Origin of the sequence: Pseudomonas sp. CHM02, assembly GCF_000612585.1 — a bacterium.
Classification (GTDB): domain Bacteria; phylum Pseudomonadota; class Gammaproteobacteria; order Pseudomonadales; family Pseudomonadaceae; genus Aquipseudomonas.
In genome coordinates this window covers 1-55,602 of the sequence record NZ_JFCA01000033.1, presented here as the reverse complement: position 1 = coordinate 55,602, position 55,602 = coordinate 1, and the positions used below count along the sequence as shown (strand labels likewise).

Genomic DNA, 55,602 nt, shown 5'->3' with positions numbered 1-55,602 from the left:
AGTGCGTGCGGCGGCTCGACGTTGAGCTGCCTGGGCGCGCTCTTCGACCGTGGCCGGCGGTGGGACGGCCGGCTGGCCGTCGTTGGCCAGACCCAACTGGTCGCCGACGCTGAGCAGGCGCATGGCGGGAAGGACGATCTGGGCCGACTGCTCGGCGTTGCTGACATCCTGGCGCAAGAACAACAGCACATCCACGTAATCGCCGGGGCTCAATTGGCCGCCGGCGCCGACCACCTCGTCCACGGCCACGGCCAGTGCGCGTTCGCCAGGGCGAATCATGCGTGCGAGCGGACCTCCGGCGGAAAAGCTTTCTTCGGTGAGCCAGGTGCCGGCGCCGAGGGTGCGCAGCGGCATGCGACCGATGGCCTGGTCGAGCCGGGTCAGGCTGCCGGCGGGCGCGGTGCGCAGTTTTTCCACCGTCAGGTCGGCCGCGGTCAACGGAATAAAGGCAGGCACGTCGTGTATCAATACCACCACGGGTTGGCGAGTCTGGTCTTCGACGGCAGCGACGGTGTTTTCAACGGAAACGACAGGTGCAGCGGGAGCTGCGACAGGCTCCGGTGCGCGGCTCAAGACAAGCCCCCAGTACCCGGCGATCAAGGCCCCGATCAGCAACAAGCCGGCCAGGACCATGCTGATGCGACTGTTCATGACGGCTCTCCCTTTCCCGTTGCACTACATGTCCGCTTAATCCAAACGGGTTAATCCGCAACCTGGCTGTGATGAACATCTAACGATTTGGCTATTTGAAGGTAGCTTAGCTAGGACAAAATGCCATTACCCAGGGAAAAATTTCTGTGAACTATAAACGTCACCGTTTAAACGGCGGGTTTATGGCGCCATCTTTACGACTAATACTTTGTGATTAATCCGTTATTACAGTTGTGAGGCTGAGGTTTGTTGACAATGCTCTAGTGGCACGCCGCGATCATCTGGTACTAGAGCCCTTCCGGCTTCCAGTGGCGTTTTAGGGAGAAGTGTTATGTTCCTTGACCTTGTGTTGAAACTTTATGTCCAAACGCAATTATTCTTCAGCCGCAAAGAGGGAGCTTCAGGTATTGAATACGCAATTGTCGTGGCGTTGGTCGCGCTCGTTATTGTGGGAGCCGGCACGGGGCTTGGAACTAAGATAAAAACGATTTTCACTAACATGTCCGCTGGCATGCCGACGGGAACCTGATTTTAGTTGTGATGGCCGTCTTGATTATCCCTTCTTGCAGGTAATGCCATGAGCGCGTTTTCTTCACGCCAGCAAATTCTATTGGTGGACGACGAAGAGGACGCGTTGATCGAGCTCGCCGAGTCCCTCGGTAACGAGGGCTTTGTCTGTTTTACCGCCAATTCCGTCACCTTCGCCCTGCAAGAATTGACACTCCATCCTGATATCGCCCTGGTCATCACCGACCTGCGCATGCCCGAGGAAAGTGGTATCTCCTTGATCAAGCGCCTGCGCGAACACACCTCACGTGCTCACCTGCCGGTCATTGTGATGTCGGGTCATGCCGAAATGGATGATGTGAGCGACATGCTGCGCCTGCAGGTGCTGGACCTGTTTCGCAAGCCGATCTACCTGGTGCGGTTGATCGATACGTTGAACAATCTGTTTCCTCTTCCCAAAGCGAAACTGTAGGCGCCGGGGGCGCCTGCAGAGGTTAGAGCTGGTAGCTGAAACTCAACGAATAGCGCGGCCGCCGATCGAAGCTGTCCAGTGCCACGTCCGACATCGGCTTGGCGACTTCCAGCGCGATGTTGTAGTACTTGGCGTCGCCAAAGCGCAGCCCCACTGCCGCCGATGACATGTCATTGCCCTTGACCGGCAGGTCGTTGAACCAGGTCTTGGCGCGGTCGAACACCACGTAGGGTTGCAGGATCCTCACCCAATCGCCGGCGCGGTTGTAGCTGTAGTTGATCTCGTAGGCCACGCCCCAACCTTTGTCGCCCGTGCCCTGGTCATCGGGGTAGCCACGGCCGAAGCTTTGCCCGCCGAAGGTGGCGCGCTCGCTGTCGGGCAGGTCGTCGTTGCTCCAGTAAAGCGCGCCGGATACCACGCCCTGCCAGTTATCGAACAGCTTGTTGCTCTGTACGCCGGACAGGCGCAGACGGAAGAAGTCGAGGTCGGGCTTGAGGCCGCCGAAGTCCGTGTGGGTCTTGGCGCCCATACCGTTGATACCTTGGTACAAACCGCCGCTGATGATGCGCAGTTGGGTGGTGTCCGCTTTACGCCAGTCACCCTCGAAGGCCAGGGCGCGCAGGTTGGTTTCCAGTTCAAAGCGCTGGGGGAAACCCTCCAGTTTGTAGCGGTTGGTCTGGTCCACGGCGTAGAGGCGACTGCCGAGGCTCAGCGACTCGCTGGGCGAAGCGATAAAGGGATGGCTGATGCCAATGGAGTAACGGTCGATTTGCTGGTGCGGCTTGAGTTCAAGACCGTCGCCCAACTGCAGGCTGGTGCTGGGATCGGCGCGGTAGCGTTCGCCCGAGAGTATGAGCTGGGTGCCTTCGGCGTTGACGAATTGGCTGTAGGACGCGCGGTAGTAATGCTCTTTGTCCTCGCCCGGCGGGAACAGGCCGCTGATGCTCAGTTGTTCGCCCATGGACGTCCACGAGTTGCTGGTACCGGTCAGCAGCGCCTGGGTGCCGCCACGGCTGGCTTCGTTGAGGCTCATGCTGGTGGTGAAGGGCTTGCGGCTGGCGGTGATCTGCATATGGGTGCCGCCATCGGTGGTGCCCGGCGGTGGCACCTGGGCCTGCAAGGTCACGCCTGGGATGGCACTCATCAGGGTGGTGTAGCGCTCGAAGGTCTTGCGTGTGAGCGGACGTTCGGCCTTGAGTTTTTCCGCCAGTTTGTCGACGTAGGACGAGACCGAACCAATATCCCCCTGCAGTTGGTAATCGCGGATATAACCTTCGACCAGCACCACGTGTACCAGGCCGCCTTCGAAGCCTTGTTCCGGCAGGAAAGCATAGGACAGCAGGTAGCCGTCTTCCTGGTAGCGCCGGGTGATGCCGCGGGTGGCTTCGATCAATTGCGCCAGGTTGGTTTCGTGACCAATCAGCGGCTCGAATACCTGGGCGACGTCCTTGAGCGGGTAGACCGTGCCGCCGTCGATCTGCAGTTTGCGAATGGTCACTTTAGTGTCCATCAGCAACGGCTGCCCGGCGGTGGGTGCCGGCGTCGGCACCTGGGTTGGTGTGGCGGCCGGTCGATAGGCGTCGGCGGGCAGGTTGGGCACCGGCAGGTTGCGGATCGTGTCGTTACTGTTGAGGAAGCTGGGTAGGGTATCGGCGTGGGCATAAGCACTGAGGGTGAGTAGTAACAACGGCGTCAAAGCGCGCATAGGACACTCCATGGTCAAAACTGCAGCAGCGTTCGCAGATTCCCGCCGGGCTCTGGGGGCGCGGTTCGGGTGCTTTCAGGGATCGATCATTGACCCATAAAAAAGACGAGAGACTTAGTGGGGTCTCTCGTCTCAACCAAGCGTAGGCGCTGTAGGTGAGGCCGTCTAATCGGCCAGGTGCAATTTATTTTTTGCCGCCCAGGCCACCCAGCAGGCCGCCCAGAAGACCACCATTTGCGCTGCCGCCTGCACCCCCAGAGGCTCCGGCGCCTGCGCCGACACCCAGGTTCAGGCCACCGCCGAGCAAGCCGCCGCCGGTGTTGGTGCCGCCGGTGACCAGGCCGCCGATCGAGGCCACGGTGCCGCCGACTGCGGTCACGGTGCCGCCCAGGGCGTTGGTGATCGGGTTGGCGTTGGTGCCACTGATCTGGCCGCCGAGGTTGCTGACGGCGCCGCCGACATTCGTCACCAGGCCATTGACTGGAGCACCCAGGCCGGTGGCGCCACCGATGGTTTGAGTCAGGCTTTGCACGCCGCTGGTGACAGGGTTCAGTGCGCCGCCGATTTGGCTGGTCAGCCCGGCGACGGGTGCGGCTGCTGCGGTGTTCGGTACACCACTGCCACCGAGGAGGGTGCCCAGGGAGGCGACAGTGCCGCCTGCGTTGACGCCAGTCACGCCGGTTGCACTCACTACGCCATTGCTGCTGCCTGCATCCACACCGCTGCCGGCACCGGCGATCACGCCACCGATGAGTTCGGCGAGGCCCAGATTGCCAGCGCTGCCGCCGCCGCTACCGCCACTGCCGCCACCACTGTTATCGGTATTCGGGTCGACATAACCGCTGGCCTTGCCGACTACCTTGCCTACGCCATTGAGCACGTCGCCCACGGCGCCGGTTACAGGGTTGCCGCTACCGCCCGCGTCGCCGACTTTATCGCCCAGGCCGTCGACGGTATCGCCGACTTTTTTCAGCAGGCCGCCCACGGGGGAACCGAGGCCGGTCGCATCGCCGACTTTACCGGTGGTGTTTTCCACCAGGGACACCACCGGCACGAGGACTTTTGTGCCAACGGTATTAGTGACCGAACCTAGCGGGCCAGTAGTGCTGGCGGTGCTCAGGGTGTCGCCCAGCATGGTCACGGCATTGCCGACTTTGTCGACTACACCACCAACCACCGGCGCCGCGCCGCCGACCACGGGCACTTTCCCCAGCAGAGTGGCGACGTTGCCGCCGGTGACGCTTACGCCATCGCCCAGGTCGGCAACACCGTTGCCCACGCCAGCGACGGTCGTGCCCAGCGCATTGCCGTCGGTGCCCAGCTTGCCCAGGCCATCCGACAGGCCGGTGCCGATGCTGCCGACCGCGTTGCCGGTAGCGGTCACCAGGCCGCCAGCGGTTGCGCCAACGATTGGCAGGCTGCCAAGGGTGGTGCCCAGGCTACCGACGGTGCCGCCGAGGCCGGTTACGGTATCGCCGAGGGTGTCGACCACGGTCGCGGTCACCAAGGGGGTTGTGGTTCCGCCGGGGGTGCCTGGGTCGGTACCGCCACCGCCGCCACCGCCACCCGTGCCGCCACCGCCCGCGCCAGCGCTCGAGGAAGATCCACCGCTGTGATGCCCGCCACCACCGCTGCTGCAGCCGCCGAGTGTCAGTGCCACTGCCAGGGCCAGCGCGGTACTTGCTTTCCAAAACACTACTTGTTGAGTTTTCATGATTGAGTTCCTTGCACCTGTACAACCTTGGTTGTTTTCAAACGCTCACTATTTCTTGGGTTAGCGATACGTTTGTCCGTGTGGCTATAACAGCCCCGGCGGTGCTTTCTCTCAATGCTCTACTTGGTATTAACGATTTATATACGGCCGCGGTGAATCGGCTAAGCGACTAATACCAAGGATGTAGGGAAGGGATGTATCAAGATGTATATATTATACAAATCAATAGGTTGAATAAAAAATCGGACGCTGAAAAGTCCGCTATAACTTAGGGTGTATATATACAATTAATCAGTATGTTTCAGGCGAGCGGCTGCCACTTGCCTACCATATGTTCAATATCGCCTGCGCCTTTGAGCCACAACTCACCGCTGGAACCGGCGGCGCTGGCCAATAACGTCACTTCACTGGGCAGGCGCACGGGTTTCCTGAACTCGACGCTTATCTCGATATTGGCGCTGGGCAGGTGTTCGCCAAGGGCGGCGAGGGTGTGCGCCTTGTTCCACAGCCCGTGGGCGATGGCCTGGGGGAAGCCGAACAGCTTGGCGGTCAGGGCGCTGAGGTGGATCGGGTTGTAGTCGCCGGAGACCCGCGCATAACGCCTGCCTATATCGGCGGGCGCCTTCCAACGGGACAGTTCGCTGACCAGGGTGGGGGAAGGTTGCACGTCATCTTTTGCCTCACCTTCCAGTTTCACACCCCGGCACAGCATGCGGCTCTCGGCTTCCCACAGCAGGCCGAGGGAATCTTCCACGGTGGTCAACAGATCGAAGGTCGCACCTTTGGGATGGGGCTCGAGGTTCTGCGCGTGCACGCCGATGGACAGCTCGCTGACACCCCCCATCGGACGATGGATGCGGATGCGGTTACTAAGGTGAATCAGCCCCAGCAGCGGAAAGGGAAAACGTTTATCGGTGAGCAACTGCATCTGCAGGCCGAACGCCAGGATATGCGGATAAGTCGCCGGCAGGATCGGGCTGTCGGCAAAACCGCAGACCTTGCGATACGCCGCCACCTGCCTGGGGTTGATACTTACCCGGCAGCGCAACCCTTGTTCGGGCAGGGTGCTGCCGGTGATCTTGCGCTTGAGCGCCGCACGCCAATACAGCGGCGGCAGGAACGGCGTATTGCCTAAGGTTTTCCATTGCATGCTTACGCTCCCAAGAGACTTTGCCCACATACCCGCAGCGCTTGCCCACTGACCGCACCGGAACCCGGTTGGCCCAACCACGCCACCGCTTCGGCGACGTCCTGTGGCAGGCCGCCCTGGCCCAACGAACTCATGCGCCGCCCGGCTTCACGCAAGGCGAACGGAATATGCGCGGTCATCTGGGTTTCGATAAAACCGGGTGCTACCGCGTTGATACTGATGCCACGCGCCTTGAGCAGCGGGGCCCAGGCCTGCGCCAGGCCAATCAACCCTGCCTTGCTTGCGGCATAGTTGGTTTGCCCACGATTGCCGGCAATGCCGCTGATCGACGCCAGCAGTACCACGCGGGCGTTGTCGTGCAGGGTGCCGCTGTCGAGCAGCGCCTTGGTCAGTACCTGCGGCGCATTGAGGTTGACCGCCAGCACCGCGTCCCAGTATTCCGGGGTCATGTTCGCCAGGGTTTTGTCGCGGGTAATACCGGCGTTGTGCACCAGGATGTCGAGGCCATCGGGCAGGTGCTCGATCAATTGGCGGGCCGCGTCTTCAGCACAGATATCCAGCGCGACAGTGCGTGCCCCCAGGCGCGCGGCCAGGGCTTCGAGGTCGGCCCTGGCTTGGGGCACGTCGAGCAGGATCACCTCGGCGCCGTCGCGGGCCAGGGTTTCAGCGATGGAGGCACCAATGCCTCGGGCGGCACCGGTGACCAGCGCCTTGCGTCCGGCCAGTGGGCGCGTCCAGTCTTCGACCGGCGTGGCGCAGGGTTCCAGACGAATCACCTGCCCGGAGATATACGCGCTTTTCGGTGAAAGGAAGAAGCGCAGCGCGCCCTCCAGTTGCTCTTCGGCCCCGTCGCTGACGTAGAGCAATTGCAACACGCCGCCGTTGCGCAGCTCTTTGGCCAGCGAGCGGCTGAAACCCTCCAGGGCGCGCTGGGCGCTGGCGGCGAAAGGATCGCTGAGGCTTTCCGGTGCACGCCCGAGGATCACCAGGTGCGCGCTGTTATCGAGGTTTTTCAGCAGCGGCTGGAAGAATTCGCGCAGCTGTTTGAGTTGGTCGGTGTGCTGCAAGTCGCTGGCGTCGAACACGACGGCCTTGAGCTTGGGACCGTGGCCGGGAATCCACGTCGAGGTCTCGGTGCCGTAGGTGTAGATGGCGTCGGTGAGCCGATTGGCAAACGCCTGCACGCGAGCTGCCAGCGCACCACCACCGAGTAGCAACGCACCTTCCACCGGGCGCAGGCGCCCGGCCTGCCAGCGTTCCAGGCGTACCGGTGACGGCAGGCCAATGGCGGCGACCAGGCGATGGCCGAGGCTTGAGTTGGCGAAGTCGATATAACGGTCAGACATGGAACGCTCTCCGAAGGCTGGGGTTCAAAGGGTTGACCACCCCGGGGTGGCAGTCGTTCGATTGAGCCTAGGCTAGGCTTGGTGATTCCACCCACAACCATCAGGGAGCTTTCCATGACTCAATTGCGCCGTGTAGCGATCATTGGCGGTAACCGCATTCCTTTCGCCCGCTCCAATGGCCCCTACGCCACGGCAAGCAACCAGGCGATGCTGACCGCCGCGCTGGAAGGCCTGATCGAACGCTACAACCTGCACGGCCTGCGCATGGGCGAAGTGGCGGCCGGTGCGGTGCTCAAGCATTCGCGCGACTTCAACCTCACCCGTGAATGCGTGCTGGGTTCGCGCCTGTCGCCGCAAACCCCGGCCTATGACATCCAACAGGCGTGCGGTACCGGCCTGGAAGCCGCGTTGCTGGTGGCCAACAAGATCGCCCTGGGGCAGATCGAATGCGGGATTGCCGGAGGGGTGGACACCACCTCCGACGCCCCTATCGGGGTGAATGAAGGCCTGCGCAAGATCCTGCTGCAAGCCAACCGCAGCAAGTCCATGGCGGATAAATTAAAACTCCTGTTACAACTTCGTCCTCACCACCTCAAGCCGGAGTTACCGCGCAACGGCGAGCCACGTACGGGGTTGTCCATGGGCCAGCACTGCGAATTGATGGCGCAGACCTGGCAGATTCCTCGCGCCGAGCAGGACCAGTTGGCCCTGGAAAGCCACCAGAAAATGGCGGCTGCCTACGCCGAAGGCTGGCACAACGATTTGCTCACGCCGTTCCTGGGTCTGACCCGCGATAACAACCTGCGTCCCGACCTGACCCTGGAAAAACTCGCCGCGCTCAAGCCCGCCTTCGAGCGCAGCGAAAAGGGCACGCTCACCGCCGGCAACTCCACGCCGCTCACGGATGGCGCGTCCCTGGTACTGCTCGGCAGTGAGGCCTGGGCCCAGGAACGTGGCTTGCCGATCCTCGCGTATTTGCGCGATGGTGAAGCGGCGGCGGTGGACTTCGTCAACGGCGCCGAAGGCCTGCTGATGGCGCCGGCGTACGCGGTACCGCGCTTGCTGGCGAGGAATGGTCTGACGCTGCAGGACTTCGATTACTACGAGATCCACGAAGCGTTCGCTGCCCAGGTTTTGTGCACGCTCAAGGCCTGGGAGGATGCGGACTACTGCAAGACGCGCCTCGGGCTGGATGCACCGTTGGGGTCGATCGACCGCAGCCGGCTCAATGTGAAGGGCAGCTCCCTGGCGGCCGGGCACCCGTTCGCTGCCACCGGCGGGCGTATCGTCGCCAATCTGGCCAAATTGCTGGATGCGGCGGGCAAGGGCCGTGGCCTGATTTCGATCTGCGCTGCCGGTGGCCAAGGTGTTACGGCGATCATTGAACGTTGATTGCGCCGCAAATTGGCATATTGGATGCATTCTTGAGTGGTCAGAGGTCGGTAGCCTCTCCCACCGGCGAGCCGATTGCCGTATAACGAGTGCCATACGCGTATTTGGTAATAAAGGACCCACAATAAAAGCTGATGAAGACTCCTAAACGCATTGAACCCCTGATCGAAGACGGTCTGGTCGACGAAGTGCTGCGCCCACTCATGAGTGGTAAAGAAGCAGCTGTTTATGTGGTGCGCTGCGGCAACGAATTGCGTTGCGCCAAGGTTTACAAGGAGGCGAACAAACGAAGTTTTCGTCAAGCGTCCGAATACCAGGAAGGCCGTAAGGTCCGTAACAGCCGGCAGGCCCGGGCCATGGCCAAGGGCTCCAAGTTCGGCAAGAAAGAAACCGAAGATGCCTGGCAGAACGCCGAAGTGGCGGCGTTGTTCCGCCTGGCCGGTGCGGGCGTTCGCGTGCCCCAGCCGTTCGACTTCCTTGAGGGCGTGCTGCTGATGGAACTGGTGGCCGACGAGTACGGCGATGCGGCACCCCGTCTGAACGACGTGGTGCTGGAGCCGGACCAGGCGCGTGAATACCACGCCTTCCTGATTTCCCAGATCGTGCTGATGCTGTGTACCGGCCTGGTGCACGGTGACTTGTCCGAGTTCAACGTGCTGCTCACGCCAACGGGCCCGGTGATCATCGACCTGCCCCAGGCGGTCGATGCGGCGGGCAATAACCACGCGTTCAGCATGCTGGAACGGGATGTGGGCAACATGGCTTCCTACTTCGGGCGCTTTGCCCCGGAGTTGAAGAAGACCAAGTACGCCAAGGAAATGTGGGCCCTGTACGAAGCCGGCACCTTGCACCCGGCCAGCGTATTGACCGGCGAGTTCGACGAGCCGGAAGAGCTGGCGGATGTCGGCGGTGTGATCCGCGAGATCGAAGCCGCACGGCTGGATGAAGAGCGCCGCCAGGCGATTCGGGCGGCGGATGATGCGCCACCGAGCAAGGTACCGGACGAGCCACCGCCGCCGCCGTGGATGCAATAACGATTCAGTATGAGCTGGCTTTTGTGGTGAGCGGGCTTGCCCCGCGCGGGCAAGCCCGCTCACCACAATAAATTCAGGCTCGATCGGATATCGCGTTTTCGCCTTCAGGCGCAACAGCTACCGGACGCCAACTCCTTGAGAATCGGACAATCCGGCCGATGATCGCCCTGGCAGTGCTCCACCAGGTCCTGCAAGGTATCGCGCAGTTGTCCCAGCTCCAGAATCTTCTGGTTCAGCTCATCGATATGCTGGCGTGCCAATGCCTTCACATCGGCGCTGGCCCGTTGCCGGTCCTGCCAAAGGGTCAGCAGCTTGCCGACCTCTTCCAATGAAAACCCCAGGTCCCGCGAGCGTTTGATGAACGCCAGCGTGTGCAAGTCGTCACTGCCATACACGCGATAGCCACTGTCAGTGCGGTGGGCGGCCTTGAGCAGGCCGATGGATTCGTAGTAGCGAATCATCTTGGCGCTGAGCCCGCTCTGGCGTGCGGCTTGGCCGATGTTCATGGGCGTTGATCCTCCAGGTTCTCAGGCTTCCACGCCTTCAACAGTAAGGCATTGCTCACCACGCTGACACTGGACAATGCCATCGCCGCGCCCGCCAGCACCGGGTTGAGCAGGCCGAACGCCGCCAGCGGAATGCCGATCAAGTTATACACAAACGCCCAGAACAGGTTCTGGCGGATTTTTGCGTAGGTCTTGCGGCTGATCTCCAGGGCCGCCGGCACCAGGCGCGGGTCGCCGCGCATCAGGGTGATGCCGGCTGCGTGCATGGCCACGTCGGTGCCACCGCCCATGGCGATGCCGATATCGGCGGCGGCCAGGGCCGGGGCGTCGTTGATGCCGTCGCCGACCATCGCCACCACACCGGCTTTTTTCAGCTCGGCGACGGTGGCGGCCTTGTCGGCGGGTAGCACTTCGGCGTGCACATCGTCGATGCCCAGGGCTTGCGCGACCACTCGGGCGCTGCCTCGATTATCGCCGGTGAGCAAATGGCTGCTGATGTGCTGGGCCTTGAGTTGCTCCACCGCCTCCAGCGCACCGGGCTTGAGGGTGTCGCCAAAGGCGAACAGCCCCAGCACCCGCGGTTGCGCCCCTTGTTCGATCAGCCAGGACAATGTGCGGCCCTCGGCCTCCCAGGCGGTGGCCGAGTCGCCGAGGTCGCCGGCGCTCAAGCCGCTTTCTTCCAGCAAGCGACGGTTGCCCAATGCCAATGGCCGGCCATCCAGCGTGCCGGCGATACCGCGCCCGGTCAGCGATTGGCTGGCCGTCACATCGGCCACGGTCAACCCTTGTTCGTGACAGGCTTCCAGCACGGCCTTGGCCAACGGGTGCTCGCTGCCGCGTTGCAGTGCACCGGCTTGCTGCAGCAGTAAGGCTTCGTCGCCATCCACTGCCGCCAGGTGGGCAATTTTCGGCGCGCCGGAGGTGAGGGTACCGGTCTTGTCGAAGACCACGGCGCTCACGGCATGGGCACGCTCCAGGGCTTCGGCGTCCTTGATCAGGATGCCATGGCGCGCGGCGACGCCCGTACCCGCCATGATCGCGGTCGGCGTGGCCAGGCCCAAAGCGCAGGGGCAGGCGATCACCAGCACGGCGACGGCATTGATGATCGCGGTCTCCAGGGACGCGCCATACAGCCACCAGCCCACCAGCGTGACAAGCGCCAGCACCAGCACGGCCGGGACGAAAACCTGGCTGACTTTGTCCACCAGTTTCTGGATAGGCGCCTTGGCGGCCTGGGCGTCTTCCACCAGGCGGATGATCCGCGCCAGCACGCTTTCGGCGCCGAGCGCCAGGGTGCGTACCAGCAGACGGCCTTCGCCGTTGATGGCGCCGCCGGTGACTTTATCGCTAGGCTGTTTCGGCACCGGCAGGCTTTCGCCGCTGATCAAGGCTTCGTCGGCATGGCTTTGGCCGTCCACCACCTCACCGTCCACCGGGAAGCGTTCGCCGGGTTTCACTAGCACCAGGTCATTGAGCCTGAGGGCGCTGATGGCGATGTCTTCTTCACGACCGTCAAGTACTCGAATCGCCCGTTCTGGGCGCAGCGCTTCCAGGGCGCGGATGGCGCTGGCGGTCTGGCGCTTGGCGCGGCTCTCCAGGTATTTGCCCAGCAGCACCAGCGCGATCACCACCGCCGAGGCTTCGAAATACAGGTGCGGCGCCATGCCTGGGTGAGCCGTCAGCCATTCATAGAGGCTCAGGCCATAACCGGCACTCGTGCCGATGGCCACCAGCAGGTCCATATTGCCTGCGCCTGCACGCACGGCTTTCCAGGCGGCGATATAGAAGCGTGCGCCGAAGATGAACTGCACGGGGGTGGCCAGCGCGAATTGGGCCCAGGCGGGCAGCATCCAATGCAGGCCGAAGGGTTCCACCAGCATCGGCAGCACCAACGGCAATGCCAGTAGAATCGCCAGCAGCAGCGCCCATCGCTCACGGTGCAGGCGTTGGGCCTGGTTGGCGTCGGTAGCGGTTTCGCTTTGGGGCAGGGTGGCGGTATAGCCAGCTTTATCGACCGCGGCGATCAGCACGCCGGGGTCCATCTGGCCCAGCACTTCAACGTGGGCGCGCTCGTTGGCCAGATTGACGCTGACGCTTTGCACCCCCGGCACCTTGCCCAGTGCGCGCTCGACCCGGCCGGCACAGCTGGCGCAGGTCATGCCGCTGATGGGCAGGTCAAAGGTGGTGGATCCATTCATGGGGCAGTCCTCCAGGAGAAGTTGCCCGTAGGATCAACCTTGACCTGTGGGGAAGGTCAAGCGCCTTTAATATTCCAACGCGGCGGGTTTGAGGTACATGCCGTCCGGGCCCTGGGCGATACGCAGTTTGCGCACATCACCGACCTTGAGCGTGATGTTCTGTGCCGGCGGTGCCAGCATCCCCGGCAGGCAGCCTGGGGATTGGCCCGGCAGCAGTTTCAGGCGCAAGGACAGGTTGCCCGCCGGCAGGTTGAACGAGGTGGCCTGTTCCTGGAACAGCCGGCCTGCCAGCTGGTCATTCAGGTACAAGCCGATTTCGCAGTTGGTCGGCACTTCCAGGCGTTCCCGGGAAATGATCAGCACCGCATAGTCTTCTGCGGCGACAGCCTGCGGCGCAGCGGCAGACAAGCTCATCAGGCCGAGAAGGGCAAAAAACGACCAGCGCATGGCGAATGCTCCGTAGTGTGAATCGAAGATGGGTGAAGCTTGGCCGACGATGCCAACGATTACCAGCCCGGCAGATATTCCAGGAACTTGACCTTGCCATCGTGGCAAGGTCGACACTGCGTCCAACCTCATCAAAGGAGTCATGTCATGCAAGTATTCAGCGTTGAAGGAATGACCTGCGGCCATTGCGTTCGAGCGGTGACCCAGGCGGTGCAGAGCCAGGACCCGTCGGCCAGTGTGAAGGTCGACCTGGCGGCAAAGGAAGTGGGTGTCGAAAGCCGCTTGTCTGCCGAACAGGTGATCGAGGCGATCACGGAAGAGGGCTACAGCGCGAAGCTTGCCTGACCCGTAAAATAGTTAGCGAGCTATCGTGTTCAATGCACCCAAGCGCGGCTAGACTATCGGGCTGCCGTCTCACTTGGGTGCCCGATGAACCTCCGCATAATCCTGATTCTGGGTGCCTTGAGCGCCTTCGCACCGCTGGCGATCGATTTTTACCTGCCCGGCTTTCCGGCCATGGCCAAGGCCTTCGCGACCGATGAAAAACACGTCCAGCTGACCCTGGCGGTGTATTTCGGTGGCCTGGCCATCGGCCAATTGATCTATGGCCCGCTGGCGGACCGCTTCGGTCGACGCGGCCCGCTGCTCAGTGGTGTCACCCTGTTCACCTTGGCGTCCTTTGCGTGCGCCTTTGCACCTTCGCTGGAATGGCTGATCGGCGCGCGCTTTGTGCAGGCCCTCGGCGGCTGCGCGGGCATGGTGATTTCCCGCGCGGTGGTCAGCGACAAATGCGACGCGGTGGGTTCGGCCAAGGTGTTTTCGCAACTGATGCTGGTGACCGGCCTGGCGCCGATCCTCGCCCCCCTGGCCGGTGGGGTGATGGTGGGGCTGTGGGGTTGGCAATCGATTTTCCTCGCACTGTCGATCTTCAGCGTGATGGCGGCCATCGCCGTAGCGGTCGGGCTGCCGGAAACCTTCCCGGCCCATCAGCCGCGTCAGCCGTTGTCCGGCTCGCTGCGTCGCTACGCTGCGTTGTTGTCAGACCGCGTCTACCTGGGTTACGCGCTGACCGGCGGCATTTCGATTGCCGGGATGTTTGCCTACATCGCCGGTTCACCTTTTGTCTTTATCCAACTCTACGGCGTGCCTGCCGAGCATTACGGCTGGCTGTTCGGTTCCAACGCTGCCGGCTTTATCCTGGTGGCCCAGGTGAATGCGCGGTTGCTGTCCAAGCGCGGCCCGGCGTTTCTGCTGTCGCGCAGTGTGTGGGTCTACCTGTTGGCGGCGCTGACGTTGCTCGGCATCGCAGCCTTGCGCACCGATGCGCTGTGGCCATTGCTGGTGCCGCTGTTTATCTGCATTGCCAGCCTGGGCTGCATTTTGCCCAATACCTCGGCGTGCGCCATGAGCGGGCAGGGAGCACGGGCCGGTAGCGCTTCGGCGTTGCTCGGTTGCATTCAGTTTGGCGTGGCGGCGGGGGCGGCGTCGTTAGTGGGTTTTTTGCACGACGGCACGGCGATGCCGATGGCGATGGTCATCAGCTTGTGCGGTGTATTGGCGGTGACGATTGCGATGTCGACCCAGCGCCTGCAACGGATGCGGGCCTTGCAGGCGCAGGTCTGAAGTACGGGTCAGCCAGCGGCGGAGCGTTGCTGGCTGTTTGGAAAACGGTGGGGCGCCTGGATACGGGCTTGCAGGGTATCGGCAAAGGCACGGGCTTCGGCCTCGGTGCGGAAGGTGAACGCGTCCTGGTCGAGACGAACCTGCCATTTATTGCCTGCGGATTTTGCTAACGCTTTTATCAGGATCTTCATTGCTGACTTCCTCACGTAAAAGAATCGTGGCAAAGGCGGCCAATATAAACCCGAATACGCTCACAAATATGACAAAGATCAACTGTCGGACTAATGGTGCCGTCCATCACTCAGGTGAATAACAGACGGCACCGACGCTTGGTTCTCAGAACCCTTCCAGCACGATCTTGCCCTTGGCCTTGCCGCTTTCCAGCAGCGCATGGGCGCGGCGCAGGTTTGCAGCATTGATCACACCAAAGTGCTCACCCACGGTGGTTTTCAGGGTGCCGGCGTCGATCAGTTCGGCCACGCGGTTGAGCAGGTTGTGCTGTTCGATCATGTCCGGCGTCTCGAACATCGAGCGTGTGTACATGAACTCCCAATGCAGCGACAGGCTCTTGCGCTTGAGCTTGCTGACGTCCAGCACCTTGGGGTCGTCGATCAGTGCCAGCTTGCCCTGGGGTTGCAGGGCTTCTACCAATTGGTCCAGGTGATGATCGGTCTGGGTCAGGCTGGCGACGTGGGTCACTTGCGGTTGGCCGGCGGCTTTCAGCGCTTCGCTCAGCGGCTGGCTGTGGTCGATCACCAGGTCGGCACCGAGGGCCTTGGTCCATGCCTGGGTTTCCGGGCGCGAGGCCGTCCCGATCACTTTCAAGGCGGTGAGCTGGCTGGCCAGTTGGGTCAGGATCGACCCCACGCCACCGGCGGCGCCGACGATCAGCAGGCTCTGGCCTTCGTCCTGCTTGCCCTCACGCACTTGCAGGCGTTCGAACAGCAGTTCCCAGGCGGTAATGGCGGTCAACGGCAGCGCGGCGGCTTCGGCAAAACCCAGGCTCTTGGGCATGTGGCCGACAATGCGCTCATCCACAGTGTGCAGTTCGCTGTTGCCGCCTGGGCGCACCAGGGAACCGGCGTAGAACACCTTGTCACCGGCCTTGAACAGCGTCACTTCGCTGCCGACCGCCTTAACCACGCCGGCCACGTCCCAGCCCAGCACTTTGGCGGCGCCGTTTTCCGGGGCGACGTTCTGGCGCACCTTGGTGTCCACCGGGTTGACCGAGATGGCTTTGACTTCCACCAGCAGGTCGCGCGGGCCGGCGACGGGCGCTGGCAGCTCGATGTCTTGCAGAGCGTTTGGATCGTTGATCGGCAGTGAGGCGTAGTAGGCAATGGCTTTCATGATGGCTCCAGGGAATACGGTGACTGACTGTGGGAGCGAGCTTGCTCGCGAAGATCGTCAACGATGACGCAGCGCTTCTGGTTTAACGCGGGGCTCTTGAGTTTTTCGCGAGCAAGCTCGCTCCTACAGAAAAAGGTTGGGGATCAGGCGAGAAATTTCAGGCGCTTGAGTTCGAAGTGTTCGATCACATCAGCGGCCTTGGCGCGAAAGCTCTGGATGTGTGCGCTCTGGTCGTGGTCGGCCAGTGCCGCGTCGTCGCTCCAGCGTTCGAGCATGTAGAAGGTCTCGGGGTGTTGCAGGTCCTGATGCAGGTCATACTGCTCGCAACCGGCTTCCAGGCGCGTGGGTTCCAGCAGGCCGCGCAGCAGGGTTTCCAGGGTGGCTTGTTGGCCGGGTTTGGCGATCAGCGTGGCGATGACGTTAAAGGCGGTGGACATATTCAACTCCAGACACGTGATGAACGGGATGGACAGATGATTGGCTATTTCCCGCGCAGATAAAAGCGGCTAAAACAGCAGTCTGTTTCAACGGAATTTTGATAATCGGCGGGGATGCATGCTGCGTTTTGATGATTTGCAGTTGTTTGTGCGTGCGGCAGACCTGGGTAGCCTGTCCGCGGCGGCACGGGTAATGGACCTGTCGCCCGCCGTGGCCAGTGCGGCGCTCAAGCGTATTGAGCAGCAACTGGGCGCGCGCTTGCTGGCGCGCTCCACTCGTAGCCTGCGCCTGACCGCCGAAGGCGAGGGCTTCCTGGAATATGCCCGCGCTGCGTTGAGCTCGCTGGAGGAAGGGCGACGCTTATTGGCCAGCGGTCAGGACCACGTCAGCGGGGTGCTGCAACTGTCGGCTCCTTCGGATTTCGGGCGCAACCAACTGCTGCCGTGGCTGGATGAATTCCAGCGTGAGTACCCGCAGCTCACCGTGCGCCTGCTGTTGGGCGATCGTATTGCCGATCTGTTCCGCCAGCCGGTGGATATTGCCCTGCGCTACGGCGAGCCCGAAGACTCCAGCCTGATCGCGCTGCCCGTCGCGCCGGATAACGTTCGCGTACTGTGTGCCTCCCCCAGCTACCTCGCGCGCCATGGTGAGCCTCGGCACCTGGAGCAATTGGCCCAGCACAATTGCCTGCTGTACATGCTGGGTAGCCGGGTTCATGACCACTGGACTTTCCGCGACGGTAAGCGCGAAGTCAGCCTGACCGTCAGCGGCGATCGCTTCAGTGACGATGCCGATGTGGTCCGTCGCTGGGCGGTGGCGGGTGTGGGCATTGCCTACAAGTCCTGGCTCGATGTCAGCACCGACGTGCTGGCCGGGCGCCTGCGTTTGATCCTGCCTGAGCTGCGTGGTGAGCGCACACCGCTCAACCTGCTGTGTGCCCATCGTGCACAACTGAGCAAACCCATCAACCTGTTGCGGGAAATGCTCGTGTCCCGTTGTGCGAGGTTGACAGCCCAGTTGCCGGAGCGATCGAGCTCTACGTAACGGCCTCCAGCACAACAGGAAATTTCACTCAGTTACTGTCCCTATCCATGCTGTCAGACGCCGTGGAACCGGCGGTTTGCGCTCCTATACTTTGGCGCGAACCTCAGCAGAAGAATAAACCAACAGGGAGTGAAACGATGGAAGCAGCACCGTGCATCAGTCAGATCGCCAGCTTGCTCGCCGAGCCCAAACGCACCGCCATTGTGTGGGCTTTGATGGATGGGTCGGCCAAGTCGCCGGTAGAGTTGGCGACGCTCGCCGGGTTGTCACCGACATCCGCCAACGCGCACCTGGCGCGACTGACCGCAGGGGGGTTGCTGCGTGTGGAGGCCCGGCGCGGCAAGCGCTTGTTTCGCGTGGCGGCGCCTGATGTCTGCGCCGCCGTCGATGCCATGGCCAGGGCTACCGTCGCCTGCGCCACACGCAGTGCGCCGGGTGCATTGCCGCAACCCCTGGTTGCACCGTCGTCGTTGCGCCATGCCCGGTTGTGCCATGGGCACCTCGGCGGGGAACTGGGCGCGCAGTTGTATCAGCATCTGCTGGAGGCGGGTTGGATCGAGTGTTATGAACAGCGTACCGATGTCACGTTCAAGGGCGCGCAGCATCTGGCGGGCCTGGGCATTTTTACCCAGGCGCTGGCGTCGCCGCTGGTGTGCAACTGTTTCGACTGGAGCCAGCTGCAGCCGCACTTGGGAGGTGCGTTGGGGGCGGGGTTGCTGCAACTGTTTCTGCAGTCGAACTGGATCAGCGTGATCAATGAGTCCCAGGCGCTGCAGGTCAATGCCATCGGGCGGCGGGAAATCACCCGATTGGCCATGCCGGAGAAGCGCTGACCCTTTAGGAGCCGGCTTGCCGGCGATGCAGACCACTCGGTTTTCCAGGATGACCGAGATGATGCTATCGCCGGCAAGCCGGCTCCTATGGGATCACGATTTGACCAGCCGCGCATCCAGGCTGTTTTGCGCCAGGCGTTTGGCCTGGTCCTGGGTCATGCCCAGCGAGGTGTACAGCGCGTGGAAGTTTTCGGTGACATAACCGCCGAAGTAGGCCGGGTCATCCGAATTCACGGTCACCTTCACGCCACGTTCGAGCATGTCGAGGATGTTGTGCTGGGCCATGTCGTCGAACACGCACAGCTTGGTGTTGGACAGCGGGCACACGGTCAGCGGGATCTGCTCGTCGATGATGCGCTGCATCAGGCGTTCGTCTTCGATGGCGCGTACGCCATGATCGATACGCTGGATTTTCAGCAGGTCGATGGCTTCCCAGATGTACTCCGGCGGGCCTTCTTCACCGGCGTGGGCCACGGTGAGGAAGCCTTCGTGGCGGGCACGGTCGAACACGCGCTGGAACTTGCTCGGCGGGTGACCCATTTCCGAACTGTCCAGGCCCACGGCCACGAACGCGTCACGGAACGGCAGCGCCTGGTCGAGGGTCTTCTCGGCTTCGGCTTCGCTTAGATGGCGCAGGAAGCTGAGGATCAAGCCGCTGGTGATGCCCAGTTGCTGCTCGCCATCTTTGAGCGCGGCGGCGATGCCGTTAAGCACCACTTCGAACGGGATACCACGGTCGGTGTGGGTTTGCGGGTCGAAGAAGGGTTCGGTGTGGATCACGTTCTGCTGTTTGCAGCGCAGCAGGTAGGCCCAGGTCAGGTCGTAGAAGTCCTGGGACGTGCGCAACACATCGGCGCCCTTGTAATACAGGTCGAGAAACTCTTGCAGGTTGTTGAAGGCGTAGGCCTTGCGCAGGGTTTCGACGTCGTTCCACGGCAGCGCAATCTTGTTGCGCTCGGCCAGCGCGAACAGCAACTCCGGCTCCAGCGAGCCTTCCAGGTGCAGGTGCAATTCGGCCTTGGGCAGGGCGTTAAGCCAATCGTACATGTCTAAATTCTCATCAGGTGCAATGGCGGCATTCTACAGGCCATGGCTGAAATAATCGGTAAAACCTGACCAGCAGGAGAGTTTTACTTTTATTCATACAAGGGCCGTGTGAACTAAGGTGTAACGAAACATTAGCGGCGTGGCGCAGTCTGTACCCCATCAATGACTGATCTGCCGTACTAAAAGGCCCGGAATGCTCACATCCCTCAAGCAAGAAAAATTCATGCTGCTGGCGCTGATTGCCGCCATTGCTGCCTACCCATTGGAGCACTGGATGCTCCATAGCGGGCAAGGGGTGGCGCTGCTGGCGGGCGTGGTGCTGATCGGCTTTATCGTGGTGGCGTCGATGCGCGTGGCCCATCACGCCGAGCAACTTGCGGAAAAAGTCGGCGACCCCTACGGCACCATGATCCTCACCCTCGCCGCCGTGCTGGTGGAAGTGGTGATCCTGGCGATCATGATGAGCAATGAACCGTCGCCTACCCTGGTGCGCGACACCATCTACTCGGCGGTGATTTTCTAGACACACTACGCTTTGGTGTCAAAGCCCTTAGGCTTTGACCTGCTCTTGCTCTTGCTCTTGCTCTTGCTCTTGCTCTTGCTCTTGCTCTTGCTCTTGCTCTTGCTCTTGCTCTTGCTCTTGCTCTTGCTCTTGCTCTTGCTCTTGCTCTTGCTCTTGCTCTTGATGGGGAAGATTAAGATGTGTATTTGATTGGGAGTGCTCTTGCCTTGTCCTTCCTGACACACCTCTATCTATGGCATACCCCGGAAGCCCGGAGATTTTCCTCAGCTCGTGTTTGTGACTCTGCTTGAGGTCTAAGGATGACTTGCTGTGTGGGGAGCATCCTTGCCGCGAGTTCATACAAGATCAGCGACACGCGGCTACCTGTCAGGCATTTGGCTGGGCGGAAAGAAATGGCGTTACGTATGTGACGAACTCAGCATGAGGAGTGCGATGCTCATTCCACCTTGGAGGGTTTGAGGCCGGTCGATAACGTAAGTCGCATGTCGTGATCATCAACCGCTCCTTGGCACGTGAAACACCCACAAAGAAGCCGCAACGCTCCTCTTGGACTTTGCCCCAAAATGTCTGTGTTTCTACACCGATCATAATTACAGAGTGGAATTCCAATCCTTTACTTTTATGAATCGTCAGAAAACGGACTGCTTGATCGTTGGAGAACAGATCAAGTGCTTTGAGCAAATCCGGTTCTTGCTCGAGCAGTTTCTCAATTTGCTGTCTCGTGTTCTTGATAACCTCGTTCAATCTGGCTTTTGCTTCGTAGTCAGAAGAAAGGGTGGTCAGCACGGGTAGGCCGATATTCTTTAGGAACTTCATAGTTAGCTCCCACCATCCTGAATAAGGCGCGTCAGATCGGGCCAATTTTTTCACTTCCTTGCGCTGGGCAAGATAGAGGCGCTCGAAGTTTCTCTGGAGCTCAGATTCACCGTCCTCGTCATTAAATGAAACCAGTTGCTCCATCAAATTGATCCACGCCTTCGGTTCTCGCTCCCGATACAGGCATGATAGGTAGTCAATAATTAGGCGAGCGGCGGGCTCATTAACTAGATCTTGAGACTCATGCTCGTTGCGAAAGGGAATTCCTCTGGCTGCCAGTTGCTCCATGAGGGGGGTGCCGTAGAGGTCTATCTGCCTGGGAAAAAGAATCGCTATTTCTGGTAGGGGTATTTTCTCTACATCTATCCACTTCTGGATGATGTTGGCCAACGCGGCTGCTTCGCTGTGACTGTTGTCGTAGTTTCGAGCGAGGAGTTCGCCGTCGTTTCCAATGATCAGGTCATCTGCCATCACCGCAGCAGGATCAAGTGTTCGAATGATCTCGTTCTGCATCCGCAAAAGCCGAGGCTTAGATCGGAAGTTTCGATATAGATTGAGTGGTCGGGCGTCGAAGTCCTTTGCGTAGTCTATAAATATGCCATCCAGTGCTCCCGCCCAGCCCATAATTTTCTGTTTGGTGTCACCGACGGCGGTCAATCGAATTGGCTTATTCATGAAGACAAGCTTCAGCAGTGCGTACTGCTCAGTAGTGCAGTCTTGGAACTCATCAAGGAATACATCAGCGTAGGTCTGACAAATTGCATTTCTTGCAACCACTGAATTGCTCAAGATCTTCGTTGCGAGAGGTATGAGCTGCGCGAACTTAATTTGTTTGCCTTGAATTGGTTCGTCGCCTATGGAGTAGTTTGGCTCAAGAGAGTCCCCGCCCGTGAGCACGGGTCTAAACCTATCAATGATGCGCTTGGCGAAGCCGTGAAAGGTGTAGCTGTCGAAGCGTGCAGCCAGATCAAGTCCGCATCTGCGACGAATCCGTTCCTTGAGGTTTATGCTCGCATCGACCTTGAAGGAGATCGCCAGTATTCGCTTGGGGTATCGGCAGTTTCCGGTGCGTAGCAAAAAGTCTGCCCGCTGCGCCAGAACCTCCGTTTTGCCTGCGCCTGGGCCTGCGGTGAGCGCGAGCGACTTTCCAAGCTCCCTCACAGCGAGAAGGGCGTTTGTTTCCAAGGTCAAGCCATCGGCGACTTTCCATACATCCGCGCTGATCATTCTGGGATGTCCTCCAGCGCCGCGATGATTGCATTGGCCAAACGATCTAACGAAGGAGGAAGAGCCTTTAGCAGGTCTTCATCAGTGAGCTTTGCAAGGGCAGAGATGTGTGCTGCCGGTTTGCTACCTAGTTTGAACTTGGAGTGGTAGGTGCCAAAAAGTTGCTGTTCCGCTGCATTGTATTGGTCGGACTTATGATGACTCTTGCCTAGGACGGCCTTAACAGTCGACTCATCCGGATCGCTTAGCGATACATCATATGCATTTGGGTAGGCGAGCAACATTGAGAAGTCCAAATCCATGGGCTCTGAGAAGAAAACTCCGCGCTTCTCCAGCTCGACAAATACGCTCACTTTTCCTTCTTCAAACCAATGGTGGGTTCGAACCGGGAGATCATCATTCCACTTGGCTATATTCCAAGCGGGAAGCTTTTTCTCTGGAGCAAATTTTGCAAGTTGATTATTGACGTTGGTTACACGTCCCCACCCACCTTGATGTCGTGCAACGTCGAGATCAAGTAGGGTTACATAGGGCGTCTCCAGCGCGGATAGCAACCTCCAAAAATGGTTGACGTGACGACCACCCAGTGGCGCGATGGTCACCGCCGACTCATCAACAGGCGCACCTTTCGCCTGAAGAATTCTCGGAAGAACAATTTCTTCGCTGTCTCCCTCACCCAGTACCACTAGCCGGGAAAAATAGACTTCCGGAAAGGCCTGTACAGCCTCTCGGACAAACTTATGAGCTTCATCTTCCTTGTCGGGTAGGGCTATACAGGTAACTTTGGTGGCGCGGTTCGCAGCAAGGCGTAGATAGCGGATGTTCTCAGGATCCACGCGGCGGAGCATGGATGGAGCATGCGTGGCGATGATTGCCTGGGAGTCTGCCCCCCCAATTGAGCTATTGAGGGCGTTAACGATGCGCCCTAGGTAATGAGGTGAGAGGCTGTTTTCAGGTTCCTCCACTGCGATCAGCGTAAATGACGGTGGCTTCAGTTTGTCAGCGTCGAAAGAAACGTCCTTACCAGTTAGGACTGCACGCCCGATGGCGTGAGAGGACAACACCAGTGATAGATAGAGCATCGACTTCTGTCCATCGCTGAGGCGAGAGAAGTCGACTAGATTCTCGTCGTGCCCTGGTGAGAACGACACTGACATGTGTCTGAGAAGCGACTCAATTTCGGATGTGACGAAAGTGAGCTTGGGGTCGGTGAAAAAGGTGCCCCTGTGAAGTCGCTTCCACATCAAATTCAGGCTTTCACTGAATGCACTTACTGATTGGTTTCCTGACAAGCATTCGCTGATTTCGTCAGTGAGTCCTTTGATCCGTTCTCGGTCGTCTTCCCAATTTACGGCTCGTAGCAAGCGTCCGAGCAGGGCATTAGCGCCATAGGTTATGTGGTCGGCAGGGTCTCGTCTGGCGGGGAGGTAATGCATTTGAATTGTATTGCGATGCACTCGAGTGACTACTGCGGTCGACAATGGGTTGGCGTCTTTATCAACATCGAGGACATAAACTAGGTTCTCTTCAATGTCCCCATCAATCCCCATCGTTGCGCTCAATCGATATCTAGCGCGCGGGATACCTTCGGCTGTGTCCAATCGCATATGAGCGAAGTGCGGGGCCACGGTAGAGTTGTCCTCGTCCTCTAGAAGCTCTGGGAATTCGAAATCCGCTTCCAGCCACAGACTGCGCTCCTCAGGTACCAAATCCTCATCAGCAGGCACATGGAAGTCGGATCGCTTGATTCGACGGAGGCTTGGATCAAAGGCAAACAACCTGCAGAGCGCTTGCAGGACTGCTGTCTTTCCAGAGCCATTAGGGCCGATAAGGTAGGTGACATCCTCGAATGTGATTACCGTAGGCTCATTGCCGAAGGATTGAAAATTACATAGCCGAATACTCTGCAGCTTCATTGCTCACCGCCCATCGTCCAGGATGTGTACGTACCGCGTCTGCTGACTCGGTTCGCGTCGCCGACAGCCGAACGGCTCGGATATCGCTGACTTAGAATAGGCGGTTTGATCTAAAAAATGTTAGTAGGCCAGCATTCAGTAAAGATTATTTGGTGCGGTCTTGAAGGCTCTGTTGCAGATCGCCTAGCTATTGATGAACGGCATGGTGTGTCCATTGTCTAGAAAGGTGCTCACCGTAACCCGATGACGACAGGGTAATCCTGAGCCTACGGAAGGAGTGTACGCGGGGCATTAGCGTGGGTATGCGTGAGGTGCTCGGGGGAACAGAATAAATCAACGTAAGGAGCCTTAAATGGCCGGCAGTAGCTTGTTCGCGTTATTGGATGACATCGCCACGCTGCTAGACGACATCTCGCTCATGAGTAAAGTCGCTGCAAAGAAATCGGCTAGCGTCCTGAGCGACGACCTTGCTGTGAATGCTGAGCAGGTTACCGGCATGAAAGCCGACCGAGAGCTACCGGTGGTATGGGCTGTATTCAAGGGCTCGTTGAGAAACAAAGCCATCCTTGTGCCTTGTGCTTTGGTGTTGAACGCACTTTTACCTGCGGCGGTTCACTGGCTGCTCATGATTGGGGGGGCATATCTCTGTTATGAGGGCTTTGAGGCTATCAAGGACAAGCTCACGGCTGGTCGAGACGATGACACAGGGCAGCCAAAGAAAACGAAGCCTAATACGCCTGAAGAGCTTGCAGCCTATGAAAAGCGGAAGATTGCAGGGGCTGTTCGAACGGACTTCATTCTGAGCGCCGAGATCATCGTCATCACCCTAAATATCGTTACTGATGCCCCGATGCTCCAACAGATTTTGACGTTAGCGCTGATCGCGGTGGTCATGACAGTGGGCGTTTACGGATTGGTTGCGGGGATCGTCCGCTTGGATGATGCTGGCCTTATTCTCCAGAAGTCTAAAGCTACCGGTACATGGGGTTCTGTGGTGCGAACTGTCGGGGGATGGCTGCTGTCGGCTGCTCCGAAGCTTATGAAAGCATTATCCTGGATCGGAACTGTGGCAATGTTCCTGGTCGGGGGGGCGTTCATTACAGAAGGCATCGGGCCGATGCAGCACTTTGCTGAGAGACTGGTCGAAGGGGCAGGGGCGTGGGAAACCTTCGCAACTTTAGGCATTCACTGCCTGGTAGGCGCGCTCGTAGGCATGGTTGCCGTACTTGTGGTCAAAAGCATCACATCCATCACTGGAAGTAAGGCTTAAAGCTAGCTCTCATCGACGATGTTGAATCTGGAATCGCATACAACCTTACTTCGTAAGGAATCGCTGGGTTCAGCGCCGTTAATCCCATAACAGCGTTTGGCATAAGGTGAGTCGAACTGGCGTTTTAAGCCTGAAAAGTAGGGCAGTGGGCCGAGAGAGGAGCATTGGCTAATGCTAATGTCCTGCTTCTCTAGCCCTCATATCATCCGTTATGACCTTGATCATCTTGAAATACTCTGCTCTACCTTGGATTGCTTCTGGAGTAGATTCAATTTCTAGATTTGCCATATGGACAGCAGGATCTATGACGTAATGGCTCGCCTGCATATAGTTCTTGATGGCTGGGATAATCCAGCATGCGGGATAGAAACGGAGAATTCCATTACCAGCCTTCTGAATCATACCGACCCAGGCAACCTGGTTGGATTTAGGCATTAGGTTAGAAACCATCCCGCCACTCATTCCATTCATTTCTGAGTGTGTGATCTGACTAAAAAAACGCAGGAGGGGGGCTGATCCTTCGAACTCACAAACACCGTGAAAGATATGCTTATTGATCACTGTCGAGCAGTTGTAGTCATCGCCATACGGATACTCAATCGGGTTTTCATCTATTGGGTAGCCAGAGGCTACCAATAACATGCCGTCATACAAATCGCTTACAGCTACGGCTATACGGCCATTCGTGCCATCTAGGTCGATGAATTTATCGGGAAAACGGAATAGCGAGGATGAAAGCTCGATCAGCACGATGTCTTGCATGTCGATACAGGGACTATCTGCCGTTATCAGCTCACCGATACGCCAGCCGCGCATTGGGAATCCCATACCCTCTATTCCTTCCCAACCTCTCTTAGCAAAGAGGTGAGTGAAGAACGGCGACTCGTTTTGTGCCGCCTCGTAGTTCTCATCTAGAACATGTTGAGCCGTCAGGAGGAAAAATTTCTGCTGGTACTTGATCAGTATACCTGTCCCGCCTTTGCTATAGACCATATCTGCGTGATACCGGCCAAGCTCTTCAATAGGCTGAGAGCAATGGGTGAATATAAGCCTTCTCACAGACTGAATGACGTTGCTCTGAGACGTATTCTCGTAGAACCGATTTAGCTTTCGTACTTGAATTTTAATGTTTTAACTTCCTGTATCGCAGGGTGGAAATTTGTTGCGGTTACGGAGCTTGAAGCTCCGTCTGCATGTCAGCGACATCGCCCCATTTTCTAGCCAAACCGCTCCTGAATATCACAGCCAAATAAACCGCCAGCCAACGGTTAGCCAGCTTTCCAAGGCAGATCCACCGGCAGGTTAATTTGCAAGCTGCTAGCCGCTACGCTCAGATTTGCGGTGGTCTCCGCAACCATCTGAACCTGAAACTCGGCACCTGCATATCGCTCCAAAAGTGGCGCACGCGTCAGTAATACTCGAACGCGAGCCTTCAAGCGCTGCCCCTCTGGATGCCCACAAGCGATCAACCTGCCTATGCGTCCCATTACTCGACGCATCTCCATTTCATCATCAGTGGACAGATGACCTGAATTACCCTCGACGCGATCCTCCAGCTGTTTCACGGCGGCGCGGATAGCCAATCGGTGTTTTTTGGGAAGCCCCGTTATTGGCCCGCTCACCACTAATCCGGTCACGGTGACGGCGTCAGCTTTATCGCCAGTAATCAATGCTTGCCCGCGCTTACGAACATGCAGCTTGCTTCGCTTCTGCAGGCAGCCTTTCTGACCGAGCATCCATGTGACAGAGGCAATAACTTGGGTGGTAGTAGCTTGATCAATACGAGTTTTGCAAGAAACAGTGATGTCATCTGCGAAGCGCGAATACGCCAGTCCCTGAGCTTTAAAGCGAGTGACGAGCGCCGGCTCGATATCCCAAAACACTAGGTTGGCCAAGTAGCTACTTGTACTCGCCCCTTGTGGAACCTGGCCCTCACGAGTAACTAGATCCGCAAGCAGAGTGGCTACATCTGCGGAGAAACGGAAGAGCCCCACGAACAAGCGATGAATGTGCTCGTTTGTAATTGACGGGAAGAAATCAGCGATGTCCTGAAGGATGACTGTCTTGGCGCCGGTATGAACCCGAGCGTTCGAGTAAATGCTGCGGGGTAGCTTGGGATCTCTGATACCGCCGTGCAGGTATCCAGGGAACGCAACCTTGCTGAGGATCCGATCCACGATCTTGCGCTGGATCGTCTTCAGAGGCTCATGAGCATCATAGGTATGTCTGGGTGTTATGCCGTCTTTTTTTGTTTGCGGGACATATCGATAAAGGCGAGAGCTACGATGAGCAAGTGCGATTAGCCTCTCGACAGGCTCTCCGAGAGCACGTGCTAAGGCGCTGATGCTGTGGATAGGGCTATGAGGATAGAACGGAGCATCCATGTCCAAGCTTCCGTTGATGGGCCGGCCCCGAAGAACCGGCCCCTCTGAATTCGAATGATGTGGTTTGTTGTGTCATGGGAGGTTCTCAATAAATGGAATCACCACTGTCTCGACAAAATCCCAGCCCTCAACAGCCTTTTCCCATAACCAGATGCATAGACGAATACGTGCGATCCACTTGAGCAGGGTTACTGCCTTCGCCTTTACCCACGCAATCCGACTCGCTTTAGGTTCTTGAGATGGAGCTATCTCGATGACACGAGCATCTTCACTGTTGTGCATAGACTGACGCGCCTTGCGGCGCGCTAGGTTCTTTAAATTAACCATGACTGATGTTCCCAACGACAGGCGAAATTGCCCCGCCGCCAAGCATTCCGGGCCGAAAGGAACGCTGAAGATGCCACTACAAACCACAGTTCTGCTTATCAAGTCCCTTGATAAGCCGTCCGCCGCATTACCGCCGCATCACATTTCGCCTCAACGCATCAAACGATCAGAGACAAACCCTTGGATCACCTTTGGGATTGCCCTAGGCGCTAAGCACTGAGGAGCGATGGGCAGCACCAACCTTCGCGGCGAAGAAAGCCAAGGCGAACACCAAGGCGACCAGTTTCCCAGTCAAAAACCGCAAGCCCAAATTTCAGTCATATTTAAAGAGCACTTGGGTGGTAGCACCCAACAGACGCAGTATTTATCAGAATAAACAAACCGGCGACAACTATTATTTGTTGCAAGAGTTGTTCTTCGTATAAGTCGTCTTTTTGACTATATAAAGCGTCAAAATTTAAGTGTCGCTCGTATTAATTCTAATTAGGAAATTGAGCATCTTTCGAGTTGTCGAGTTGGGCTCGTTGACCTATGATCTCACTAGGCGGTGATGGTCGCCTGGCGCCTGTTTCGCGAAGCAATAGCCCATCGTAGATGCACCCCACGTTTTACATCGGCATGTCCCTACCCAGACGCTGCCCGGTGAACAGGCAATCGGTAACCAAAGCGTTGATGGTTTTGGAGACATTGCTATGTCTGATTTTTCCCCTCTCAGCATTTTCAAATCGCAAGCCAAGCAGCATGGTCGCCAGCACGACATGAAGCTTTCTGCTGCCCAAGAATCGCTTGCGCGCCAGGCAGGGTTCGAGGAGTACCACGAGCTCGTCGTTGTGGCCCAGCGAACCCCTACGGATGCTCGTTTGATGCTCGCCGCCTTTGGCGTGCGTGACTTCAAGGACGCGATCCACGAGGACGATGTTTTCTCCGAACTGGATCAAGAGCTAGAGCAGGCGCTCTCCCGCGCCATGGCCGAGACCAACACAAGTCAGTTTTCCATCAGCGACAGCAAGGTGGAATCAGCCGCTTACAACGAGGCGACTGGGGCGCTCACGTTGGGCATATCGATTCCCTACGAAAGGCAGCAGGATCCCGAGCGGGTTTACTACGGCAGGGCATTCTTCCTCCAGGCGGTTACTGAGCTGATTCGACGTGACGGCAAGTGGTCGCTTGGTAAAGACGGTTTTTCCATCACCAGTAGCGAGTCGGATATCGCCGCCCATCGGCGTGCCCTAATAACGAATGAGACCAGAAACATGTATCAGAAAGACCACTCCCCCCATGAAAAGCCAATCGAAAAGCTAAACGAAGATGGGAAGCGTGTAAAAAACCCGAACGAAATTACGGTCAATCAACACGTCATCCCCCAAGCGCATTTGAAGCAATGGTTAGGCGGTGAAGACCTGCTTACAGTCATCGATAAATCGAGTGGCAAGGCCTTGAAGCGCGCACCTAAGAACTCGTTTGTTGTCGCCCGTCTTTGGGATCAGCCTACTGAGCAGGGCATGATCAAAACGAACGAGGACAATTATCAGCAGCAGCTGACGTTACTCGCAGAGACCGGAAGCATCGCTCGCTCCCCCTGGATCACAGAATACTTCGTGATGTTGGCAGCACGGGCCTATTTTGCAGCCAAAGAAAGACCACTTTACGACTCCATCATGGAACCTCCGTCCTGGGCGCCTTCTCAGGCGGAGCTTGAAGAGGATGAAGTGGAGCAAGTGCATGATACCGTCCGAATTTACAGGGGTGCTGGAAACCCACATGCCACAGCCCGCACGGTTGTGAGCATGGCACTCACATCGTTCTTCATCAGAGGCCGGGTGCTGATTGAGGACACTGTATGGGTGCCCTTCACAACGACGGGGGAGAAGTTCATCCTCCCCGACTCGAACGTAGCGCTGTACGAGAAACGTTTTCTAGCACTGCCCGTGAGCCCGGAACTCGTGTTGCTTGACGAGAAGCTACTTGCCGGGCTCCAAGAGGCCGGCCAACTCACGCCGGAATACCTCAACAAGCGCTTTTTGGAGTCATCGGTTCGCTACTACGTTGCCCCCAAGTAAACTCTGCTCAAGGCATGCACGCTTCACCCACAGCCAGACCAGATACGCTCTGGCTGCTCTCAGGGCATTCAGGCTGGATGAAGGGTGTATATTGGTTTTGGGCTTTCCATCACCAAGGCATTCGAACAGGCTAAAGCATTGGTGGCGATGGAGACGCCTGGTGAGGAATCGATACCTGAGCAGTATGTCCAAGAAGGTTTGACTAAACATATGCTGACGCTCGTTAGGCCACCTTCACTTTGAACAATGGCCCAGCTGTTCTGGGCTACCGCACAACTGTCGTTCACCTCCACCCCATGCGGTTCGTTATCGGCAGCCGGGAGCACTTTCTACAAGCCCGTGCCTCGGTCGATGGAGAGACTGTTTCGCGAGACCTTCGATGACCTTCTTGCCTCGTAGGTCGGGGCGGTTCACATTGCTTCTGCTTTGGGACTGCCCCCTTCGGGGTGCGGCTAGGGTGAGCTGAACCTGACTGCGTCAAGTTTTGGCCCAGCAGGCTTTCATCCTGGCTCGCAAACCAAATTGAGATAATTAGCAGCAACCTACGCCGCTGATCGTGGGCCTCGGTCGAGGTCACGACTTGAACAACTCATCCAGCGGCACGAACGCAGCGCCCGTCTCTGCTGCAGCCCTGACTTTGCGCTCGATCATCTCAGCGATGGGTATCCGCCGTCCCAGTGCCTTGTAGATGTCCTCACCGGACATACAGATCACCTTTCGGCCTCGACCAAAGGCGTGGAGGCCTTGTTGCGTGAACCCGCCATAGCTGATGAAAACGCCACGTGCCCAGGCGGCCTTTTGATCGAGCTTGCCTTGAAACGTATGAAGTTCGGCTGCCCCAATCGGATCTCTGACCCATTTGGCTTCAATCAAATACGTTTCGTTACCGAGCTGGAAGCTGCCGTCTATTTGTTCGCCAACCAGGCTGAATGGCGAGCGTGCATGGAGCCTGGAGGAGTCAAAAAGCTCCTTAAGAAATCCTTCGAATTCATAACCACGCTTCTGCGGTGGTAGATCGCGCAGGTCGTATAGGCGCTGCTTGAAAGCATCAAGGACTTGGCCCTGATCAATGACCGCTGCCGCAGCGAAAGGATTTCGCACTACTTCTGCTTGCTGCCCTGGCGATCTGATTGACTCGAGCAGGGAAAGGAAGCGGCCTTCTGCGTTCACAACGTCTTCCTCAGCCTTGCGCGCTTCCCGAATAGACTGGCGGTACTTCCAGAGTGCTTCGAGCACTCGAGCAACCGTGGGGTGATCGGCGTTTTGAAGGAGGCATCTGACACGCCTAGCCTTGGAGGTGCCATCTTTGGAAAACATCTCGTGGGAGATGTCGATTTCAAGCTCCTCCATGAAAAATTCGTCCATTGTGCGGTTGGAGAAGTCGAGAACGTATCCGCCGCCCATGTCGAAGATCGAATCTAGAAACCGCATCTCAGTCGATTTGAAATTCGCCACACCTTTCCTCGGTCTTCATTTGCCCGACACTCAGATGCCAAGCCAAGATAGCGTTGAAAAATTAATTTAATAATATGCCCCAATCCAATCCCGAGGAATATCTTCATGACCACCGATATGCTGACTCCGTGATGAGCGCGCTTCCTGGACATCTTTCTACATCTCCAATCAAATCAGCTACTCTCCAAGGCATTGAGGTAAGAGGGCATTTCGAAAAAAGCGCTATAAATGGGTACGCCTTTCACGCTAGGTGGATGCCTACAAAAATGACTGATGCTCGAGAGCGCTATCGCGAACGTAGGCTGCGCAGGGTGGATGAAGACGAAATACACGGCGACAAATGAAGGAGCCAACCTCTTGAGTTCGACGATGCTCTGCCGATATGCTGAATGAAAGCTGTGATCGATTCGCCGAGTGTTGCATCGTTGTATCCGAAAAAATCGCGGGAACTTAACTGTTCATTTGTTGATCAATCTGTATAATGCGCAGCCGTTTCGATCAACGTTTCGGTGACCGTAACGCACGCTACCGCCAGAGCGATTCATTTTGATGCTGTCGTGAAGCTTGATGCATTCCGCATCGTTTCGTTTTGCATTGACTAGCGCTTCTGCTACCTTCAATGAAAATGTGCACGTTCTTGAGAGACGCCATGAGCCTGAAAGCACTGATTGACCTTGCCAACCGCCAGACTGTTGAAGACTCGCCTGCCCGCGACCGTCGGAACCAGGAAAGCTATGCGCGTGTTAAACAGTACGGTAAAGAGGTTGAGCAACGCATCGCCTCCAAAGCCGTGAGCCAGGAGCTGCTGGCAAGAGCTTGCAGCCTTTAATCCCCCATTTTGAGGAAGGAAGCAGCCATCACGGCTGCTTTTTTTATGTCCATGATTTCATATCTCGTATCTTCGTTCGAAAAGCAGACGATCTCCAACCTCGTCAGGGAATGCTTTGGTTATGATTTCCCGGACATTTTCGAAAAGCCTCAGGTTGATTACATCTTCAATTACCTCAACAACCTCCCGGATGGCGAAAAAGCTAAGTCAGTTCTGTTGGAATACAACTACGTAGACAAAGACTACCTCGAGGATTTCTCGCGCTACTATGTCAAGCGTTTCGGCAACGATGGCCATAAGTGCGCCCGCTTGCACTTCTTCAGTCGCGAGGTCGATCATCGCCATATCACGACGATTCTGGAGGGCGGAGACGGTGCTGAAGGCCAGATGGCCGAGCTTAATAAAGCCTATCTTGGGTTTATGGTCATCAAGCCGCTTCCCAGAACGTTCATCGGAAAAACCTGCCTCATCGTTCTGCCTGACGCAGCTACCAGTGCGAAAACGAAGAAGCGCTTAGCTCGGGAATATAAAGTCGATTTGTTCGGGATTCCTCTCTCAGTGCGATCAATCGCATTCCAGGAGCAGGACAAAGTCGTAGCGGCCTGCGCCACTACGGCAATCTGGACAGCTCTGCACTCTCTTCCGTGGCGTGAAGGCAGGGGCATTCCTTCTTGCAGTGAGATCACGATCAATGCTCTTAACCACGTTGAAGGATCGGCCAATAGCTTCCCTAGCAAGCAGCTAACTCATAAGCAAATCCTGCGTTCACTGGACGTCGAAGGCGTGCGCTACCATGCAGAAAGCATGGAAAAACCAGTGGTCGAAGAGTTTTTGGCATCGGTCGTGGCGCATGTAAATAGCGGCCTGCCGATGATACTGACAGGTGAGGTCTTCACCCAAGAGGAATCGGGCAACTTTGAAGGTAAAGGTGGGCACGCCATCAGCATTGTCGGTTTCAAGGTTGACAAGGACGAGCAGGTTCTTTACGTCCATGATGATCGGCTTGGCCCCTTCGCTCGAGCAAAGCTTGTGCAGCTCGAAGATTACAGTTTGACGGGAACATCAGACATCAAGGGTCAGATGTGGGCCCTGGGCCTTCAGAAAATGAAATCCAATACTGATTGGGAAGAGCCTCATGAGCTGATCGTACCTTTGTCATCCATCGTCCCCAGTGATAAAAAAGCGCGGTTGCCCTTCTACTATATTTACGTGACGTGCAATCTGATTGTGGAAGAGGCGAAACGCGAACTCAGCGCGCAGCTCGGCGAGGTTGAGCCACTCACCTATGACATCCAGCTCAAAGATATTTCGAGTATCCGACAGGAGATTATCCGCCATGTCGCTGATCGGGTAGTCAATGAAGATGGCTCGACACTTCAAGTCGACCAAGCTGGTTACGTGAAGTGGATGAATGAGAAACAAAAATTCCTGACCACCAGCTATGCTCGGCTCCAGTGGGCGGCAGCTTTCAGCTATCACGGAACGCCACTATTTACAGTATTCATCGATGCCAGTGATATCCCGCAGGGGAATGCTGTGTCCGCGATCTATATTCAAAACATCAAGCTCGCGGAGGTCGTTCTGAAAGGGTTCCGGGGCAAAGACCCTGACAAAATCGAGCACAACACAGGCCATTTTTATCAGTCTTTCCTTCGACGTCTCAACAAGGCTGGCGACAGGCGGGAAAGCCATTTGGACACTACATACGGAACCCCGCGTGCACCCAAAAAGCTGAGGCTTACAGAGTTCGAAGGTGGGAGCATCAAGCTGAATTCTACTCTCCAAACCTATTACGAACCTCGGGGCGATGAGCTGTTAAAAGTTTTTCAGCGCTTTGCACTCAAACAAGTCCCTAACTTAATTTGGGCGATTTCTTTGGATGGTGATCTTCTGATTGCAGAGGAGCACGACGGAAATGGGCACCCTAGCATCACCGGGTTCAAGCCTGCACGCATCGCTGGTGAGATCAAGCACGCAGATGAAGGATTTGTGCCGCCAGACTCCCGTGCCTGGCTTTATATAAACTCGAAATCTGGTCGATATAGCTCTGACTACTTCAACACCAAGGAGCTGCTTGAAAATGCCAAGAAACGTTTTGAACTCTATTTCCCAGAGCGCTTCCACATTGAGGAGCAAGTGTTCTAAGTAACTTCGCATAGCCAATATCCGTCGACCGATTCGGCAGCATCGGCGACGGATTCAAGGCAGATTCGTGAAATGCCGACGCACACCTAGATGACGAAATATGCGGACTCACGAAAATATCGGAAACGCGGCGATGAACGTGGATCTCTAAGATGCACCACCCCAAACCCAAGTGCAGATAAGTAGGTCAGACGCTCGCGCATCTCGAAAAAAAATGTTGTTCAGTATCGCCCTGCTAGCTCGCCTTGCTGTGCACAACGGATCTAACTTAGTCGCATAACTATGGCTCATGAAATCTAGATGCATCGCCTAGTAAGGCGCTGCAGGTACGCTGGCTAGCCGGAGGGCCTCCTTGATCTATCGACTATTAATTTCGTTTAAGACACCAATCACCTTGTATGGCTTTACAGACTTATAATGCGCAAACCCGCAACGCAATAATGGCTCTAGCTTTATAAGGGCCCCAAACGCCCGAAGCGCCTGCAACGACCGATGCTCCCGCAATCTAGCTTCAGTCCACCCCGACTCACTCATGATCAGCGCGATCCTTTCTCCGCACCCTCCGCGCGGATGGCTGAGAAGCAGTCCTTGGCCGACAACCACTCCTTTGGAATCTCCATCAAGGAAGCATCGCCATCCTGCACCTCCTGCGGCTCCTCGCCACGCATGACTTCTACCTGTGCAGCTAGGCTATCGGCGAACCATCGCAGTGACTCGAACTGGGTGGCTGTTCTTAGGAAATGAAGTTCGCTAATGCGAAAAATGCCTAGTCTGTCTTTCCAGTCGTCAGCGACGTCCTTGGTTTGGGAGCTAACTCTGACCTTGTTCATCCAGGGAGCGATCTGAATAGCGCTCACGCCGTCCATGACGATCACAGGATCTAAGGCCCGCTCGTCTAGCAGATGCTTGACCACGACCAGTTCAATTAAGACAAGACAGGTAATACTCTCCTGCATGAACAGCACGGTATTGGCGGGTGACATTGAAGCCGTGAACGATCTACAGGGAAGCCAATTAGGCTCTGGAGTTAATGCGACGATCAGAGTGGTTGCGGTTTGATGCCGCATCACCAGATCATCAATCGACTGAGCCCACCGGATATCGTTTCGCCCACAGATGTATGTCAGACCAGGCTCGGGGATGAGAGCTGCCGTACCGTGACTCTGAGCCTCCGACATACAATTGTTGATCTGTTCCTCGTAGCTAATGAGTGGAACCGAAACCTCGATGCGCTTGGTGTTGGGCACACCTCTGAAGTTCGCCGCGCCGTCATCTCTGAAAAACTCATGCAGTACGCGCAGTTGCTTTTGCTGTCTACGCACCCTAGCGTTCACATTCGCCGAGCTTTTCACTTCCAAAGGCACTGGATCTGCAGCCCCCATCAACAAGAGGTCGCCATGCCTGATTATATTCGTAAGATCGGAAAGCATCGCAGGTACGTTCATCGCGAGAGCCTTCCGCAGTAGGCGATATTCGTTCATGAATCCAACCTTACCGAGCATGAAACCTGGATCGCTTTTGACCTCGTAATCACCATCAAAGTAGAGGTGCTTAAGGCTGTATGAACTCTGATATATGCAGGCTAGGCCATCACCGAAGCACCTCCAGAGGAAAAGAAGGTGATGGAGGTTTTGGATGCGATCCTCAACCTTTGAGGCGATTTTTTTAAGAAATGCAGATCTGTCCTTAGTCGAGCCTTTCCGCCTTAAAGAAACCATCCTGCTCCTGGCCTTCTTCAGTCGTTTGATTCTGTGTTCGACAGTGATGACTTGCCTTAATAGAAAGCGCTGTAGACCCCGAACAGCGAATAGATCGTCAGGATCGTTTTGGATCTTATTGAGTAACAGAGCGGCCATTCCTAGGCGCTCTGTCTCCTTGGGGAATCTCATCAATGGCTCTCGCACGCAGTGCAATCAGAGGAAGATCAACGGGGATTCATACCCACTCAAAACCACTATTCCAGCCTCGTACACATCATGTTGTCCCTGCTCCCCAAGCCCAATCGCCGCCCACCACAATGAAGATTTCAGACGTCAAAAGTCGCGCTCGGAAAGCGGCTTGTACAGAATTATGGATATCGTTTCGTACCGCAGCCGCGCTGGTGCCGTTAAAGAACCCCATCGTAGACGTGGTAGGAATCACCACATGCTGCCCCTCATCTGCCTTGATGACCTTCGCCAGGCCAATCCGCTGAAGATCTGCGTACGCGTTTTCGTAGTCCTTGGAAGAGGCGTTCTTCAAATCAAACGTGCAATAGACTAAATAGCTCATAGTGAAAATTCCCAGAAAACTCACACTTGATAAAAATGGGGGCCAGCCCATGCAGCAGCCGGCTCACCCAAGAGCGAGAAACCTGACTTCTAGCCTCTTCCTACTGAGTGTGACAAACCGAAGAGCACGTCCGGCAACCGTTCGACTGCTGGTAGGTGTTGCGAGCCTGGCGAACAGCGGTCGCACAGGTTGTGTGATAGCCAAGATCAAGGCGGTTGTGAACTGCCGGCAAATAAATGCACGTACTGGTGTGCACTTCGTGGTCACCGTTGATCTGTGCGTTGCGGTTGACGAAATACTGAGCCATTTTTACTCACCCCGCTCTTTGTTCGATTGGGCGAGCACCGAGGCTGCTAAGGTCTTGGTGGTGGCGTTGTACTTGTTGCTGTCGAGGACATGACTGGCTTTAGTCTCCATATCGGCACCGGTTTGCTTGCCGGTCGACGCTTGAGCCATGGCCGACCCTGCCAACTCCTTCTGGATGGCCGAAGAGCTATCACTACGCAGAATTTTGGAGGCCAAGCTGGCCACGGGAGACGAAGTTTGTTTAGGATTTTTCGGCATGATTAGGTGCTCCTGTATGTATAAAAATCGAGTAGGCAGGAGCAACCCTTGAGCGGGAAACCGAGCTGAATGGTTGACATCCAAAGTCGGTTTTTCTCTAATGCGCGTCCCACCAGTGTCCGCATTGGCTCAGGGATTGGCGGGTATGTGTGCTCGGCGTCCAAACTTTGCACGCATACCCGCTGTGTTCACTGAAACCTCAGCCCCTCGCCAAAAACACAACATGTAGTGCTGTTGTCGAGATGACCTACAAGATAATGGGGTCAAAATGACAATGCAAGGCAACAGCCTGTGGATAACTTGTGCGCAAATGAGTGGTTGGATCCATTTTTTTTCCTGTATGTATGCCCAGCCCTTCTAAATCGCGGGGTACGACGTTTCGCCGTTGAAATATTTTGAAACACACTCCTTTCGCATGCCCCTGTTCCCTCTAGAACAGCAACCCTCTGCGTTTAAAAGTGACAATTCAGTGGCGTCATTTCTTCGTTAGATCTGGTTTGGTTTTTTCCGTCAGGTGCTGTTCCTGAACTCTCTCCACGGTCAGTGGATGACGCTAAAAACCTCGACTGAAAACATTCGGGCGGGTTATTGCGGGCTATTTCCTCTGACCTCTGATCACGCCAGGCGGTGATGGTCGCCTGCAGTCAGTCTCTGAGCGTAACGCTCCCAAACGGGGTCATTAAGCCCAAAAATGATGGTTTATGTGCCTTATTGGGGACATTAAATATGTATCTCAGAGCAACGTACCACTAGCGCTCGATTCTAGGAGGGAAGTAGATTCTCTGATTCGCTGGCCTCATGACGAGCCCAGCGCAACGTAGCTATCGACATGAATTGCCTAATCGCCAGCGCTCCCCGTTCATTTCTGGCTTTCGAGCCAGGCAAGGTCAACGCTACCTCTACCCTGGCACGACTCGCTTCGTACATTGCAAATGCGTTGAACTCAGAATCAAGCAGCACCAAGAGCACGGTATCGAAGGGTTGTCGTAGATCAATTGCACCCATACGGCCCGTAATCTTTTGTGGGTTCAGGATACATCTCCCCTTGATCTGGATTCTCGCGACGCCATCTTCCAGCGTCTCTGTAGCGTCGTGACCTGCCTGCCTTGCAGGATGTAGTAACAGGCCGAGTCTAGTAGCAGCTTCGTACTCTGCGACCTCGCCGGTCACGCCCAGCGGCTTGCCGGTCAGGCGATAGAATCTACGCGCGAGCACCTTGGCCTCTTTCAAAATTTCTAGGATTTCATCCTGGATCAATGCAGCCTGGTGAGGTTCCTGGCCATGACTGAGTTCAGTCATCTGCAAACGCCTCCAGCGCAGTGAGCAGCTTGGCAAGCTCAGCCAGGTTGGCCGCCGTCACGATGTCATATTCTCCTCGACTACTCAGCCGATATACCTCTCGAGCCTTTTTGACCCGTTCCAGTAGAGGAACAACAATGCCTGACGCTCTTTCAAGAAATTCGTTAATGTCTGCCCGTGTTTGAGGGATCTTGTAGCCTTTGGCGGCGCTTGTGATGATGACGTCCGCATCCCGAAGCTTGGCAATGCCACTGGAACGAATCCTCTGGCCGTTGACCTCTCCCAGTCCGCTGTCTTTTAGATGGGCCATGATCTCCGTAGTGAGCACGTAATCCTTGGTGACGAATTCGCTTTGAAATCTTAAGAACCGCAGGATACTCAATTGCAGGCGCTCATCCTCATCAGGGTGTTCACCAGCCCGCTCGCTAAAACGGTCAGCCTGGCGGAGAGCTTCCTGGTGTACCTGGTAGTCTGCATACCCAGATTCATCTGTCGGCGGTGGCAGAAGAGACTGGTACTTGGATGGCCACTCAAGCATTCCAAGAGTCAGGCTGCGCAGGATCTTTTTGTAGGCAAAAACTGCTTCTTCCGAAGCTTTCTCTTCGTAGATCTGAGCGACTGAGCCAGCGAAGAAATCTGCAACCTGAACCAAAACGTTGTCCTTACTGGCCATCGTCTGGAAGGCATCCTTATCGCCAAATAGGTCGTCCACGAATCGTTCTGCAACGTAGCTTTTGAGGCTCTCCTGAAATTCCTGGCCACCATGCTCGTCTACGATCATCTGGAGGTCAGGGTATGCGCGGAACAAACGTTCATAGAGCAACCCGTTCACGTATTTTATGAACGAGGTCTTGATACGGAGGCCGCCGTCTTTGTGAATTCGGGACTTATCAACGATGGTGAAATAGAGCTTGAATGGCAGTTCAGCTAGCTGGTTGAGGATTCGGGCACGGCGATCTGAATCCTTCGGCTTCAGATTGCTGGATTTGATCTCGCCTGTTTGAAAATGACGTATACGGAGTGCTTCAGCTTGGGCATAAGCAGCTTCCAGGTCTTTCTCTGCAACCAGAATGGAGCACACGATGAAGAAGCCCGAGCTTCCTCCCTTTGACGTATCAAGGTCGGAATTCCCGGACTCATCCACGAAGGCATATGTTCTGTCCATTAGCTTGCTCCATCAACAACGTACTGAGCGCGGTGGGTCGCCCAATGGCAAGGTGGCGAACTTAGTTCGTCGCAGTGGTAGTGCCTGGAGCGGGGCCTTCGCTGAACGTGTAGTTGATGACTACATCATTTCGGATCAAGACGTCGAGAGTTTTCTGAGTACCCGTAGTCGTCACCTTCATGGTGACCACGTAGCTTTGGGCATGGGCTGAGCCATTGGTGTAGGTGTAGATCCACTTTTCGTCAGTCTCGCTGACAGCACTCTTGGCGTAGGGCTCACCAAACAGGGAGTTCAACTCAGTAGTCGTCGTTTTGCCTTTGGTGATGCTCGCTACACTGGCCGAAGGAAAGTCCCGCCCTGCTGTGTAGTGCGACGTAGCGCAACCGCCAAGCGCGACACACATCCCCATGGCTGCGATGATTTTTTTCATATCCGTCCTTGATCTTAGAAGGCTCCAAATCTAGCTTGCATCGAAGCCAAAAGCCATCACCACCTTGATCACCTGCGCTCGCGCTCGCCGGCAGGGCAATACACCTCTGGGCTAATGCCAATGTCCAGCGGTTTTATTACACGCAGTGAGCGTTAATCGAGTAATGTTGGCCTTCTTACAGGGACAGATATTCGAGGGAACGATGCCAACACTCCAAACCATGAACTTGCCAAAACCGCTGAATTGGCAAGAGTTTGAATCAATCGTACGTGACGCTATGTCACAAAAATGGAAAAGCAGCACACTCACGAAAAATGGACGTCCCGGTCAAAAGCAACAAGGGGTGGATATTTTTGGCCCTGACGATTTGGGGCGTGCAACCGGGATACAGTGCAAGCGGTTTTCAGGCGCTTTAGACCTCAAGACGGTTGAGGATGAAATAGAAAAAGCAGCGAAATTTAAAGGAAACCTGACTACTTTATTCATCGCTACTACATCTGATCATGATTCCAAACTCCAAGAACAAGTCCGTGTGCTTTCAGAACAGCGTGCGTCTCAAAAGCTCTTCGCTGTAGGTATTTTGTTCTGGGAGGAAATCGTTGCCGGGCTTGTGCTAAATTCCAGCGTATTTTCCAATCATTATCCCCAACTGTTAGCGCCCGATTCAGGTCTAGGTGAAACTCCCCAGGAAACTCTCATCGGGGCTCTAGAGCTCGGTTACTACGGCGGTTCTCTAAAATACGACGTTAAATTAATATTTGGAGAGTTCGGATGGATGGCTCAAGAGGATCCAGATCAGCTTTTTGTGGCCATACGTATACTTGAGCGTAGGGCTAGCCAGCTACTTGCACCTGATGATGCGCAAGGAATCATCCATAGCCTGAGAACTCTCACCGAGCATCTTGAGTCGAGCGAACCCGACTGGGATGACGCTTTGTTTATTGCGAGTAGGGCCACAAATAGAATTAAGCACGCTTCGTCACTTTTACAGTCCGCAGAGTCCAACTTTCTCGAACTCGGCCTGGCATTAAAACGCATTTCTAATCAACATAAAAACCTGAACAAGACTACAAAGCTGATAATTAAAAAGCGCATCAGATATTTGCTTAGCGGAAGAAAAAAGGCGATAAACGAAGCTTTCAAAGCAGCCGCCGACAACAAGCTCGGATACATATGGGCTGTTAAAATCTATAACTTTGTTGATAGCGAGTTACGGTTCAACTGATCAAGCGCGATTGAGCGTCCGAAGCGGCTGGCTCAAGCCAGGCGCTTCGCCTTGAGAATATATAAATTGACTACACGCCCATGGCCCTCAAGGGCCCGCGCGGCGTGCTTAGGATTTAAGCTTGTTGTTTCCTCATCTATCCATGGGTTCCGTGGCGAGTCAGATGGAGTCAATTCAGATCACTAGGAAGGCTAAAACTTAAAGTGACGTACACCCTTCTACTTCGTACACACTCGGTGAGGCATATAAACTGCTACGTTCGAGGAATCATGGGCGGCGCAGATAGCCGTCGAATTACCGCATGTCCCTATTGCTCAATAAACCCTGGCGCAATTGTCGTTAGGAAATGAACTCTAGCTATTGCTTCAATGACCTAAAGCATCGCAATTCCGACCACTCTCGATCTGTATGCTGGCACTACGACAATGGCACGTAGCAATCCATGCTCCATGCATACCAAATCCTCCCCATCCGACCGTTTTCCGAAAGCCGTTCCACGCAGGTGCCACATCAATTATCCGAGTGGGTGCACGCCCACCAGCCTAGCCAGGTCAACGGGGCGTCTACATCGATTTAACCGATACCATCTCCACGTATTTGTATTTTTTCCTGGCAGCCTTCACAGCTTCCTGCTCAGCAAGTAATGAGCTCAACGTATCAGCCTCGTGAATAAACTCGATCATTTTTCCTTCAAACTCGTTCCCGACCTGAAGCGTGACACGTAGCCTAGGCGTAAACGGTTTCGCTACTTTCTTCTTGGCTACTGGAGCCGCTGCCGGCTTCGTCAAAATGACCTCTGGCACAAGCTCCAGCACTAGCGGAGTAGAAACCTGCTCCTCTGGCTGAGGCGTACCAAAAAGGGCACGACGCATTTCTTCTTCGGTTAATTCAGAGTTCATAGAGCATCTCAAAGGGTTGGCACTTCACTGGATAAATTCTACTAGGAATGCTGCTGACCGGCGTCCATGGGGAAACTGCTCGAACGTTAAATCCCCAGTTCGATTTCAATACATGAGCCTCGCAGGGCACGCGAAAGCTGCGCCTTTGGTAGCAATGTGATGAGTCCATAAACCAAGCTGCTGGCGTGACGCGCGTACAAGGTGACGGTGCCTGCAGCCCGAATTCGACCCGGTACGAAGGCACCGACTCGTTCCTGGGCAATTTTCAGTATATTCAAGACTTCTTGGCTAACCTTGTCGTGGGATAGATGCTCAACGACTGGTCTGGGTGGGCACCCGGCGCGGTTTCTATGACCGCTTGGAGGAGTCCGTCTGAGCCGAGATGCTCGAGGGCCATCTCCCATAACTCACCCTCCTGCGCCATATCCAGGCGAGCCCTAGTCATAACGGAGTTCCAACATGAGGCTCTTTCTTGATTGCGAGTTTACCCGGCTCTCAGCCACAGCGAAGCTGATATCACTCGCACTGGTAGCTGAGGATGGACGCGAATTCTACGTGGAATTGGTCGACACATGGCGAGAGGAAGATTGCAGCGACTTCGTCGTAGAGATCGTTCTTCCGCAGCTATGGGGCGGTGGCAATGCACAACCTACTATCGGGGCAAGAACTGCACTACTCGATTTCCTAGCCTCGTTCGACGAAGTTCTGGAGATTGTCACAGATGCTCCACAGTACGACTGGGAGCTTTTCTGTGAACTCGCATATGACGATGGTAAATGGCCAAGGAACGTCCGGAATTACCCCACTGACGCCACAACTCTGGATGCCACAAGTGACGGAGTTCCGCTTCCGCATCACGCTCTCCTTGATGCCCGCATCATCGCTAGCATGTTCAGAGAAAGCGATCTGAAGAAAGGGGGATGAAGTCCTAAGAGGCCAAGTTGAGCTAAAGCTGTCTTTCACAGCAAACCTTCTTGGGGCATTTTCAATTTGATGCTGGTCATTCAAAAATCAGACCTGTTCGGACTTGCTGGTCAAATACCTACGAATAGTAGTTTTAGACAGACCCAACGCTTCCGATATCTCGGTCACTGATACTCCCTCACTGTTCAGGCGATTTGCCTCTGCCGCTTTCTGCGCTGCTCCGGATCGCGCTGGTCGACCAGGAGGAAGCTTCCCTGCACTTACCAACGACTCCATCTCAATATCTACGCTGTCCTTCTTAATCCTATTTAGTTGCTTATTCAGACGCTTCAGCCCGTCCCTAAGCGGCTCGTTGGACTGTAGACACGTCGCCATGAGAATCAATGAGGCAGGCTCAACCTCCAGCAGCGCTGCAAGACGAATGAGCACATCAATCGTGATGTTCACCTCCCCACGCTCGATCCGGCCCCAATAGGAACGGTCAATAGTGATCAGGTTTTCTTGCGTAAGACCTTTTTTTCTACGCAGTGCTCGCACCACTACAGCTAGGGCTTCTGCGGCCTCCATGACATTTCCCCAAGCAAATCGAGGATAAGGCCATATTGCGACGCACCATAACACGGGCTATGATCCGTATTACGGTGCAATCGGTGTTTTCGAGGCCTGCTTTTCGATGCATATACATCTGTAAGCGGAGCTACGCACCTTGCTTGCGGGAGCCATCAGCTCGAGTGCAAGCGACAACAAGCGGGATTGAATTGTCAATTTCCCGGTTATTAATGAAAGGAAGCCCTATGGCTAGCGTCGAAGAACCCGACTTCATGAACGGGCCACGGACACCACTTGAGGGCCTGTCGAGCAGCTCTGAAGCTCGAGCCTTAGCAGTCGAGCGCTTTCCTAAAAAGTCTTACTGCCTAGTTCGAGACTGGACAATATTTCGAATTGAAGTCACCCCCGACGAACACGCCAAGCTGCAAGCCGTGGGTCAGCTCCCGATGATCGTATTTGCTCACAACGTGGCAGAGGATAGCCAAGATCGTTTCGAGAGGGGGGATTGGGTTCGTTCAAGCATGTGCACCGGTTTCCATGACGGTGTTGTGTTCGAAACCAGAAACACCGCTTACGTCTTGATTGGCCCTGGCCATGAACAACCTGCCAGCCTGAAGGAAGTATTTTCCTTCTTCTAACATGCGCTTCGTAACGGAGCTCTTTGAGGCTCAGGAAATACAATGTTTAGAACACACGACGCCGACATGCGTGGCATGCCGGGCATGTTTGGTGAAGGCCAGTACCAATGGCATCAGGTATCCAAGGTGCTTCGCACTCACTGGTATCACGTCACCGTCCAAGCTCAGTACGAGGGCCGAACCACCGAGGTCGCTTTGATGATCGACAGCGAGCCTCGATTGCAGCAAGTGCTGATTGCACAAGACGAAGAGACGATCATCACCGACGTTCAAGTAGTCACCCCCGCCCACATGAATGGGACAGGAGGTTGGCGCATGGAGACCCTGACAAAGGTGACGCTTGGCGAAGACCAAAACGAGTGCGTTGTGTGCCTGCTGGAGGTCGAGACAGGCTCCGAATACCACAGCTCACACCAGCCTGGCTTCCGTTGCGATGCGCTGAGCAACCTTCGTCCTATCTATCACGCAAACATGATTCGATCAGCCTGAAATTTATCAGGATTCTTGCACGCCACCAGCTCGGATGGTTCCGTGTGGAATTCCTGGTTAAGCAGTACACACCGCCCACGGAGTGCAACAATGCTAAACATGATTGACCTGGATTTTTATGGTAAGCGCCACACAGAATTCGACCTAACACGAATCATAAAAGCCCAGACGCAAGGCTTCGACAGGCCAGTCACCGCGTATCTGTGCGGAGCCTCCATCAAAGCCCGAGCTGGCCTAGGCGTCGTGTTTGGTCACAACCGTAAAGACCAATATGGACGGTTCGGCGACGGTCACCTGATCCGGACTTCTGACGTGATTAAAGCGGAGCGCGAGGGCCGTTTCTGGGTGCTGACCACAGTGAACTCACGCTACGTGCTCGCGACGTTTCAGCGCGGTAATGGGCGTGCGAGCCTGCGCGATTTCCTAAGGCTTTCACAGGGGCAGCACCATTTCACTCCACGAGTGTTGCAGTGACGGTCACGCCCATTAGCATGGATGGAAATCACCATCCTGTGCTCAATTTGGCTCGTCCGCCTGCGTACTTTTAATCAGGTAATTACCGAGAGAGGCACATAGGCCAACTATCAACTCAGCCTCATTGAATGAGGGTTCTCGCCCTTCGCGTATGTGCCGACCATTTTCAGATGCGTAACCCCAAGCTTTTGCTACAGCCTGATCCAGTGGGGGAGGAATGATGGTGTTGTGTCGTTTGAGAATGTCACCCAGATTCGCTTTGACGTCACCAGTGACTTCTCGGGCAACACACTCTAATGACGCCATCGCATGTTGAATGGCACCTGTTGGATCAGGAGAGGGGCGACGGGAGAGGTCACCTATTGCTTCGTGCAGCTCCTTACCAGCTGTCACATGACCGTATTCGCGTTCTGTCTCTCGAGCATTCTTTACGATGACTTCGAATGACTCCGGGCCACGAATTTCGACCAGGCCATCTGCAAGCTTCCAACCGATGCCATTCTCTACGAAATAGTCATTCAACTCGGTTTGAAAATGTTCGTACGTATCCGGGTTGTAGTTCTGCTGACCCAAATCGGCCTGGATGCGTTCGATTACGTCATAAACTTTGTACCACTTACATTCTTGGAGAAGATTGTTCACCTCCCAGTCGATGTTGGGAAATTCGCTCCAGTTGTTCGAGTCAGGTTGTTTTTTTAGGGCTTTACAAAGAATGGCCCGCAGATCTGAGGGTTTGAATCCGCACTCGTAGCTCAGTTGAACCAAATACCCACGCAGCTCCTCAGGCGCATCCTCCCTGATGGTGATTTCACTCTCTTGGGGGCGATGAAATCCATTGCGCTTGGAAAAAGAGTCATTCATTCCGTTTTCGCTCCATGATCCGCTAAATGTGCAAGCTTAGGTCTTTTTTTTGATGAGCGAGCAATTTCATCAATCCGACTTTTAAAAACGATCCAAGGTGCTGCTACTCACGTGTGCTTGCAAGGTGTCTAGAGAATCCGGGACTATTTAGCAAGAGAGACCTAGCCTTCGACGGGAGGTGGAAGCTTTACTGCAATGTTTCGGGCGTTGGTCTGGCCGCCCGGCGGCAAAACCAGAATAGGAGGTGCATAGAATGCTTCATGGCGGGTACATGGAGAGGGCTTTTCTCCTAATGCCTAGATGGTATCAACATTAAAGCGAATGCTTGATCTATTGGGCTATTCTGGCCAATAGCCGTCATTCAGGGTGGAATACGCGCACATCATCTCCTTGAACTGTAATCGCATCTCCTTCAAAGCCGAACCCGCTTACATCTCTCTTTCCTGCAAATACACCAGATGGGGTATTGAAAGTTATATTTTCATTTAAAAAGTATTGATAAATGTCAAAGCCTGCATCGTAGAGGCCATCTTCCCCTTTGGGATACTGCCCGTAAATGACTTTGTTATATTGGGGGCGAAGCATGCTGATGAATGCCTTCTCAGCGTCCGCCACTGATCTCTTGAGGTCGAAGCTAGTTATCATATCGTCCATCTTGGGGTCATCGTGTTCCTCACCCCATGATTGAATGATTAGTGGCTCTATATCGAACGTAAAAAGAACAATCTCATCTGATACTCTGTTGCCGGGCTCGGGGTATCGGATGTTTTCTTGAGTTAGAATATCCAGCCTGCCGTGGTGTGCTTTTTTTATCAATCGATCAAAGCTCCCACTGGAGTTTGCAATGCCGATATAGAGCAAGTCGTAATTGCAAACTGCCGAATTATTATTAAAGCCAGAAACATATTTGCTACCTCTAGAACGATGCCAGTAAACTGAGTCAGGCGTGAAGAACCGCTTTGCCTTAAATTCACCCCCATCTATATGGTTTCCAACCATCAATATGTCCTTATCATACGATACGCCCAGGGTCACTCCTGCAATTCCGTTTCCAAGGTCTATTGTTCCAGTGTCGACAATTTTTCCTCCGATAGCTATGTCGACCTGCATTTTCTCCGCGTATTCATTAACCCTCATGTTAACGAAATCAGCCCTGGGTCGACCACCAATCATGTAGAGCTTGCTTCTCGAAATTATTTTTTCGAAGTGAGGATTTCTTTTGTCGGTCATCATGCCGATCAGGCTGTTTCTGAAAGGCGAGGTGACTGTTTCCAAGAACATTGATTTGCTTTTATGACTCATAGAGGTTTATACCTGTTGTTATGAATGTTGTGACTTTTACACACTTTTTGATAGAGCAGTTGCCCTCGTTATTCATCCACTATTTCTTAATGCCGATTTATTCTTGTCTATTTACACCTTCACGGCTGATGTAGTTGCTTCAAGCTTTTGGGGAGCTCCATCGCATAGCGCAGAAAGCGGACGACCTCATCGACTTGATTTGTCTCAGCGCGGGAGAACACGTTATGCCGGGACGTAATTACACGGGTGTCAGTCATCTCCAGTATTGAAGGGCAGACGCAGGCTGAAAAGAACCTGGTAAAGGTTTATCCTGCATTACGCTGCTGATGTATATTGGCTCCGCTGCAAAGGAGTAAAGTGTTGTGAGCAGCAGGTTTTGATACCGACTCCTGACAGACTCTCCGAGTCTAACCTCGGTGAGGCGAAGAGTATCGCCAGTATCGGTATATGCCTGGAGAGCTATGCGTACCATAAAGGTCTTGAGCACAGTTGTTCACTCTGAACGCTGGCGATGAAAAAATGGGAAGTGTTTTTTAAGCCGCTGCCACTTACTTGGAGCTTCTTTTTCACGTGATGATTGAAAGCCCGACAGCCAGCTTTCATAATCCTCGTCCTTAGGCAACAAACCCTCTTGTTCTGCCTTGCTCCAGTTAAAATCACTAACCCCTGGAGCCTTCCCCTGTAATTCTTTCTTGTATTTCTTGACTACATGCAAGCCGTGCTCACGCAGATCATCACATAGCTTCATGCTGAAAAATATTGTATCGTTTGTATACAGCGATAGTGCCTGAACGTAGCAGCCGTACTCTAGGTTAGCCTTTCCTTTTGCATAAGGGATACCGAAGTAAAAGTGTTGCACTTCCGCTCCTGATGGGAGCCTATCTTCCTTAATTTTCAAAATAATTTCATTTCGCCCCCGTAGGGCGTCATTCAAATTTTGCAAAGCGTCAGCTAAAGCTATCACCGATGCAATAGCTCGTCCTGTAGTGGAGATTTCTCCCATTACAATATCTTGAAGGGCAGAGATAGGTGCTGTGACTTCGTGAAGTCGATCAAGGTTGGGGGCCATTTGGAAAGCAGTTCTTCCGTTGCCTGCAGCCACTTGCTGCTTATAACACTCAAAGGCCTTGCAATCATTTTCGTATGACTCTTTCAGCGCCTTGATATGTTGTTTCTTAAGTGCGTATGCGACATTAGCCACCGTATGCGCCAGCATGATGCCAGCGTTTGTACTGCGCAGTTCTTTGTGTAATTCATCGCGGAGTTTGTTTTTACCTGCAATGCGTTGCGCTGCCCAAGCACCGAGCCACGCACCGACCAATGCGGTGATTAGGGCTGCGGTTGCCGTCATGATGAAAGGAAACCACTCGAATTTATCCCAAAAGTTTATTGACGGCGCCCACGATGCCGAAGCTGTATACACACCATTGACTGGTTCCCACAAGCCTGCCATTGCTACCCCTTCGCACTATCCATTGCACATGGACAGGGATCATACCGCTAAGCGCGGTTGCTGGGGTACCCTACCAGTTGAAGCTGTGGAACGTGTTTTCCGACCTGCCTTTCAGTACAGCAAAGCAGGGTGCTTCCGGTTAACCTCTGTTAGAAAGGGGAATACACCAATGATCTTTTTTCCTTCCCCCACCTGAGGCTACCGAGAAACTCATGTGTGTTCTGGACGCAATCCATGGTAGGTGGAGTAGAGGGACGATGCTTTTGGCAAGCGTACCTAATGATCCTGATTAGGCTATTCGCAGAAAGATCATGAGTCAGCGTTTTACGACTATAATGGATCAGCTATGGACTGTTTATCATAAATAGAACGATGTTTACAATTTGTTGGCTTAGGTGCTTTTTGGCGCGAAGCTTAACAGTAGCTATCGACAAGGAGGTTTGCGATGAATCTGAGTGCGCTATTTTTTCCTTACATCAATTTGCCCAACGACTCCTGGAGTACAAAGGCCTTGCTGTACTGGGATTCTGTTTCTTCAATTGTACCAATGCAACATTTGCGGCGCCCAGCACAGATGAGCGAATTCATGCGAGGTTTGTTATCTGAAGGACTCGTGCAACCGATTATTCCGGCACACCACCTGCATAAAGTTCCATATTTTTCCGAGACGTTTATAGATCTAGTTCAGGCGAAGTTGGATAGGCCACACTATTTCACCACAGCTGATCGCCAATTTTCTACCATGCGGATCAATGCTGAGAAACTTCACGGAATAACTGACTTTCTAATTGATGCAGGCCTAGCGGTCAAAGTTAATGCGGGATGGTTTGATGTGCGATATGATATTGCTCAGCAGTTTATGTTCTACCTTGCTACTTGCCTTGGGGCTGTAGGTGAGGTGAGTGCAGTACCTGTCACCAATAGCATTCTTCATTTCGCTAGCTTCTCGCCTCGCTTTCGCGGGCAGGTGAGCCCCGTGCATCGTTATAAGGCGCGGGAGGTCGTGTTACATAACCTGCTGCCTACACCGGCTGAGCCAATAACTATCGATCAATTATTATTGTTCAAACGTCGTCATGGTTACTTGCTTCCACGTCTCCGCTGTCATGTTGAAATGCACTGCATGAGTATTGCTGATATTTCAGATCCTCACGCGCGCATAGAGCGTACCAATTTTTTTCTTCAGGAGTGCAACGACCAGATAGCAGAAATTGCATCGGCGATGAAGCCAAACTTTGGAAGAGTAATATTCACTTCGCTGCTTCCATTGTTTGGGGCTGGATTATCATATCCAGCTGTAGGCAGCGCTTCGGTTTACGCGGGAGGGGCCGTGAGCGTACTCTCTGCTGTCTATCAGGCGATAGCGACTATCAGAGAGCCACGAGTTCACGCTGACAGGCTGCCGTTAGCGTATGTTGCCCATGCTAAACGCGCGTTCATTTATTAGAACATTGATTAAATGGAGAACTCCCATGTCAAAACTTGCCGAATTCCGCCAACTCGAAAAACACCTCGCCGAGCAGCTGCAAGCACTCGAAGCTCTGAAGGGCGATACCGGCCTTAAGAAAGAAATTGAGTTCGAAACGAAGCTGCGTGATTTGCTCGCAAAATACGGTTTCAGCCTGAAAGACTTGATCAACCTGCTTGACCCACAATCCAGCCGCCGCGCTACTGTAGGGGCGCCAAAAACGGGCACCCGCAAGGCTCGACAGGTGAAAATCTATAAGAACCCGTACACCGGCGAGATTATTGGAACGAAGGGTGGTAATCACAAAGGCTTGAAAGAGTGGAAAAGTCAGCACGGCGCTGACACTGTCGAGTCTTGGCTGACCAAGTGATCTTGGGTTGAGTACAAAAGGGCCCCTTTTTTTAGTCAGATCAGGAACCGCTTTTGCGCCGCTGTTTTTCGTTAATTTAAAGCGCCTTATGACGGTGTTATTCACCCTCAAAGCGCTTGGATACGCGAAGCAAGGTGGGGGGATGTCTCTTGATTGATCAAGGAGCCATTGTCCGGAATCGTCATAATCCAGGGCTATGATCATCCAGTTGAAACCCACCAAATGACTAAAGCTCCCGCACATGGAAGACACATCTGAGGTTCTCACTTCTGCCGATGACTTGTCCGAAGATGTCGTGACAAGAGAGTCGCTTTATGAACAGGTTTGGTCGGTTCCTATGACCAAAATCGGCGAACGATATGGGGTGTCTTCAAGCTATTTGGCTCGAGTTTTCACCAGTTTAAATATTCCTCGTCCTCCTGTGGGGTATTGGGCTCAAGTCGCAGCTGGCAAAGCTAAAGCGCGTCCATTGTTGCCCGAATCCCTGCCTGGCGATGTGACTGCGTGGAGTCGAAATGGAGCGCCTCTCCAGGTTTCGCGGTCTTTGCCAAAAGAAGTTCAAAAAACGAACCGAAAAAAATCTCCAGTCCCTGCTGCACTGCCTCGCAGGCACCCAATTTTACTAGATATTGAAGAGCACTTTAAGAAGGTTCGGGAAAGCGATAACGGTTATTTACGGCCCACAAAGCGTTCCATGGCGGATTTAATTGTGAGTCGTACCGGGATAGCCCATGCGGTAGGTTTTGCCAACCAGTTTTACTTGGCTCTGATGAAAGAAGGTCTTGCAGTAGCGCTCAGCGATCCTGCTAAGCATATGAATCGTGAGTCAGTTGATCATAGGGAAAAGGCCTCAACGAGGTACATACATCCTTCGCTGTGGCAGCCGCAACGTCCTACCGTGGTTTACATCGGAGCCATAGTTTTTGGTTTGACCATCTACGAAATCAGTGAGTACGTCGAGGTAAAGTACGTAGACAAGGAGTATGTTCGATTGAGTTCACTTCCAGCCAATCAACGTCGCTCTCCTTATCGCAATGATTGGGTAATGAGTACCGACATGCCTACCGGTCGCCTCTGCCTCCAGGTTTATTCCCCTTACTACCGAGTAGATTGGATTCATCGCTGGATCGAGGACAGACCTGGTGATTTGGTCAGCAAAATCCCAAGCATCGTCAAATTCTTGATTGCTGAAGCCGCAGGGCTTGCCAAAAAAGTCGAGGTTGAGCGAGAAAGGGCTGAGCTCGAACGGCAGAAGCATCAATTGCAGATGGCTGAGTGGCAAAGAAAAGAAGAGGAAAAACGCCGACTCAAGGCGATCCAGGATAGCCGTGAGCAGCTAGAAGCTGTGATTCAGACTTGGGCAAAGGTAAACAGCATTCAGGCATTCTTTGACGATATTGAGAGATCTGCGCATAGGCTCGAAGATGATGAGCGGATAGTGGTTATCGAGCGGCTGGCTAAAGCGAAAGAACTGATCGGGGATTTGGACGCGTTGAAACACTTCAGTGGATGGGAGCCTCCAGCGTTTTGAGTCTATTCGGGCTTCTTGTCGTTCTGTAAGCCCTGCGGAGATGTTGTGCCTGCTAAGACTCGCAAGTCTAGGCTTTCAAAAAGGCCTACTGCTTTCACTGTCTGTAGCATAACAATGGTGTTTGCAGTATTAGCGCTGGTCTTCGTCCAGCTCGTTATCTTTCAGTGTAGTGGTCTAATGAAGCCGGACACCCATTTAGGCGAGAATGCTCGCCAGATCGAGGTGTCAGACGACTAAACAACGCCGTTCCTTTTTTGCTGAATTCTAACGCGAGGCTGCTGACCTCGTGCTCAAGCAAAACTACAGCGACATCGAAGCCAGCCGTTAACTCGGCGTCGGCGAGTCGGCCCTGCGCCGCTGGGTTGATCAGGTTCAGCAGGAGCGCCAAGGCGTCACTCCGCAGAGCAAAGCACTGACCCCGGAACAGCAGAAAATCTAGGAGCTGGAAGCCCGGATCGCCCGCCTTGAACGGGAAAAATCGATATTAGAAAAGGCTACCGCGCTCTTGATGTCGGAAGATCACGAGCGTACAGGCATGCGCCTAGTTGAGCCTGAGGCGTTGGCCACTCACCCACAGCTACGCCAGTGGTTGGCTCCATGTGCTGGCAGCCTCGGCTGGAACAAGAAAGTACAGCCGGTCTAGAGGCAGAACAACCAACCGATCTGTCATTCTTCAAGGCTTGAAGCCAGGAAAGAGCATACTTGGCTAGCAGTCAGCCCAAGAATTGTGAGATGCTTTTTTGGCATTTAACTTGCCCCAAAAATCTCAGACGGATACTGAAATTGAGCAGAAAAAGCCTTCGATTAGCCAGAGCCAGAGTATTTCAGCAACTTATTGACCGATCCAAGACAGACCCTGTCGGCTTAGAGACCGACCTACGGCGCTGGCAATATATTAAAGCCCCCTTTTTATTGGCGTTAGCTGCCTGGATGTTTCAAGAAGCGGTAAAATTTACTTTCACCCAAGATTTATCGATGTATTTTAAGGCAGTCTCCGATTATGCATGGTATGTGACGACTGCCACTTTGCTAATAGGACTAGCACTCTATGTTTTTAGAGAAAAAAACAAATTTTACTATGGCTTAATAGAAGTCTCGTTTTCCATCGGCCTCACCTATGCCTTAGTCTCGCACTTAAATGAAACTGGCTTAGGAGGAGCTCTTGCTGTGGGCGGCGCGATTTATGTCACTGTAAGGGGCCTAGATAACATGTGGACAGGATATAAATCACCGAGATTGCGTTACAAGGAGGAGCCCACCACCGAAGGCGACGAGGACACGCGAACACCCCAATAGAACAGTGCGCAACACAATGGAAGGTGGATCCTCATTGATGGACTCAGATTAGATAGACGAGCAGGCCGTTCTGTCTGCTACATCGATTTGAGCGAGACGCCTTCCACATAGCGGAGTTCCTTGAGAGCAGCCCTGGTCGCCTCAACCTCCGCTCATCAAGGCGCATGAGAGGTAAATTGTGTTGGCGTACAATGATCATTCTCTGCGGGATAGAGCGAGAACCTAGCGAGAGTTACGACCTGCATGAAAAGCAAACAAAAGAAATCTTTGGTGAGATCTATCAGCAGGCGACACGCATCGTCGACTCATTCTCGGAAAAACTCTTCGACCTGGCGAGCCTGGTCATCAGTGAAAGCTGGAGCGATAGGGGGCTCGACATGAGTGACGAGCGACTCCTAGAACTTGAGGCCGAAGCGGTTTTGGCAGTGGAAGTGCCAGTCACGGCTTGATCAGCAGCAAAATCAATCATTAGAAGCAACACAGGCAGCTGCCATTGCAGTGAAATTAAAGACATGGGGAGATGGTTATGGCATTGCCAGTAACAAAAGACGATATCGACGTCAGCAGGGTGATCCACCATGAGCTAGGACACTGGATGATGGCCAGAGAATTGGGGTTCAGCGTCGGTCAGATTTTTATAAAACGTATGCACGGCAAGGCCTCAGGTCATGCAAAGGCGTTTCCGAGAGCACAGAGCCGACTGGACACAGCTGAATCGGTTGATGGCTACCTATCCAACAGGATCAAGGTTCTCCTTGCCGGAACGATAGTGGAGATCGAATGGTACAGAAAGACGTTTGAACAAAGCCTCGATCAAGACGATTTCGACAGAATCTACGAAAATGGCGTGATTGATCACTCTGGTGTGAACGATAAGGCTAAGGCTGAGGAGCTACTCGTTGTCCTGGCCGGGATCAGGAACGAACGCACAGCCAGATACGATGACCTAACTACGCAAATACGGACGCATTTCGTTGAGCTTTACCATGAGGCAGAGCAGATCGCAGGGAGATTTCTTGAGAAACTTTTCGTTCTTGCCGAACTGGTTTTCAAAGAGCCATGGCAGGGTCACATGCTTGTGGTGACAAACGAGCGCCTAGCTGAGCTCTCTGAAATTGCTAATCAGACACTGAAAGCCCAACAGGGGGAAGGCCGACTTAACCAGCAATCACCAGCAGTTGCCCCGTCAGATTAAGAGCCTTGCAATCTGCTTGCGAAGTACCAGAGTGGTCGCGATTCGCTCCATCTCAGCAAGCGTCCTTGGTGCATCATGTTTGTCGTGAGCAAGAACAAGCATGGTGACTGGATAAGCCTGGCCATCTTCGATGGGCAAAATGATACGAATAGCGCCCACTTCACAATCATGTCTGGGGTAGCTCTGTAGTGATCGGCCATGAAAAGCCTATGACCGTCTAAAGACCAACCAAATTCAGCCAAACGATCAGTGACGTCAATGATGCCTTCGTCTCCAAAGAAGCCCATGGTGTCAGGATAGTGGATACCTGCCAGCGACATCTTGGCTACACCAGACTCTCGGTCGAAGTAGGACAGAAAATGCCATCCACCAGTGGTGGTTTCAGGGCGCGGAATATTGATCGCAGCTTTCCCTGTTATGTAATGCTCGCGTGAGACGCGTTTGAGATCAAAATCGAACAGTTGCTGCCTCATGGGAGCTTTTTGAGCCGGGCTAGACCTTGCTTGATATGTCCGGCGTTCTCGCCGATTGCCTCAAGAGCTCCGCGAACGTTATTTCCAACATCTGCATGTCCGTGGGCTTCAGCATGGAGCGTCAATTCCATCAGGGCTGCCTCGAGGGCGAGCTGGTTTTGGTACATCCTCTCTAGCACATCTGATAGCGAGTATTCGGTCATGATGCACGTCTCTATTAGTCAAAAAACCAGCATAGCAGCGGAAAGGACGAAGGTAAGACGGGCAATTTAAGCCGTGGAACACGGCTGTATGTCCCCCCGCAGTTATCAACGCTC

At 54.8% G+C, this 55,602-nt stretch carries 56 protein-coding genes and 2 pseudogenes (1 of these 58 only partly in view); 25 read left to right on the top strand and 33 right to left on the bottom strand.

Going from position 1 to position 55,602, the window contains the following annotated elements; genetic code table 11:
- On the bottom strand, nt 1–651 hold the 5' portion of the coding sequence (gene cpaB / locus BM70_RS0119870) for a Flp pilus assembly protein CpaB (RefSeq protein ID WP_025857605.1). It extends 291 nt beyond the left edge of the window; only the first 651 of its 942 coding nucleotides appear in the window; its start codon is at nt 649–651; the stop codon falls past the left edge of the window.
- 331 nt (nt 652–982) lie between these two features.
- Between cpaB and BM70_RS0119865 the strand changes: the two genes are divergently transcribed.
- A complete protein-coding gene (locus BM70_RS0119865) occupies nt 983–1,180 on the top strand; it encodes a Flp family type IVb pilin (RefSeq protein WP_025857604.1) in 198 nt (65 codons plus the stop codon).
- A gap of 48 nt (nt 1,181–1,228) precedes the next feature.
- Nucleotides 1,229–1,630: a response regulator gene (locus tag BM70_RS0119860; RefSeq protein ID WP_025857603.1), complete on the top strand. Its 402-nt coding sequence runs from the start codon at nt 1,229–1,231 to the stop codon at nt 1,628–1,630.
- 22 nt (nt 1,631–1,652) lie between these two features.
- On the opposite strand, the gene BM70_RS0119855 is transcribed toward BM70_RS0119860, so the two are convergent.
- The 4 genes from BM70_RS0119855 to BM70_RS0119840 form a co-directional block, all read right to left on the bottom strand.
- Nucleotides 1,653–3,335, bottom strand: a complete 1,683-nt coding sequence (locus BM70_RS0119855) for a ShlB/FhaC/HecB family hemolysin secretion/activation protein (protein ID WP_025857602.1) — start codon at nt 3,333–3,335, stop codon at nt 1,653–1,655.
- Between the two features lie 184 nt (nt 3,336–3,519).
- Complete coding sequence (locus BM70_RS0119850; RefSeq protein WP_025857601.1) at nt 3,520–5,049, bottom strand: collagen-like triple helix repeat-containing protein; 1,530 nt, start codon at nt 5,047–5,049, stop codon at nt 3,520–3,522.
- 301 nt (nt 5,050–5,350) lie between these two features.
- Complete coding sequence (locus tag BM70_RS0119845; protein WP_025857600.1) at nt 5,351–6,199, bottom strand: MaoC/PaaZ C-terminal domain-containing protein; 849 nt, start codon at nt 6,197–6,199, stop codon at nt 5,351–5,353.
- Nucleotides 6,200–6,201: 2 nt separating this feature from the next.
- A complete protein-coding gene (locus BM70_RS0119840; protein WP_025857599.1) occupies nt 6,202–7,545 on the bottom strand; it encodes a 3-oxoacyl-ACP reductase in 1,344 nt (447 codons plus the stop codon).
- A gap of 114 nt (nt 7,546–7,659) precedes the next feature.
- Here BM70_RS0119840 and BM70_RS0119835 point away from each other — a divergent pair, with 114 nt between their 5' ends.
- Entirely contained in the window at nt 7,660–8,937 is a 1,278-nt protein-coding gene (locus BM70_RS0119835) for an acetyl-CoA C-acetyltransferase (protein WP_025857598.1), read from the top strand.
- Between the two features lie 134 nt (nt 8,938–9,071).
- A complete protein-coding gene (locus BM70_RS0119830; RefSeq protein WP_014716761.1) occupies nt 9,072–9,971 on the top strand; it encodes a PA4780 family RIO1-like protein kinase in 900 nt (299 codons plus the stop codon).
- Nucleotides 9,972–10,075: 104 nt separating this feature from the next.
- Here the strand turns inward: BM70_RS0119830 and cueR are convergent, their stop codons facing one another.
- The 3 genes from cueR to BM70_RS0119815 form a co-directional block, all read right to left on the bottom strand.
- Nucleotides 10,076–10,477 carry a Cu(I)-responsive transcriptional regulator gene (gene cueR / locus BM70_RS0119825; protein WP_025857597.1) on the bottom strand — a complete coding sequence of 134 codons (402 nt, stop codon included), beginning with the start codon at nt 10,475–10,477 and terminating at the stop codon, nt 10,076–10,078.
- Nucleotides 10,474–12,675, bottom strand: coding sequence for a cation-translocating P-type ATPase (locus BM70_RS0119820; RefSeq protein ID WP_025857596.1), 2,202 nt, complete (start codon nt 12,673–12,675; stop codon nt 10,474–10,476). The genes cueR and BM70_RS0119820 overlap by 4 nt, the downstream gene beginning before the upstream one ends.
- A gap of 66 nt (nt 12,676–12,741) precedes the next feature.
- On the bottom strand, nt 12,742–13,122 hold the full coding sequence (locus BM70_RS0119815; protein WP_025857595.1) for a hypothetical protein: 381 nt from the start codon (nt 13,120–13,122) through the stop codon (nt 12,742–12,744).
- Between the two features lie 147 nt (nt 13,123–13,269).
- Here BM70_RS0119815 and BM70_RS0119810 point away from each other — a divergent pair, with 147 nt between their 5' ends.
- A complete protein-coding gene (locus BM70_RS0119810) occupies nt 13,270–13,467 on the top strand; it encodes a heavy-metal-associated domain-containing protein (protein WP_025857594.1) in 198 nt (65 codons plus the stop codon).
- Between the two features lie 84 nt (nt 13,468–13,551).
- Nucleotides 13,552–14,745 (top strand): multidrug effflux MFS transporter, encoded by a 1,194-nt coding sequence (locus tag BM70_RS0119805; protein ID WP_025857593.1) that lies wholly within the window; start codon nt 13,552–13,554, stop codon nt 14,743–14,745.
- 8 nt (nt 14,746–14,753) lie between these two features.
- Here BM70_RS0119805 and BM70_RS0119800 read toward each other — a convergent pair whose 3' ends face one another.
- The 3 genes from BM70_RS0119800 to BM70_RS0119790 form a co-directional block, all read right to left on the bottom strand.
- Nucleotides 14,754–14,936 (bottom strand): hypothetical protein, encoded by a 183-nt coding sequence (locus tag BM70_RS0119800; RefSeq protein WP_010213424.1) that lies wholly within the window; start codon nt 14,934–14,936, stop codon nt 14,754–14,756.
- Nucleotides 14,937–15,081: 145 nt separating this feature from the next.
- Nucleotides 15,082–16,095 carry a zinc-binding alcohol dehydrogenase family protein gene (locus BM70_RS0119795; protein ID WP_025857592.1) on the bottom strand — a complete coding sequence of 338 codons (1,014 nt, stop codon included), beginning with the start codon at nt 16,093–16,095 and terminating at the stop codon, nt 15,082–15,084.
- Nucleotides 16,096–16,238: 143 nt separating this feature from the next.
- On the bottom strand, nt 16,239–16,532 hold the full coding sequence (locus BM70_RS0119790; protein ID WP_025857591.1) for a putative quinol monooxygenase: 294 nt from the start codon (nt 16,530–16,532) through the stop codon (nt 16,239–16,241).
- Nucleotides 16,533–16,650: 118 nt separating this feature from the next.
- On the opposite strand from BM70_RS0119790, the gene BM70_RS0119785 reads away from it, so the two are divergent.
- Together BM70_RS0119785 and BM70_RS0119780 are read left to right on the top strand one after the other, a co-directional pair.
- The gene (locus BM70_RS0119785) at nt 16,651–17,577 is read left to right on the top strand and encodes a LysR family transcriptional regulator (protein WP_025857590.1); all 927 of its coding nucleotides are present in this window, start codon (nt 16,651–16,653) and stop codon (nt 17,575–17,577) included.
- Nucleotides 17,578–17,714: 137 nt separating this feature from the next.
- The gene (locus BM70_RS0119780) at nt 17,715–18,410 is read left to right on the top strand and encodes a helix-turn-helix transcriptional regulator (protein ID WP_025857589.1); all 696 of its coding nucleotides are present in this window, start codon (nt 17,715–17,717) and stop codon (nt 18,408–18,410) included.
- Nucleotides 18,411–18,503: 93 nt separating this feature from the next.
- Here the strand turns inward: BM70_RS0119780 and BM70_RS0119775 are convergent, their stop codons facing one another.
- Nucleotides 18,504–19,457, bottom strand: coding sequence for an adenosine deaminase (locus tag BM70_RS0119775; RefSeq protein WP_025857588.1), 954 nt, complete (start codon nt 19,455–19,457; stop codon nt 18,504–18,506).
- A 193-nt stretch (nt 19,458–19,650) separates the two neighbouring features.
- Here BM70_RS0119775 and BM70_RS31440 point away from each other — a divergent pair.
- Nucleotides 19,651–19,974: pseudogene (locus BM70_RS31440) on the top strand (calcium:proton antiporter); the annotation flags it as partial.
- A 33-nt stretch (nt 19,975–20,007) separates the two neighbouring features.
- Here the strand turns inward: BM70_RS31440 and BM70_RS33145 are convergent.
- From BM70_RS33145 to BM70_RS0119760, 3 genes are all read right to left on the bottom strand, one after another.
- Entirely contained in the window at nt 20,008–20,202 is a 195-nt protein-coding gene (locus tag BM70_RS33145; RefSeq protein ID WP_155952178.1) for a hypothetical protein, read from the bottom strand.
- Nucleotides 20,203–20,346: 144 nt separating this feature from the next.
- A complete protein-coding gene (locus tag BM70_RS0119765; RefSeq protein ID WP_025857587.1) occupies nt 20,347–22,023 on the bottom strand; it encodes a UvrD-helicase domain-containing protein in 1,677 nt (558 codons plus the stop codon).
- The gene (locus tag BM70_RS0119760) at nt 22,020–23,939 is read right to left on the bottom strand and encodes an ATP-dependent endonuclease (protein WP_025857586.1); all 1,920 of its coding nucleotides are present in this window, start codon (nt 23,937–23,939) and stop codon (nt 22,020–22,022) included. The genes BM70_RS0119765 and BM70_RS0119760 overlap by 4 nt, the downstream gene beginning before the upstream one ends.
- Before the next feature lie 352 nt (nt 23,940–24,291).
- Between BM70_RS0119760 and BM70_RS0119755 the strand changes: the two genes are divergently transcribed.
- Complete coding sequence (locus BM70_RS0119755) at nt 24,292–25,209, top strand: DUF808 domain-containing protein (RefSeq protein ID WP_025857585.1); 918 nt, start codon at nt 24,292–24,294, stop codon at nt 25,207–25,209.
- A 174-nt stretch (nt 25,210–25,383) separates the two neighbouring features.
- Here BM70_RS0119755 and BM70_RS0119750 read toward each other — a convergent pair whose 3' ends face one another.
- The 3 genes from BM70_RS0119750 to BM70_RS0119740 all read right to left on the bottom strand — a co-directional run bounded on the left by BM70_RS0119750 (nt 25,384) and on the right by BM70_RS0119740 (nt 27,920).
- Nucleotides 25,384–26,202 carry a hypothetical protein gene (locus tag BM70_RS0119750; protein WP_025857584.1) on the bottom strand — a complete coding sequence of 273 codons (819 nt, stop codon included), beginning with the start codon at nt 26,200–26,202 and terminating at the stop codon, nt 25,384–25,386.
- Between the two features lie 275 nt (nt 26,203–26,477).
- Complete coding sequence (locus BM70_RS0119745) at nt 26,478–27,593, bottom strand: reverse transcriptase family protein (RefSeq protein WP_025857583.1); 1,116 nt, start codon at nt 27,591–27,593, stop codon at nt 26,478–26,480.
- Between the two features lie 72 nt (nt 27,594–27,665).
- Nucleotides 27,666–27,920: a hypothetical protein gene (locus tag BM70_RS0119740; RefSeq protein WP_025857582.1), complete on the bottom strand. Its 255-nt coding sequence runs from the start codon at nt 27,918–27,920 to the stop codon at nt 27,666–27,668.
- Between the two features lie 692 nt (nt 27,921–28,612).
- Here BM70_RS0119740 and BM70_RS0119730 point away from each other — a divergent pair.
- Nucleotides 28,613–29,980 (top strand): hypothetical protein, encoded by a 1,368-nt coding sequence (locus tag BM70_RS0119730; RefSeq protein ID WP_025857581.1) that lies wholly within the window; start codon nt 28,613–28,615, stop codon nt 29,978–29,980.
- Nucleotides 29,981–30,553: 573 nt separating this feature from the next.
- Here the strand turns inward: BM70_RS0119730 and BM70_RS0119725 are convergent.
- Nucleotides 30,554–31,435 carry a restriction endonuclease gene (locus BM70_RS0119725; RefSeq protein WP_025857580.1) on the bottom strand — a complete coding sequence of 294 codons (882 nt, stop codon included), beginning with the start codon at nt 31,433–31,435 and terminating at the stop codon, nt 30,554–30,556.
- A 649-nt stretch (nt 31,436–32,084) separates the two neighbouring features.
- On the opposite strand from BM70_RS0119725, the gene BM70_RS0119720 reads away from it, so the two are divergent.
- The gene (locus BM70_RS0119720) at nt 32,085–32,264 is read left to right on the top strand and encodes a hypothetical protein (protein WP_025857579.1); all 180 of its coding nucleotides are present in this window, start codon (nt 32,085–32,087) and stop codon (nt 32,262–32,264) included.
- A 45-nt stretch (nt 32,265–32,309) separates the two neighbouring features.
- Nucleotides 32,310–34,409, top strand: coding sequence for a hypothetical protein (locus BM70_RS0119715; protein ID WP_051556776.1), 2,100 nt, complete (start codon nt 32,310–32,312; stop codon nt 34,407–34,409).
- A 536-nt stretch (nt 34,410–34,945) separates the two neighbouring features.
- Here BM70_RS0119715 and BM70_RS0119710 read toward each other — a convergent pair.
- The 6 genes from BM70_RS0119710 to BM70_RS0119685 all read right to left on the bottom strand — a co-directional run bounded on the left by BM70_RS0119710 (nt 34,946) and on the right by BM70_RS0119685 (nt 40,138).
- Nucleotides 34,946–36,265, bottom strand: a complete 1,320-nt coding sequence (locus BM70_RS0119710; protein ID WP_177326572.1) for a hypothetical protein — start codon at nt 36,263–36,265, stop codon at nt 34,946–34,948.
- A gap of 118 nt (nt 36,266–36,383) precedes the next feature.
- Complete coding sequence (locus tag BM70_RS0119705) at nt 36,384–36,680, bottom strand: hypothetical protein (RefSeq protein ID WP_025857576.1); 297 nt, start codon at nt 36,678–36,680, stop codon at nt 36,384–36,386.
- A gap of 309 nt (nt 36,681–36,989) precedes the next feature.
- The gene (locus BM70_RS0119700; RefSeq protein ID WP_025857575.1) at nt 36,990–37,244 is read right to left on the bottom strand and encodes a hypothetical protein; all 255 of its coding nucleotides are present in this window, start codon (nt 37,242–37,244) and stop codon (nt 36,990–36,992) included.
- 762 nt (nt 37,245–38,006) lie between these two features.
- Entirely contained in the window at nt 38,007–38,543 is a 537-nt protein-coding gene (locus BM70_RS0119695) for a hypothetical protein (RefSeq protein ID WP_025857574.1), read from the bottom strand.
- Nucleotides 38,536–39,708 carry a DUF3800 domain-containing protein gene (locus BM70_RS0119690; protein ID WP_025857573.1) on the bottom strand — a complete coding sequence of 391 codons (1,173 nt, stop codon included), beginning with the start codon at nt 39,706–39,708 and terminating at the stop codon, nt 38,536–38,538. Before BM70_RS0119690 ends, BM70_RS0119695 begins: the two co-directional genes overlap by 8 nt.
- Nucleotides 39,709–39,769: 61 nt before the next feature.
- Nucleotides 39,770–40,138, bottom strand: a complete 369-nt coding sequence (locus BM70_RS0119685; protein WP_025857572.1) for a hypothetical protein — start codon at nt 40,136–40,138, stop codon at nt 39,770–39,772.
- Between the two features lie 202 nt (nt 40,139–40,340).
- Here BM70_RS0119685 and BM70_RS0119680 point away from each other — a divergent pair, with 202 nt between their 5' ends.
- Nucleotides 40,341–41,363 (top strand): restriction endonuclease, encoded by a 1,023-nt coding sequence (locus BM70_RS0119680; protein WP_025857571.1) that lies wholly within the window; start codon nt 40,341–40,343, stop codon nt 41,361–41,363.
- Between the two features lie 563 nt (nt 41,364–41,926).
- On the opposite strand, the gene BM70_RS0119675 is transcribed toward BM70_RS0119680, so the two are convergent.
- Nucleotides 41,927–42,262 (bottom strand): hypothetical protein, encoded by a 336-nt coding sequence (locus BM70_RS0119675; RefSeq protein WP_025857570.1) that lies wholly within the window; start codon nt 42,260–42,262, stop codon nt 41,927–41,929.
- Nucleotides 42,263–42,721: 459 nt separating this feature from the next.
- Here BM70_RS0119675 and BM70_RS0119665 point away from each other — a divergent pair, with 459 nt between their 5' ends.
- Nucleotides 42,722–43,186 carry a 3'-5' exoribonuclease gene (locus BM70_RS0119665; protein ID WP_025857569.1) on the top strand — a complete coding sequence of 155 codons (465 nt, stop codon included), beginning with the start codon at nt 42,722–42,724 and terminating at the stop codon, nt 43,184–43,186.
- An 87-nt stretch (nt 43,187–43,273) separates the two neighbouring features.
- Here the strand turns inward: BM70_RS0119665 and BM70_RS31945 are convergent, their stop codons facing one another.
- Nucleotides 43,274–43,753, bottom strand: coding sequence for a helix-turn-helix domain-containing protein (locus BM70_RS31945; protein ID WP_025857568.1), 480 nt, complete (start codon nt 43,751–43,753; stop codon nt 43,274–43,276).
- Nucleotides 43,754–43,980: 227 nt separating this feature from the next.
- Between BM70_RS31945 and BM70_RS0119655 the strand changes: the two genes are divergently transcribed.
- The 3 genes from BM70_RS0119655 (at nt 43,981) to BM70_RS0119645 (ending at nt 45,336) form a co-directional block, all read left to right on the top strand.
- Entirely contained in the window at nt 43,981–44,373 is a 393-nt protein-coding gene (locus BM70_RS0119655; protein WP_025857567.1) for a hypothetical protein, read from the top strand.
- 42 nt (nt 44,374–44,415) lie between these two features.
- Complete coding sequence (locus BM70_RS0119650) at nt 44,416–44,862, top strand: hypothetical protein (protein WP_025857566.1); 447 nt, start codon at nt 44,416–44,418, stop codon at nt 44,860–44,862.
- Nucleotides 44,863–44,952: 90 nt separating this feature from the next.
- Entirely contained in the window at nt 44,953–45,336 is a 384-nt protein-coding gene (locus tag BM70_RS0119645) for a hypothetical protein (protein ID WP_025857565.1), read from the top strand.
- A gap of 42 nt (nt 45,337–45,378) precedes the next feature.
- Here the strand turns inward: BM70_RS0119645 and BM70_RS0119640 are convergent, their stop codons facing one another.
- The 3 genes from BM70_RS0119640 to BM70_RS0119630 all read right to left on the bottom strand — a co-directional run bounded on the left by BM70_RS0119640 (nt 45,379) and on the right by BM70_RS0119630 (nt 48,952).
- On the bottom strand, nt 45,379–46,197 hold the full coding sequence (locus BM70_RS0119640) for an AbiJ-NTD4 domain-containing protein (protein WP_025857564.1): 819 nt from the start codon (nt 46,195–46,197) through the stop codon (nt 45,379–45,381).
- A gap of 357 nt (nt 46,198–46,554) precedes the next feature.
- The gene (locus BM70_RS31940; protein WP_155952177.1) at nt 46,555–47,499 is read right to left on the bottom strand and encodes a hypothetical protein; all 945 of its coding nucleotides are present in this window, start codon (nt 47,497–47,499) and stop codon (nt 46,555–46,557) included.
- A 493-nt stretch (nt 47,500–47,992) separates the two neighbouring features.
- Nucleotides 47,993–48,952 carry a hypothetical protein gene (locus BM70_RS0119630; RefSeq protein ID WP_025857562.1) on the bottom strand — a complete coding sequence of 320 codons (960 nt, stop codon included), beginning with the start codon at nt 48,950–48,952 and terminating at the stop codon, nt 47,993–47,995.
- A 445-nt stretch (nt 48,953–49,397) separates the two neighbouring features.
- On the opposite strand from BM70_RS0119630, the gene BM70_RS0119625 reads away from it, so the two are divergent.
- From BM70_RS0119625 to BM70_RS0119615, 3 genes are all read left to right on the top strand, one after another.
- Complete coding sequence (locus BM70_RS0119625) at nt 49,398–50,399, top strand: hypothetical protein (RefSeq protein WP_025857561.1); 1,002 nt, start codon at nt 49,398–49,400, stop codon at nt 50,397–50,399.
- A gap of 25 nt (nt 50,400–50,424) precedes the next feature.
- Nucleotides 50,425–50,790, top strand: a complete 366-nt coding sequence (locus BM70_RS0119620) for a histone-like nucleoid-structuring protein, MvaT/MvaU family (RefSeq protein ID WP_025857560.1) — start codon at nt 50,425–50,427, stop codon at nt 50,788–50,790.
- A gap of 241 nt (nt 50,791–51,031) precedes the next feature.
- The gene (locus tag BM70_RS0119615; RefSeq protein WP_025857559.1) at nt 51,032–52,321 is read left to right on the top strand and encodes a DUF4200 domain-containing protein; all 1,290 of its coding nucleotides are present in this window, start codon (nt 51,032–51,034) and stop codon (nt 52,319–52,321) included.
- 154 nt (nt 52,322–52,475) lie between these two features.
- On the opposite strand, the gene BM70_RS33685 is transcribed toward BM70_RS0119615, so the two are convergent.
- Nucleotides 52,476–52,709, bottom strand: coding sequence for a hypothetical protein (locus BM70_RS33685; RefSeq protein WP_177326571.1), 234 nt, complete (start codon nt 52,707–52,709; stop codon nt 52,476–52,478).
- Here BM70_RS33685 and BM70_RS32580 point away from each other — a divergent pair.
- From BM70_RS32580 to BM70_RS0119595, 4 genes and pseudogenes are all read left to right on the top strand, one after another.
- A pseudogene (locus tag BM70_RS32580) lies at nt 52,608–52,852 on the top strand (transposase); the annotation flags it as partial. The gene BM70_RS33685 and the pseudogene BM70_RS32580 sit on opposite strands and share 102 nt — an antisense overlap.
- 252 nt (nt 52,853–53,104) lie before the next feature.
- Complete coding sequence (locus BM70_RS0119605) at nt 53,105–53,617, top strand: hypothetical protein (protein ID WP_155952176.1); 513 nt, start codon at nt 53,105–53,107, stop codon at nt 53,615–53,617.
- Nucleotides 53,618–53,808: 191 nt separating this feature from the next.
- Complete coding sequence (locus BM70_RS0119600; protein ID WP_025857557.1) at nt 53,809–54,066, top strand: hypothetical protein; 258 nt, start codon at nt 53,809–53,811, stop codon at nt 54,064–54,066.
- 77 nt (nt 54,067–54,143) lie between these two features.
- Nucleotides 54,144–54,812, top strand: a complete 669-nt coding sequence (locus BM70_RS0119595; RefSeq protein WP_155952175.1) for a hypothetical protein — start codon at nt 54,144–54,146, stop codon at nt 54,810–54,812.
- On the opposite strand, the gene BM70_RS31415 is transcribed toward BM70_RS0119595, so the two are convergent.
- Complete coding sequence (locus tag BM70_RS31415) at nt 54,809–55,285, bottom strand: hypothetical protein (protein ID WP_025857555.1); 477 nt, start codon at nt 55,283–55,285, stop codon at nt 54,809–54,811. The two genes, BM70_RS0119595 and BM70_RS31415, sit on opposite strands and share 4 nt — an antisense overlap.
- Nucleotides 55,282–55,491, bottom strand: coding sequence for a hypothetical protein (locus BM70_RS0119585; protein ID WP_025857554.1), 210 nt, complete (start codon nt 55,489–55,491; stop codon nt 55,282–55,284). The genes BM70_RS31415 and BM70_RS0119585 overlap by 4 nt, the downstream gene beginning before the upstream one ends.
- Nucleotides 55,492–55,602: the final 111 nt, after the last annotated feature.

Coding starts and splice junctions, on each gene's coding strand:
- BM70_RS0119665 (WP_025857569.1), top strand. CDS start 42,722: ATGAGGCTCTTTCTTGATTGCGAGTTTACCCGGCTCTCAGCCACAGCG.
- BM70_RS0119755 (WP_025857585.1), top strand. CDS start 24,292: ATGGCCGGCAGTAGCTTGTTCGCGTTATTGGATGACATCGCCACGCTG.
- BM70_RS0119815 (WP_025857595.1), bottom strand. CDS start 13,122: ATGCGCTGGTCGTTTTTTGCCCTTCTCGGCCTGATGAGCTTGTCTGCC.
- BM70_RS0119845 (WP_025857600.1), bottom strand. CDS start 6,199: ATGCAATGGAAAACCTTAGGCAATACGCCGTTCCTGCCGCCGCTGTAT.
- BM70_RS0119790 (WP_025857591.1), bottom strand. CDS start 16,532: ATGTCCACCGCCTTTAACGTCATCGCCACGCTGATCGCCAAACCCGGC.
- BM70_RS0119850 (WP_025857601.1), bottom strand. CDS start 5,049: ATGAAAACTCAACAAGTAGTGTTTTGGAAAGCAAGTACCGCGCTGGCC.
- BM70_RS0119750 (WP_025857584.1), bottom strand. CDS start 26,202: ATGGTCTATAGCAAAGGCGGGACAGGTATACTGATCAAGTACCAGCAG.
- BM70_RS0119675 (WP_025857570.1), bottom strand. CDS start 42,262: ATGAACTCTGAATTAACCGAAGAAGAAATGCGTCGTGCCCTTTTTGGT.
- BM70_RS0119745 (WP_025857583.1), bottom strand. CDS start 27,593: ATGGATGCTCCGTTCTATCCTCATAGCCCTATCCACAGCATCAGCGCC.
- BM70_RS0119820 (WP_025857596.1), bottom strand. CDS start 12,675: ATGAATGGATCCACCACCTTTGACCTGCCCATCAGCGGCATGACCTGC.
- BM70_RS0119865 (WP_025857604.1), top strand. CDS start 983: ATGTTCCTTGACCTTGTGTTGAAACTTTATGTCCAAACGCAATTATTC.
- BM70_RS0119860 (WP_025857603.1), top strand. CDS start 1,229: ATGAGCGCGTTTTCTTCACGCCAGCAAATTCTATTGGTGGACGACGAA.
- BM70_RS0119615 (WP_025857559.1), top strand. CDS start 51,032: ATGGAAGACACATCTGAGGTTCTCACTTCTGCCGATGACTTGTCCGAA.
- BM70_RS0119720 (WP_025857579.1), top strand. CDS start 32,085: ATGAGCCTGAAAGCACTGATTGACCTTGCCAACCGCCAGACTGTTGAA.
- BM70_RS0119780 (WP_025857589.1), top strand. CDS start 17,715: ATGGAAGCAGCACCGTGCATCAGTCAGATCGCCAGCTTGCTCGCCGAG.
- BM70_RS0119765 (WP_025857587.1), bottom strand. CDS start 22,023: ATGATCAGCGCGGATGTATGGAAAGTCGCCGATGGCTTGACCTTGGAA.
- BM70_RS0119800 (WP_010213424.1), bottom strand. CDS start 14,936: ATGAAGATCCTGATAAAAGCGTTAGCAAAATCCGCAGGCAATAAATGG.
- BM70_RS0119840 (WP_025857599.1), bottom strand. CDS start 7,545: ATGTCTGACCGTTATATCGACTTCGCCAACTCAAGCCTCGGCCATCGC.
- BM70_RS0119600 (WP_025857557.1), top strand. CDS start 53,809: ATGATCATTCTCTGCGGGATAGAGCGAGAACCTAGCGAGAGTTACGAC.
- BM70_RS0119695 (WP_025857574.1), bottom strand. CDS start 38,543: ATGACTGAACTCAGTCATGGCCAGGAACCTCACCAGGCTGCATTGATC.
- BM70_RS0119830 (WP_014716761.1), top strand. CDS start 9,072: ATGAAGACTCCTAAACGCATTGAACCCCTGATCGAAGACGGTCTGGTC.
- BM70_RS0119620 (WP_025857560.1), top strand. CDS start 50,425: ATGTCAAAACTTGCCGAATTCCGCCAACTCGAAAAACACCTCGCCGAG.
- BM70_RS0119835 (WP_025857598.1), top strand. CDS start 7,660: ATGACTCAATTGCGCCGTGTAGCGATCATTGGCGGTAACCGCATTCCT.
- BM70_RS0119775 (WP_025857588.1), bottom strand. CDS start 19,457: ATGTACGATTGGCTTAACGCCCTGCCCAAGGCCGAATTGCACCTGCAC.
- BM70_RS0119645 (WP_025857565.1), top strand. CDS start 44,953: ATGCTAAACATGATTGACCTGGATTTTTATGGTAAGCGCCACACAGAA.
- BM70_RS0119595 (WP_155952175.1), top strand. CDS start 54,144: ATGGCATTGCCAGTAACAAAAGACGATATCGACGTCAGCAGGGTGATC.
- BM70_RS0119855 (WP_025857602.1), bottom strand. CDS start 3,335: ATGCGCGCTTTGACGCCGTTGTTACTACTCACCCTCAGTGCTTATGCC.
- BM70_RS0119685 (WP_025857572.1), bottom strand. CDS start 40,138: ATGAAAAAAATCATCGCAGCCATGGGGATGTGTGTCGCGCTTGGCGGT.
- BM70_RS0119810 (WP_025857594.1), top strand. CDS start 13,270: ATGCAAGTATTCAGCGTTGAAGGAATGACCTGCGGCCATTGCGTTCGA.
- BM70_RS0119795 (WP_025857592.1), bottom strand. CDS start 16,095: ATGAAAGCCATTGCCTACTACGCCTCACTGCCGATCAACGATCCAAAC.
- BM70_RS0119690 (WP_025857573.1), bottom strand. CDS start 39,708: ATGGACAGAACATATGCCTTCGTGGATGAGTCCGGGAATTCCGACCTT.
- BM70_RS0119630 (WP_025857562.1), bottom strand. CDS start 48,952: ATGGCAGGCTTGTGGGAACCAGTCAATGGTGTGTATACAGCTTCGGCA.
- BM70_RS0119760 (WP_025857586.1), bottom strand. CDS start 23,939: ATGAAGCTGCAGAGTATTCGGCTATGTAATTTTCAATCCTTCGGCAAT.
- BM70_RS0119700 (WP_025857575.1), bottom strand. CDS start 37,244: ATGCCGAAAAATCCTAAACAAACTTCGTCTCCCGTGGCCAGCTTGGCC.
- BM70_RS0119625 (WP_025857561.1), top strand. CDS start 49,398: ATGAATCTGAGTGCGCTATTTTTTCCTTACATCAATTTGCCCAACGAC.
- BM70_RS0119705 (WP_025857576.1), bottom strand. CDS start 36,680: ATGAGCTATTTAGTCTATTGCACGTTTGATTTGAAGAACGCCTCTTCC.
- BM70_RS0119650 (WP_025857566.1), top strand. CDS start 44,416: ATGTTTAGAACACACGACGCCGACATGCGTGGCATGCCGGGCATGTTT.
- BM70_RS0119710 (WP_177326572.1), bottom strand. CDS start 36,265: ATGGCCGCTCTGTTACTCAATAAGATCCAAAACGATCCTGACGATCTA.
- BM70_RS31940 (WP_155952177.1), bottom strand. CDS start 47,499: ATGAGTCATAAAAGCAAATCAATGTTCTTGGAAACAGTCACCTCGCCT.
- cueR (WP_025857597.1), bottom strand. CDS start 10,477: ATGAACATCGGCCAAGCCGCACGCCAGAGCGGGCTCAGCGCCAAGATG.
- BM70_RS0119655 (WP_025857567.1), top strand. CDS start 43,981: ATGGCTAGCGTCGAAGAACCCGACTTCATGAACGGGCCACGGACACCA.
- BM70_RS0119785 (WP_025857590.1), top strand. CDS start 16,651: ATGCTGCGTTTTGATGATTTGCAGTTGTTTGTGCGTGCGGCAGACCTG.
- BM70_RS0119640 (WP_025857564.1), bottom strand. CDS start 46,197: ATGAATGACTCTTTTTCCAAGCGCAATGGATTTCATCGCCCCCAAGAG.
- BM70_RS31415 (WP_025857555.1), bottom strand. CDS start 55,285: ATGAGGCAGCAACTGTTCGATTTTGATCTCAAACGCGTCTCACGCGAG.
- BM70_RS0119805 (WP_025857593.1), top strand. CDS start 13,552: ATGAACCTCCGCATAATCCTGATTCTGGGTGCCTTGAGCGCCTTCGCA.
- BM70_RS0119715 (WP_051556776.1), top strand. CDS start 32,310: ATGTCCATGATTTCATATCTCGTATCTTCGTTCGAAAAGCAGACGATC.
- BM70_RS0119730 (WP_025857581.1), top strand. CDS start 28,613: ATGTCTGATTTTTCCCCTCTCAGCATTTTCAAATCGCAAGCCAAGCAG.
- BM70_RS31945 (WP_025857568.1), bottom strand. CDS start 43,753: ATGGAGGCCGCAGAAGCCCTAGCTGTAGTGGTGCGAGCACTGCGTAGA.
- BM70_RS0119680 (WP_025857571.1), top strand. CDS start 40,341: ATGCCAACACTCCAAACCATGAACTTGCCAAAACCGCTGAATTGGCAA.
- BM70_RS0119740 (WP_025857582.1), bottom strand. CDS start 27,920: ATGGTTAATTTAAAGAACCTAGCGCGCCGCAAGGCGCGTCAGTCTATG.